Raw genomic sequence first — 53428 nt, 5'->3', positions numbered from 1 at the left:
GCGTAACACTTTGAGCGAGATGGTGGGTGATGACGGGATCGAACCGCCGACCCGCTGCTTGTAAGGCAGCTGCTCTCCCAGCTGAGCTAATCACCCTTCACTCTCGGTGTGGCGCGCATTCTACGGAGCGACCTAACCTCTGGCAAGCACTTTTTTAAATAATTTTTATAATCGTTCCAAAGGCTTAGCACAGGGTTGGCCGCGGGGTAATAGCAGCGAATAATGCCCCACTTTTTACAGAAGGAGAGATTCACCTCATGTGGTTCAAAAACCTGCTTGTCTACCGCCTGACCCAGGATCTGCCTTTTGACGCCGAAGCACTGGAAACCGCTTTGGCGACCAAACCGGCCCGCGCCTGCGCCAGCCAGGAGTTGACCACTTACGGTTTCGTCGCCCCTTTCGGCAAAGGCGAAGACGCTCCATTGGTGCACGTCAGCGGCGACTTCCTGCTGATCTCGGCCCGTAAAGAAGAACGCATCCTGCCGGGTAGCGTTGTGCGCGACGCATTGAAGGAGAAGGTCGACGAGATCGAAGCCGAGCAAATGCGCAAGGTCTATAAGAAGGAACGCGAGCAGATCAAGGATGAAATCATCCAGGCGTTCCTGCCGCGTGCCTTTATTCGTCGCTCATCGACCTTCGCCGCCATCGCGCCGAAGCAGGGCCTGATTCTGGTCAACTCGGCCAGTCCGAAACGCGCCGAAGACCTGTTGTCGACACTGCGTGAAGTGATCGGCACATTGCCGGTACGTCCGCTGACTGTGAAGACCGCACCTACCGCTGTAATGACCGACTGGGTCACCACGCAGAAAGCCGCCGATAACTTCTTCGTCCTGGATGAATGCGAACTGCGTGACACCCACGAAGATGGCGGGATCGTGCGTTGCAAACGTCAGGACCTGACCAGCGATGAAATCCAGTTGCACCTGAGCACTGGCAAAGTCGTCACCCAGCTGTCGCTGGCATGGCAGGACAAGTTGTCCTTCGTGCTCGACGACAAGATGACCGTCAAGCGTCTGAAGTTTGAAGATCTGCTGCAGGATCAGGCAGAACAGGACGGCGGCGACGAGGCCCTGGGCCAACTGGACGCCAGCTTTACCCTGATGATGCTGACCTTCGGCGAATTCCTGCCGGAGCTGTTTGAAGCACTGGGCGGTGAAGAGATTCCGCAGGGCATTTAAACACCGCTGATCATCTGTAGGAGCTGCCGAAGGCTGCGAAGCAATTTACCTGTTAACCCGCTTCGCAGCCTTCGGCAGCTCCTACAGTTTTATATCCAGCCAGATCACAGCCCTCTCCTGCAACCTAATAAGAAAGGAACCCGCCATGCGTGCATTGGCAGCCTTGAGTCGTTTTGTCGGTAATACCTTTGCGTACTGGGTGCTTCTGTTCGCCATTCTGGCGTTCGTGTTCCCGCAAGCGTTCATCGGGCTCAAGCCCCTCATCGTGCCGTTGCTGGGTCTGGTGATGTTCGGCATGGGCCTGACCCTGAAGCTTGAAGACTTCTCCGAAGTGGCCCGCAACCCTTGGCGTGTAGCCCTGGGCGTGGTCGCGCACTTCGTGATCATGCCCGGCGTGGCGTGGTTGTTGTGTCAGGTGTTTCACCTGCCGCCGGAAATCGCCGTCGGTGTGATTCTCGTCGGTTGCTGCCCGAGTGGCACCTCATCCAACGTTATGGCGTGGCTGGCCAAGGGCGATCTGGCGCTGGCAGTGGCCATTGCGGCAGTCACCACCCTGCTCGCTCCATTGCTGACCCCGACGCTGATCTGGTTCCTGGCTTCGGCCTGGTTGCCGGTGTCCTTCATGGATATGTTCTGGTCGATCCTGCAACTGGTGATGCTGCCCATCGTGCTCGGTGTGTTGGCTCAGCGTCTGCTGGGGGCTCGCGTCACTTACGCGATTGATGTGCTGCCGCTGATTTCCGTGGTCAGCATCGTAATGATCGTCTGCGCCGTCGTTGCCGCCAGCCAGGCGAAAATCGCCGAATCCGGCTTGCTGATCATGGCCGTGGTAATCCTGCACAACACATTCGGCTTCCTGCTGGGGTACTTCACCGGCAAGGTGTTCAAACTGCCGTTGCCTCAGCGTAAATCCCTGGCACTGGAAGTCGGTATGCAGAACTCCGGCCTCGGCGCCGCGCTGGCCAGCGCACACTTCTCGCCACTGGCGGCCGTGCCAAGCGCGCTGTTTAGCGTGTGGCACAACATCTCCGGTGCACTGTTGTCGACGTACTTCCGCAAGATGAAGGATGACGATGAGCCGGTGAAGAATGTTTCTCCTGCTATTGATTAGGCCAAAATTTCACATTCCTGTGGATTGAAATGTAACCCCTGTGGGAGCTGGGCTTGCCCGCGATGCATGAGACGCGACTTGAAGACATACCGCGTTATCGTTTATCGCGGGCAAGCCCAGCTCCCACAGTGTCATCGGGCACCACCCCGGCGCATCACGCCCGTATTGATGCACAAAATCTGAACCTCCCCTGAAATTGGTTCACCCACCCACGAACCAATCCCCTTTCTTCTCGCCGAACCACCCTGCCGAACCTTTGTACATTGGCCCGTCAGCGCTGATCGCTAGCAATCCCCAGGCATATTGCGCCTGAAAACTTACCGAACCAATTTCCATTGGCATCGCTCTTGCACCAGCCCTATTGCCTCGAATCACTGCCTGTAGGCAGCTCAGGGCATCTTTTTCTGGTCTGGCGCGAGTACCACGATGCAAAGGTTCGACCCTGACACCCCCATCGACAACGCTTCGAAACTGGCGCTGGATGCCTTGCGGCAGATCGTCGCCCAGCACGCGGCGTTCCCCCAGCGGGCGTTGCCTACCGAGCGTGATCTGGCTACCGATTTCGGGGTCAGCCGCCGGGCGATTCGCCGGGCGCTGTCGGTACTCGAAGCTGAAGGGCAGATCTGGCGACGGCAAGGCAAAGGAACCTTTGTCGGCCCCACCCCGCCCAGCGCTGCAATGAGCTTCGCCCGGCTTTCCGGACGGACCAACTTCAGTGAGGTCATGGAAGCACGCCTGCACCTGGAACCGGCACTGGCTTCATTGGCGGCGGTGCGGGCCAATGGTGAACAGATGGCAATTCTGCGTCGCCTCACTGAGCGCACCACCCGCCAGCAGGCAGCCGAGCATCCCGATGCCGAAGGCATTGAACTGTGGGACAGCGCACTGCACCGGGCCATTGCTGAAGCCGCGGGCAACCGCCTGATGCTGGATATCTTTGAAATGCTCGATGCGATCCGTCTCGACCCGGCCTGGCGTGATTTGCGTCACCGGGCCCGCAACGCCGACCGCCTCGATACCTATAGCCATGACCATGACGATATCGTCAGCGCCATTGAAAGCCGCGACCCGATCAAGGCCGCCACGGCCATGCGCGGCCATTTGCGAGCGCTGCAACAGGCGCTGGATAACGTCATCAATCAAGACCTGGAGGCCAGCTTATGAGCGCCACCACTGAATCGACAAACCCGACGGTCCTTAGCGTCAATGACCTCACCGTACGCTTTGCCGGAGCACCGGCCAACGTGGTCGATGGCGTGTCGTTCTCCGTCAAGCGCGGCAAGACGCTGGCCATCGTCGGCGAATCCGGCTGTGGCAAAAGCGTGACGTCCATGGGCCTGATGGGGCTGTTGCCTGCCACCGCACACGTAACAGCAAGCGATTCGCTGTTGATCGATGAAGCCTTGCTGGGCATGTCCGAAGAGCGCTTGCTCGACGTGCGCGGCAATCGCATGGCGATGATTTTTCAGGAGCCGATGACGTCCCTGAACCCGGTGTTCACCATCGGCGAGCAGATAGCCGAAAGCGTGATCCGCCATCAGGGCCTCTCGGACAAAGACGCCCGGCAACGGGCGCTGGAGATGCTGGAAAAGGTCCGCGTACCCGACGCTCGCCAGCGGCTCGACGCCTACCCTCACGAACTGTCTGGGGGCATGCGTCAGCGGGCGATGATTGCCATGGCGCTGGCTAACGACCCGGCACTGATCATTGCTGACGAACCGACCACCGCACTGGACGTGACTATTCAGGCGCAGATCCTCTCGCTGATCGCCAACCTGCAAACCGAAACCGGCACCGCGATGATCCTGATCACCCACGATTTGGGCGTGGTCGCCGAAGTCGCCGACGACGTGATGGTGATGTACGCCGGTCGCGTGGTGGAAAGCGGCCCGGTAAAGACTCTATTCGACGATCCGCAACACCCTTACACCATTGGCCTGATGGGTTCGATGCCGTCCATTGGCCCGCGCGAAGGTCGCTTGGCAACGATCAATGGCCGCGTGCCGACACCGGCAGAAATGCCCACCGGTTGCCGTTTTGCAGGACGCTGCCCGTTCGTGATCCAGCAGTGCAGAGATGAGCGCCCGCCGTTGCTTGAATTATCCCCCGGACACTTCGCCGCGTGCATCCGTGCGCCTTTGGAACAGCATGTGGGAGTCAGCGCGTGAGCCTTTCTGAACGCAACCTCGTCGAGGCCGCCAGCCTGCAAAAGCCGATCCTCGAAGGCATCGGTCTTAGCAAGCATTTCGCGGTAGAAAGTGGCTTGTTCCAGCCAAAGAAGCCGCCCGTGCAGGCGGTCAATCAGGTCAACCTTTCAGTGCGCAAAGGCGAGACGCTGGCGCTGGTGGGCGAATCAGGTTCAGGTAAATCAACCCTTGGCCGCCTGCTGCTCAACCTGCTGCAACCGACGGCGGGCGATGTGATTTACGAAGGCCGCAACCTGGCCAATCTGCCTCCAGAAAAACTGCGTCAGGTGCGCCGCGACTTGCAGATCATTTTCCAGGACCCGTTCGCCTCGCTGAATCCGCGCATGACGGTGGAATCGATTGTCGGCGAACCGATCTGGCTGCACAGCGAAGCCAGTCGCAGCGACCGTCAGGCCAAGGTTGCAGAGTTGCTGCGCACCGTCGGTCTGGCACCGGAGCACGGCGGTCGCCATCCTCACGAATTTTCCGGTGGTCAGCGCCAGCGCATCGGTATTGCCCGCGCACTGGCTTCCGATCCACGCTTGATCCTCGGTGACGAGCCGGTCTCGGCACTGGACGTTTCAGTGCAGGCTCAGGTCGTCAATCTGCTGGAAGACCTCAAGCATCAGTTCGGTCTGACACTGGTGATCGTCGCCCACGGTCTGGCTGTGATCCGCCACATGAGCGACCGCGTGGCGGTGATGTACCTGGGGGAAATCGTCGAACTGGCGCCGGTCAACGCGCTGTTCGAAACCCCGTTGCATCCTTATACCCAGGCGCTGATGGCTGCGGTGCCGGTCAGCCACCCGGACTTGCGCCAGCCACGGCCATTGCTTGGCGGTGACATGCCAAGCCCCAGCCGCCCGCCTTCAGGTTGCCGTTTCCATACCCGTTGCCCCCATGCCCGTGCGCTGTGCAAAGAAGCCGTGCCGGTCATGGAAACCGTCGAGGCCGAGCGTCAGGTGGCGTGCCACTTCTGGCGTGAAATCGCCAACGCAGGCAGCGGCACCTTGATCCTTCCGACCCCCAGCGCTGCTTACACCCAGCGCCTGAATCTGTTCAAGAACCATCAATCCCTTGCAGTGGAGAGCCAGCCATGAAAATCGCACGCGTCATGACAGGAACATTGTTATTGCTGGCCGCCAACGCCGCCTTTGCCGAATCGACGTTACGCATCGGTATTCAGGATGATCCTGATGTGCTGGATCCGCATCGTTCACGCACCTACTCCGGTCGGCTGGTCTATACAGCGCTGTGCGACAAGCTGGTGGACGTCAATCCGGACCTGACCTATGCGCCACAACTGGCCACTGCCTGGAACTGGAGCGAAGATGGCAAAACCCTGACCATGACCTTGCGCGAAGGCGTGACCTACCACGACGGCGAACCCTTTGATGCCGCCTCGGTGAAGTTCAACCTCGACCGCGCCCGCACCCTGCCCGACTCCCTGCGCAAAAGCGAGCTGGCGTCGGTGGACAGCGTTGAAGTGATCGACACGAAAACCGTCGCCATCAAACTCAAGCAAGCCGATGCCACGCTGGTTTCGCAGCTCTCGGACCGCGCCGGGATGATGCTCGCGCCAAAAGCCGCTCAGGGCGAATTCGCATCCAAACCCGTCTGCTCCGGGCCTTACAAATTTGTCCAGCGCGTGCAGCAGGATCGAATCGTGCTGGAGCGTTTTGACAACTACTGGAACAAGCAGGCTTATCACTTCGATAAAGTCGTGTTCCTGCCGATTCCGGACACCTCGGTGCGCCTGGCCAACCTGCGTTCCGGCGATCTGGACATCATCGAACGCGTCGCGCCGACCGACGTAAAAACCGTCAAGGGCGACAGCAAGCTGGCGATCTACAACACGCCAGGCCTGGGCTACATGCAGTTGATGTTCAACGTCGGCAATGGCGAAAAAGCCAACTCTCCGATCGGCAAAGACAAGCGTGTACGCAAGGCGTTCGAGTTGTCCATCGACCGTGATGCAATCAACCAGGTGGTCTTCGAAGGCCTCTATGCCCCGAGCGCCCAGCCGTTCCCGAAAAACAGCCCGTACTACGACCAGGAACTGCCGATCCCCGCGCGCGATGTCGAGAAGAGCAAGGCGCTACTGGCCGCAGCCGGCGTGAAGCTGCCGTTGGCAGTCGAACTGAAGGTGGCCAACAACCCGATTGCGCAACAAGTCGGGCAGATCATCCAGGCCATGGCTGAAGAGGCTGGCTTCAAGGTCAATCTGGTTGCGACCGAATACGCCACGATGCTCAGCGAACAGCAGAGCGGCAACTTCCAGATCGGCATGAGCGCCTGGTCGGGCCGTCCTGATCCGGATGGCGACATCCACCAGTTCGTGACCTGCAAAGGTGGCCAGAACGACGGCAAGTACTGCAATGCCAAGCTCGACGAACTGCTGAACAAGGCGCGCACCGTCAACGACGTCCCACAACGCCAGGCGCTGTACAACGAGGCACTGCGCTTGCTGGCCGACGAAGTACCGACTGCGTACCTGTATTTCGATCCACGGATCATTGCCATGCGTAACAACGTGACCGGTTTTGTACCAAACCCGGATGGCCTGATTCGTCTGGCCAATGTCGCGTTCAAGCCATGACTGACGGACGCACCTGCGAGGTTCCGGCATGCTGATGTTCATCCTGCGACGCCTGCTCAGCTCGATACCGACGCTGATTCTGGTTTCGCTATTCGTCTTCACCTTGCAGAAGTTGCTGCCGGGTGACCCGGTGCTGGCCATGGCCGGGGAAGAACGTGACCCGGCGGTAATGGAATACCTGCGCGACAAATACCGGCTCGATGATCCGATCCCGTTGCAGTACCTGAACTGGGTTGGCAACGTGCTGACCGGCGACTTCGGCACCTCGCTGCGCACCGAGCAACCGGTGACTACGCTGCTGGCGTCCAAGTTGCCGGTGACCATTGAGCTGGCGGTCCTGGCGCTGTTGATTGCGTTGCTGATCGGCATCCCCACCGGGATTATTTCGGCGGTGCGCAAAGGCACCGCCGTGGATTACGGAGCCAACGTGGTGGCGCTGTCGGGGATTTCCATTCCGCATTTCTGGCTGGGCATCCTGCTGATCATGATCTTCGCCGTGAAACTGCAATGGCTGCCTGCCTCCGGCTTTGTGCCCATGGGCGAGGACTTCGGGCAAAACCTGAAGACCTTGATCCTGCCAGCCTTCGTGCTGGGGGCCGGGCTGTCGGGGATTCTCATGCGCCACACCCGCAGCGCGATGCTTGAAGTGCTGCGCACCGATTACGTCCGTACTGCGCGGGCCAAAGGGCTGTTCCCGCGCACGGTGATTCTCAAGCATGCGCTGCGCAACGCGTTGATGCCCATCGTTACGCTCACGACCTTGCTGTTTGGTGAACTGCTGGGCGGCGCCGTGCTGACCGAGCAAGTGTTTAGCATTCCGGGCTTCGGCAAGATGATTGTCGATGCTGTGTTCAACCGGGATTACGCAGTGGTGCAAGGCGTGGTGCTGTGTGTTGCGATTGGCTTCCTGATGCTGAATCTGCTCGCCGATGTGCTTTACCGCCTGATAAACCCGCGTCTGAGGACTGCCTGATGACCGCTATTGCCAGCCTCCCGCACAGCGCGATCCTGCCCCGCAGCCGCTCGCCGTTCCTGAAGAAATTCCTCGCCAACAAAGGCGCGGTGATTGGCGCAGCGGTGTTGCTGCTGTTTGTCCTGGCGGCCCTTCTGGCGCCGTGGATTGCGCCCCATGATCCGCTCAAAGCCAACTTTCTCGCCGTACGCAAGGCGCCCTCGCTGATTTACTGGCTGGGCACCGACGAACTGGGCCGTGATCTGTTTTCACGCCTGCTGTATGGCGCCCGCAGCTCGCTGCTGGCCGGTGGTGTGTCGGTGGCCATCGCCATGTGCATCGGGGTTCCTCTGGGCCTGCTCGCCGGCTACTTCGGCGGCAAGCTGGACATGGTCATTTCGCAGATCATGGAAGCGCTGCTGTCCTGCCCGTTTCTGGTGCTGGCCATCGCCTTGGGTGCCTTTCTCGGCCCGAGCCTGACCAACGCCATGATCGCCATCGGGCTGTCCGCCATGCCGATCTTTGCCCGGCTGACGCGCGGCCAGGTGCTGTCGATCAAGCATGAGGATTATCTGGAAGGTGCTCGCGCGATTGGTCTGCCGGATCGCTGGATCATCCTGCGTTACGTACTGCCCAACGTGATGTCGCCTCTAGTGGTTCAAGCCACACTGACCATTGCATCAGCGATCCTGGCTGAAGCCAGCCTGTCGTTCCTCGGTCTGGGTCAGCAACCGCCGTCGCCGTCTTGGGGCTCGATGCTCAATACTGCGAAGAATTTCATGGAGCAGGCTCCGTGGATGTCGATTGCGCCCGGCGTGGCGATCTACATCACGGTCCTGTGTTTCAACCTGTTGGGTGATGGCCTGCGCGATGCGCTGGACCCCAAAGGCTAAACCTTTCGTCTTCTGCCAAAGAGAAAAAAGCTTATGTTCGATGATCTGGATTACAGCCAACCTTACGCTTCGGCGCGCTCGCCGGTGATGGGCAACAACATGGTTGCCTGCTCACAGCCGCTGGCCGCTCAGGCCGGGCTGGACATGCTGCGCAAAGGCGGTAACGCAGTCGATGCCGCCATCGCTGCGGCGATGGTGCTAACCGTGGTCGAGCCCACCGGTTGCGGGATCGGCAGCGATGCCTTTGCTATCGTCTGGGACGGCAAAAAGCTGCAAGGTCTGAACGCCTCTGGCCGTGCGCCGCAGGCCTGGACGCCCGAATATTTCGCTGGCCAGAGCCAGATGCCGCAACGTGGCTGGCCTGCAGTCAGCGTACCGGGTGCGGTATCGGCCTGGGTCGAATTGTCCGAACGCTACGGCAAGCTGCCGTTCGCCACATTGGCTGAACCGGCGATTGGCTATGCCCGAGATGGCTATCAGGTCACGCCGATAATCGCCGAGTTGTGGAAGCGCGGCTCGCATCTGCTCAAGGATCAACCGGGCTTCGCCGAGTGCTTCATGCCGGACGGCAAGGCACCGCTTGCTGGGGAAAAAATCCAGCTCAAGGATCACGCCCGCACTCTGGAGCTGATTGCCCAGACCAAAGGCGAAGCGTTCTATCGCGGTGAACTGGCCGAGGCAATCATTGCCCATGCCAACGCGAACGGTAGCGTGATGAGCCTCGACGATCTGGCGACACACACCGTGGACTGGATCGAAACGCTGTCGGTGCCGTATGCCGGTGCCGTGGTTCACGAACTGCCGCCTAATGGCCAGGGCATCGCGACCCTGGCGGGTCTGACCATGCTGGAAGCATTGGGCGTGGGCGAGCATCCGGTGGACAGCCTGGAGACCGTACACCCGGTACTGGAAGCCATGAAACTGGCCTTGGCCGACCTCGACGAGCACGTCGCCGACAGCGATCACATGCGCGTGCCTTCCGAGGACCTACTGGGCAAGGCCTACCTGATGGAGCGCGCCGGGCTGGTCACTGATCAGGCTGCGAATCCCGGTCACGGCTCGCCAAAACCGGGCGGTACGGTGTACCTGTCGGCTGCCGATGAAAGCGGCATGATGATCTCGTTCATCCAGTCCAATTACATGGGCTTTGGCTCCGGTGTTGTGGTGCCAGGAACCGGCATCAGCATGCAGAACCGTGGTGCGGGTTTCTCGCTGGATCCCAAGCACGTCAACTATGTCGCACCGCGCAAACGCCCGTTTCACACCATCATCCCCGGCTTTGTAATGAATGCTGACGGCACGCCATTGATGTCTTTCGGCTTGATGGGCGGCCCGATGCAGGCGCAGGGTCACTTGCAGATGATGATGCGTATCCTGCGCTACAAACAGAACCCGCAAGCCGCTGCCGATGCGCCGCGCTGGAGGATCGAATCCGGTCTGAAGGTTGCCGTGGAGCGTACGTTTGATCCAGAAGTGGTCAAAGCCCTGCGCGCCAAAGGCCATGACATTGACGTCGAAGAGCCAAGCGGCGTGTTTGCCTTTGGCGGCGCGCAGATCATCCAGCGCACGGCCCATGGTTATGTGGGCGGAACAGATCCGCGGAAGGATGGGTTGGTGGCTGCGTACTGACTGACGCAATTAAATCTGGGGAACTCTGGTTTGGCCTGCAAGCTTGCTCCGACCTCTTAGGACTGGCGCGGTCTATGTGGGAGCTGAGCTTGCTCGCGATAAACGATGACGCGGTCTGCCCGAAACACCGCAGAGCCTCCATCGCGGGCAAGCCCTGCTCCCACAAGGAACCGCGTACATCATTTAGGGCCAAGGTTTTCCAGCCCTCACAACCCGTGTAGCCTCTGCCCTTTGAACATCCTTGAGCACATCTCTCATGACGCTTTCGAAGATCAAACAGGCCAGCCTGATCGCCCTCCTCGGCTTCAGCGCACTACTGCACGCCGCGCCGCAAACCATCGACGTCTACCGCGACCCGAATTGCGGTTGCTGCACCAAGTGGATGGCGTACCTCAAGGAAAACGGTTTTACCGTGAATGATCATCCCGAAAACAACATGAGCGCCGTGAAGGAAAAACTCGGCGTGCCCGAGAAACTGGGCTCATGTCACACCGGCGTGATCAATGGCAAGTTCGTCGAAGGTCACGTGCCGGTTTCAGAGATTCGTGAGCTGGTCGCGCAAAAAGACCTGATCGGCGTCGCCGCACCCGGCATGCCGATGGGTTCGCCAGGTATGGAGTCAGGTAATCGGAGAAGCGCTCATCAGATCATTGGTCTGACGGCTTCGGGTGAAGAGCGGGTCGTGGCGGACTACCCGGCGCAGTGAGTTGACCAGTGAAACACAACCCCTGTAGGAGCTGCCGAAGGCTGCGAATAGCGGTGTATCAGGATTAACGCTTCGCAGCCTTCGGCAGCTCCTACAAGAATTGCATTCCAAGGCTTACTGCATCAACGAATAAACCAGCGCCAGCATCGACACCACACCCACAATCACCACAAACACGTTGGACGCCTTGCCTGCGTACTGACGCATGGCCGGGACTTTGTGGATGGCGTACATCGGCATCAGGAACAGCAACGCGGTAATGATCGGACCGCCAAGCGTTTCGATCATGCCGAGGATGCTCGGGTTAAGCGTGGCAACAACCCAGCACACCACCAGCATCAAGGCCGCGGTCAGACGGTCGAGCGCTTTGGGCGCGGGACGCAGGCCGGTTCTCACCACGATGCCTTTAAGACCTTCACTGGCACCGATGTAGTGGCCCAGGAACGATTTGGCAATCGCCACGAAAGCAATCAGCGGTGCCACGAAGGCAATCGTCGGGTTGCTGAAGTGGTTGGCCAGGTACGACAGGATCGAGATGTTCTGAACCTTGGCTTCAGCCAGTTGCGCGGGCGACAGGGTCAGCACGCAACTGAACACGAAGAACATCACCATGATCACCATCAAACCGTGAGCCCGCGCCAGAATCTGCGAGCTGCGACCTTCCGCCTGATCGCCATACATGCGCTTCTGGTCAACGGCAAATGCCGAAATGATCGGCGAATGGTTGAAGGAAAACACCATCACCGGGATCGCCAGCCAGAAGGTATGCAGGAATGCCGATGGCTCCGGCAGTGTAGTGGCTGTGCTGAGAATGCCGCCGTTCCAGTGCGGGATCAGAAACACTGCCAGGAACAGCAACGCCACGATGAACGGATAGACCATCAGGCTCATCGCCTTGACGATAAACCGTTCGCCGCAACGCACCACGGCCAACAAACCAAGAATCAATACGAACGCCAGCAACGCACGCGGTGGCGGCTGAATGTGCAACTGGTGCTCAAGGAAGCTGCCGACGGTATTGGTGAGGGCCACGCTGTAGATCAGCAAAATCGGAAAAATCGCGAAGAAGTACAACGCGGTAATCAGCGTGCCGGCACTTTTGCCGAAGTGCTGCTCAACGACTTCCGTGATGTCTGCGCCTTCACGACCGGACAGCACAAAACGGGTCAAACCACGGTGCGCGTAATAAGTCATCGGAAACGCCAGCAACGCCAGGGCCAACAACGGCCAGAAGCCGCCGATGCCTGCGTTGATGGGCAAGAACAACGTGCCTGCGCCGATGGCGGTGCCGAACAACCCTAGCATCCAGGTGGTGTCATGACGACTCCACGCCGCAATCGGTGTAGCGGCTGCATCGAAACGTTGTTCGACGCTATTGGCCTGATCATTCATCCGGTCGAATCTCCGTGCCGGTTAATACAACATGGCAGGGACGCGTCAGAAAAACTGGGCAGTTTCGCGTCCCCTCAGAAAAGAGGGGCGCGATTGTCCGGGATTACGCCGGAAAATCAAAGGTTTGTCGGACGGGAAGAGTGTGATCGGGATGAGTCTTACGTCGTTTGTCCGCGAGCTGAAGTACAAAGTGGCAGATTCTATGTTTGCTCGAAAGCCGGTCCCACGCCATCGCGCCAATATCGGGATCATACCTGTGGGAGCTGAGCTTGCTCGCGATGAGGCTGGACTTGGTTCACTTTAGATCGCGTCCAGCCTCATCGCGAGCAAGCTCAGCTCCCACAGGTTCTACGCCCTCCCGTAGGACCGGCTTTAGCCAGGAGGACGTCGGGACATTCGCTAAATATCCTGCGCCAGAAATAACGCCCTCTCCCACAGGGGAATACAATCCTGCAGGCATAACAAGGTAAGCCCGCAAATCCAGCCTGTTAAATCTTGAAGCTTGCCACCAACTGCTTGAGCCGCCCGGCCTGCTGCGACAGCGCGGCGCAGTCGGACAGGGTTTCGTTGAGGTTGGCCACGCCCTGCTGGTTAAGCATGTTGATCTGGCTGATGTCCACGTTGAGTGTTTCCACCACAGCGGTCTGCTCTTCGGTGGCGGCGGCTACCGACTGGTTCATGCCGTCGATTTCGCTGATGCGCTGGGTCACGCTGGTCAGTCGGGTGCCCGCCTGGTTGGCAACTTCGACGCTGTCGCGGCTGCTGACCTGGCTCTGGTTCATGTTCTCGACCGCATCGTGAGAGCCCTGCTGCAGTTCGCCGATCATCTTGTGCACCTGGTCAGCTGACTCTTGAGTGCGGTGCGCCAGATTACGCACCTCGTCGGCCACCACCGCAAAACCACGACCGGCTTCGCCCGCACGCGCTGCCTCAATGGCCGCATTGAGCGCCAGCAAGTTGGTCTGCTGAGAGATGCCTTTGATCACGTCGAGAATTTGCCCGATGTTTTCAGTACTGGTGTTCAGGGTTTCGATCTGCGTGCAGGAATCGCTGATCTTGGATGAAAGACTGGTCATGGCATGAATGGTCTTTTCCACCACTGCGCGGCTGTCTTCTGCCTGCTCCCGCGCCTGACTGGCCTGGGTGGATGCGTCCGACGCATTGCGGGCGATTTCCTGAGTGGCAGCCCCCAGTTCGTTGATCGCCGCAGCGACGCTGTTGGTGCGGGCACTTTGCTCATCAAACCCGAGGATCGAGGAATTGGACGATTGCTCGACCCGTTGCGACAGGTCATGAACAAGCAACGTTGCCGATGAAACCTCAACGATGGACGCGTGCACGCGCTCAACGAACTGGTTGAATGAACCACCCAGCTCGGCAAACTCATCCTTGCCCTGAATGCTCAGACGACGGGTGAGATCGCCCTCCCCCTGAGCGATGTCCTGCATGGCACGGCCCATGGCCGTCAGCGGACGCATCAGCGCACTGATCAGCACGCTCAGCAGCAACGCCATAACCAGCACTGCGACCACCATGGCAATCAGCGCAGAGGTACGGAACTCGCTCAATGGCGCGTAGGCTTTGTCCCGGTCGATGGACAGACCGATGTACCAATCAGCACCCGGCAGCCCGCTGATCGGTGTAAATGACAACAGGCGTTGCTGGCCGTTGAGGGTCACTTCACGCAAGGTCTTGTCCAGACTCAGCGTCTGGCCAGGATAGATATCCTTGAGGTTTTTCATGACCTGATCTTTGTCCGGACTGACGATGACCTGCCCGTCGCCGCTGACCAGGAAGGCATGGCCCAAGCCACCGAACTCAACCGAGTTGACGATTTTCACCAGGGTATCCAGGCTCAGGTCGCCGCCTGCCACCCCGGCAACCTTGCCGTTGATCTTGATCGGGCTGGCAATGGTGACAACCAGCCCGCCGACCGAAGCCAGATACGGCGCGCTGATAATCGTCTTGTCGGCGGTTACCGTCGAGGTGTACCAAGGCCGTTTACGCGGGTCATAACCGGCAGGCATTTCAGCGTCCGGCCGCTGGGTGAACACGCCGTCAGCATCACCGATATAAGTGAACTGAAAAGTCGACGTCAGCGACGGCTGGCCGACGAGGCCGCCCAGATCACTCTTGGTGCCTTGGCGGGCGACGTTCTGCCCGAGGTTTTCCAGCACAAGAATGCGCCCGCTCAGCCAGCTCTGAATGCCGGTCGCGGTCAACTCGCCCGCCTGAGCCACCGAGCTTTCAAGGTTTTTGGTAATGGTGTTGCGTTGCAGATAGTCGTTGTACAACGTGAATAATGCGAACGCCAACACCACGATAATTGAGGCAGCCAGCAAAATTTTATGACGAAACTTCAAAGTCATCGAGACTTCCTCTCAAATCATATAAACATCATTTGTTCAGGGCACTGGCTTTATAGGGACAACGACAGAATGCCTGCCCTGACTGGAACCAACGTTCCATTAATCCAGCCTGATATCCCTGCGATTAACACTGATATCGCGGTCGCCGACAGCGGCAACCAAAATATCTCCACCCAAGCTGCAAGCCCTGGCTGGCAAGGCCTCCAGCAGAAAGCCAATAAGTTGGCGCTAAATTAAAGCCACTCTTCCTGTTCAGGCTTTAATAGACAGTCCATAACGGCTGTTTCGGCTGACATACGAATAAGTTAAATATGAAAGAGTCATTCACTTGACCGTTGGTCCTTCAACTTTCGATCCTCGCTTCATATACCTGAAACATTGAATTGATATGGATTCCCGTCACGATAGGCAATAAACAGAATTTGCCTGACTCAATGCTGAGGTTGAGCAAAGGCTGGCGAATTACGTCACAAATCGTTGCAAGACATTGCGTCTCCCGGTAAAACTCCCGGCCTTCTGCCAAGAAGGACCTTTCATGAAACCTGCCGATATCGTCAACCTGCTGGTGCTCGCCGCCATCTGGGGAGCGAGCTTTTTGTTCATGCGTATTATCGCGCCCGTGCTGGGCAGCGTACCGACCGCATTCTTTCGGGTATCGATTGCCGCCGCTGGCCTGCTGGTCATTTTCCTGCTGATGCGCGTAAGGCTGGATTTTCGCGGCAAACTCAAAACCTGCATGCTCTTGGGAGTGATCAACTCCGGACTGCCAGCGACGCTTTATTCGATCGCGGCACAGACACTACCTGCCGGTTACTCGTCGATTTTCAATGCCACAACGCCACTGATGGGCGTGCTGGTCGGCGGGCTGTTCTTCAGCGAGAGGCTCTCGGCGGTGAAGATCGGCGGCGTTTTTCTGGGATTGGTCGGCGTCGGCATTCTGACCCGTGCGGGCCCGGTGGCGTTTAATCTGGAGTTGCTGATGGGCGCCCTTGCCTGCCTGCTGGCGACCACCTGCTATGCGTTCGCCGGCTTTCTCACGCGGCGCTGGCTGGACCGACAGGGTGGGCTGGACAGCCGTCTTTCGGCGCTGGGCAGCATGCTGGGCGCAACCTTGTTGTTATTGCCGCTGTTCGGCTATCGGGTGCTGACCGATCCACCCGCAAGCTGGGGCGGCGCCAGTGTCTGGCTGTCACTGCTGGGGCTGGGACTGGTGTGCACCGCGTTCGCCTATATCCTGTACTTCCGCCTGATGACCAGCATCGGCCCGCTCAGCTCAATGACCGTGACCTTCATGATCCCGCCGTTCGGCGTGTTGTGGGGGGCGTTGTTTCTGGATGAGCCGCTGTCGATGGCGCACGTCTATGGCGGCGTGCTGATTGCGCTGTCGTTGTGGCTGGTGTTGCGGCCTGCGGCGGTGATCCGGTCTGCAAGCGACTGAATTCATTTGTAGGAGCTGCCGGGGTGGCGCTCCATCGAGCAACGCGAGGCCGCGATGGCGATTTGTCTGACACTCCGCCATCGCGGCCTCGCGTTGCTCGTGCGCTCCTACAGGTATTAAGTCATCTTTTGATATGAACTACCCAAACAACCAATACCCCAGCAACGTCAGCACCACCACCGCCAGTACCGGGCGTAGCACGCGATAGGCTTTGGGGTTCTTGCGTTTGAATTGCTTGACCTTGCCGCTGAAGGTATCGCTGAAACGCTTGCTCCACGCGTAGGCCTGGTTGATGCCGCCTACACGCTCGTCATCGGTGTTCTGAGGGGCAGTGGCCCGGCCCAGAAAGTCGCTGACCCAACGGTTGATGCGGGTCATGACGCGAGTCCGCAACGGTCGTTCGATGTCGCAGAACAGGATCACGCGGGTCACGTCAGTCTCGTTCTTGACCCAGTGCACATAGGTTTCGTCGAACATGACGTCTTCACCATCGCGCCAGGCGTAGACCTGCCCGTCGACATAAATCCGGCAATCGTCAGAGTTCGGCGTTGATAGCCCCAGGTGATAGCGAAGCGAACCAGCGAATGGGTCACGATGCGGGTTGAGGTGGCTGTCGCCGGGCAACAGGGCGAACATCGCGCCCTTGACGTTGGGGATCGAATTGACCAGCGCCACCGTCTTCGGGCACAGCGCCTCGGCCGACGGCAATGCCTTGTCGTACCACTTCAGGTAAAAACGCTTCCAGCCCTTCTTGAAGAACGAACCAAAACCGGCATCGTTGTTCTTTTCGGCAGCACGGATATAGCCTTCATCGAACAGATGCATGGCTTCTTCGCGAATGGTCTGCCAGTTGTTCTTGAGCACATCCAGCTCGGGGAACGCGGTACGGTCCAGATACGGCTTGGACGGCACGCGCGAAAACAGGTACATCAGGGCGTTATAAGGAGCGAACAGCGCCGAATGATTAACGAACTGACGCAACAGCGGCAATCGCGCCTTGCCACGCAAATGCACATACAGCGTGCTGCACACAAAAAGCATCAGGATCGATACTTTGGCAGCCAATGAAAACGTCATCTAACTCTCCTCGTTTACCGCTGTACGTCTTGTCGTGGTGATCGCGCTAGAAGGCGAACCATCACAGGGAAGGTTCGCCAGCCGGGCATCATAAACCCTCGCAGACCTGACAAAAAGCGGACAAGCGTAAACGAGGCCTTACTGCTGCAGTTCCTGATCGGTAAACAGGTCGCTGAAGAGCATGCTCGACAGGTAACGTTCACCCGAATCCGGCAGGATCACGACAATGGTTTTACCCTGCATTTCCGGGGTTTCCGCCATGCGCACCGCTGCCGCCATGGCCGCGCCACAGGAAATCCCGCACAAGATGCCCTCTTCCTGCATCAAGCGCAGTGCCATGGCTTTGGCTTCGTCATCACTGACCAGTTCAACCCGGTCGACAAGCGACAGGTCGAGGTTTTTCGGGATGAAACCGGCGCCAATGCCCTGAATCTTGTGCGGGCTGGGTTTGATCTCTTCGCCAGCCAGCGCCTGGCTAATGATCGGCGAAACCAGCGGCTCTACAGCGACGGACAGAATCGGTTTGCCCGCAGTATTTTTGATGTAGCGCGAAACACCGGTGATGGTGCCGCCAGTACCCACACCCGCAACCAGCACATCAACTGCGCCATCCGTGTCGTTCCAGATTTCCGGGCCAGTGGTCTTCTCATGAATCGCCGGGTTGGCCGGGTTTTCGAACTGGGCTGGCATGAAGAATTTTTCAGGATCGCTGGCCAGCAACTCTTCGGCTTTCTCGATAGCGCCTTTCATGCCTTTGGCGGGCTCGGTCAGGACCAACTCGGCGCCCAGCGCCTTGAGCACTTTGCGTCGCTCGATGCTCATGGATGCAGGCATGGTCAGCATCAGCTTGTAGCCACGTGCGGCAGCCACAAACGCCAGACCGATACCGGTGTTACCCGATGTGGGTTCGACGATGGTCATGCCGGGCTTGAGTTTGCCCTTGCTTTCAGCGTCCCAGATCATGTTGGCACCGATCCGGCACTTCACCGAATAGCCCGGATTACGGCCCTCGATCTTGGCCAGAATCGTGACTCCACGGGGTGCGATGCGATTGATCTGCACCAGCGGGGTGTTGCCGATGGAGTGGGCATTGTCAGCGTAAATACGGCTCATGGCGGTGTCCTTGTGCACGTTCTTCAGTGGTCTGGAAAGTGAAAGCCTATGCCTCATGACTGGTAGGCGTCCAGTCGCAGCGAACGGATGCCGACGTGAAGAGTCAACAACTCATCAGAACCTGAGACCCTCGCCATGAAACGTCGTTACAGCTGGCCACTCTGGACCCTGGCCGGGATTGTTGTCCTGTTGGTCGCCGTGCACATTGCCCTGCCCTATCTGGTCCGCAACTACCTCAATGACAAGCTCGCCGACATGGGCGACTACCGTGGTCAGGTCACGGATGTCGACGTCGAGTTATGGCGCGGCGCTTACAGAATCAACGGACTGAATATCGTCAAGGTAGACGGCAAGGTGCCGGTGCCCTTCGTCAAAGTACCGGTAATTGATTTGGCGGTGAGCTGGAAACATCTGTGGTACGACCATGCAGTGGTCGCTGAGATGATATTCGCTCAGCCGGAGATCAACTTTGTCGATGGCGGCAAAAACAAGCAAGCGTCGCAGACCGGTCAGGGTACTGACTGGCAGGAGCAAATAAACAAGCTGCTACCGATTACCCTCAACGAAGTTCGGATCAACGACGGCAAGATCACTTTCAACAATTTCAGCACCACGCCGAAAGTGAAAATCGAGGCCGACAAGCTCAACGCCAGCCTTTATAACCTGACGAACGTCGAGGACCTGAAAGGCAACCGCGACGCTCGCTTCGAGGGCAAGGCACTGCTTGAAGGTCACGCCAGAATGGAAGCGTCCGCAACCTTCGACCCGTTCACCAACTTCGAAGACTTTGACTTGCGTCTAAGAGCCACCGGCATCGAACTCAAGCGTCTGAACGACCTCGCCTCCGCGTATGGCAACTTCGACTTCAATGCAGGGCAAGGTGATCTGGTGATTGAAGCTCAGGCTGATAAAGGTCAATTAACCGGGTACATCAAACCGCTGCTGCGCGATGTAGAGGTCTTCAACTGGAAACAGGACGTTGAAAACCAGAACAAAGGCTTCTTCCGCTCGATCTGGGAAGCCGTGGTGGGCGGCGGCGAAACCGTGCTGAAGAACCAGAGCGAAAACCAGTTCGCGACCCGGGTTGAACTGAGCGGCAGCGTTCATAACCAGGATGTCAGCGCCTTTCAGGCCTTTTTGCAGATTCTGAGGAATGCGTTCGTGCAGGCGTTCAATGCGCGGTATGACGGGAGCAAATCTCCGTAATTGGAATGCATTTCACTTGTGGGAGCGGTGCTTGGTCTGGGCGCCATTCCGACGATGCATGAGACGCAGTTTGCAGGCAGACCGCGTTATCGTTCATCGTCGGAATGCCGCCCAGACCAAGCACCGCTCCCACAAGATTTGTGCAGGCCCATACTCTTTTAAGCCAGCGCCCCCATTCAGCCACTGAATACCCGCTCCACATTCACAGTCGCCAGACCTGCGCGCTATAGTCCGCGCATTGTTTACCGAGGATTTTACCGATGAAGTTTGAAGGCACCCGCGCATACGTCGCCACTGACGATCTCAAGCTGGCGGTCAATGCGGCAATCACCCTGGAGCGTCCGTTGCTGGTCAAGGGCGAGCCGGGCACCGGTAAAACCATGCTCGCCGAGCAACTGGCCGAATCGTTCGGGGCCAAGCTGATTACCTGGCACATCAAATCTACTACCAAGGCCCATCAAGGGTTGTACGAGTACGATGCAGTCAGCCGCCTGCGGGACTCGCAACTGGGCGTGGATAAAGTCCACGACGTGCGTAACTACCTGAAGAAAGGCAAGCTCTGGGAAGCCTTCGAAGCAGAAGAACGTGTGATCCTGCTGATCGACGAAATCGACAAGGCCGACATCGAGTTCCCCAATGACTTGCTGCAAGAACTCGACAAGATGGAGTTCTACGTTTACGAAATCGACGAGACCATCAAGGCTAAAGTCCGGCCGATCATTATCATTACCTCTAACAATGAGAAAGAGCTGCCAGACGCTTTCCTGCGCCGCTGCTTCTTCCATTACATCGCCTTTCCGGATCGTGCCACGCTGCAACAAATCGTCGACGTGCATTATCCGGACATCAAGAAGGACCTGGTCAGCGAAGCGCTGGACGTGTTCTTCGATGTGCGCAAAGTACCCGGCCTGAAGAAAAAACCTTCAACCTCGGAACTGGTGGACTGGCTGAAACTGCTGATGGCCGACAACATTGGTGAAGCGGTACTGCGTGAACGCGATCCGACCAAGGCCATCCCACCCCTGGCCGGAGCACTGGTCAAAAATGAGCAGGACGTGCAGTTGCTCGAACGTCTGGCGTTCATGAGCCGTCGCGGCAACCGCTGATTCCGGAGAGACCATGCTCCTCAATCTGTTCAACGAAATGCGCGCAGCCAAGGTGCCGGTCTCGGTACGTGAGCTGCTGGACCTGATCAACGCCCTGAAACAACGGGTGACGTTCGCCGATATGGACGAGTTCTACTTTCTCGCCCGGACGATTCTGGTCAAGGACGAACGGCATTTCGACAAGTTCGACCGCGCTTTCAGCGCCTATTTCAATGGCTTGGAGAAGCTCGACGATCACCTCAAGGCCTTGATCCCCGAAGACTGGCTGCGCAAAGAGTTCGAGCGTTCGCTAACGGATGAAGAGCGTGCGCAGATTCAGTCACTGGGCGGGCTCGATAAGCTGATCGAGGAATTCAAGAAGCGTCTGGAGGAGCAAAAGGAACGCCACGCCGGTGGTAACAAATGGATCGGCACAGGCGGCACCAGCCCTTTCGGTTCAGGCGGTTACAACCCGGAAGGCATTCGGGTGGGCGATGCAGGCGAGCGCAAAGGCAAGGCGGTCAAGGTCTGGGATCAGCGCGAGTACAAGAATCTGGATGATCAGGTCGAACTCGGTACACGCAACATCAAGGTCGCGCTGCGCCGCCTGCGCAAGTTTGCCCGCCAAGGTGCTGCTGAAGAACTGGACATTGATGGCACCATCGACCACACCGCGCGCGATGCTGGTCTGCTGAATATCCAGATGCGCCCGGAACGGCGCAACACCATCAAACTCTTGCTGTTGTTCGACATCGGCGGCTCGATGGACGCCCACGTCAAAGTCTGCGAAGAGCTGTTTTCGGCGTGCAAGACCGAGTTCAAGCACCTGGAGTACTTCTACTTTCACAACTTCATTTATGAATCAGTGTGGAAGAACAATATGCGCCGTGGTTCGGAGCGCTTTTCAACCCAGGATTTACTGCACAAATACGGCGCGGACTACAAAGTGATCTTCATCGGCGATGCGTCGATGGCACCGTATGAAATCACTCAGGCGGGGGGCAGTGTCGAGCACTGGAACGAAGAACCCGGTTACCTCTGGATGCAGCGCTTTACCGCCAAGTTCAAGAAACTCATCTGGATAAACCCCTACCCCAAGGACGCCTGGGCCTACACCACATCAACCAATATTGTGCGCGACCTGATCGAGGATCAGATGTACCCGCTGACACTGCGCGGGCTGGAGGAAGGCATGCGGTATCTGGCGAAGTAATCCAGATCCGAATTGGAATCAGGCCCTGTAGGAGCTGCCGAAGGCTGCGATAGCGTTATGTCAGATCAAACGCTTTCGCAGCCTTCGGCAGCTCCTACAGGGGGATTAGCGTAGCCTCTGCAAATACGCGACCTGTTGCTCATGCGCCGTGGTCTGCACAATCGGTTTGAGCCGCACCGTACTGCCGGGTAGCCGTTGCGCCAGTCGGGCCAGGGACAATGGCGTCAGCGCACCCAACCGGGGGTAGCCGCCGATGGTTTGCCGGTCATTGAGCAAAATGATCGGCTGACCATCCGGGGGGACTTGCACCGCCCCCAACGGAATACCTTCAGAAATCATCGGTGCGCCCTGATATACCAACTGCGGCCCAAGCATACGTGCCCCCATGCGGTCGGCACGGCTGTCCAGGGTCCAGTCGTTATTGAAGACATCGAACAGGCTCTGGCCACTGAATTCACTGGCTTGGGCACCCAGTACGATATCCAGCGGCGCATTGTCATTGAAGTCCGGGATTTGCTGCTCGGTGAGCGCGCCCAGCAAAAACGAAGCGCCCGAGTAGCTCAACCGATCTCCCTTCTCCAACGCTTTACCCAGCCCGTCGAGCCCACCGAGCTCTTCACGACCCACACTTGAGCAACTGCCCAGTACCTTGGGAGCATCAAAACCGCCAGGCGCAGCCAGATAAGCTCTCGCGCCAAGGTGTGGCTGGGTAAAACGTAAACGCTGTCCCTTGCTCATGAAAAAGCTGCGCCATGGCGACAGCGGACGCTCATCAAGCATTGCCCCCAGGTCGGCACCGGCCAGCGCCAGACAGCAATCTTCCTCTGCCAACAAGGTCAGACCGCCGAGCGTCACTTCGATGACCGCCGCGTCCAGCGGGTTGTCCAGCAAACGATTGGCCCACGACATGGACACCCAGTCCAGCGCCCCGCCCTGAGTAACGCCCAGATGACGAACACCGAACCGCCCAGCGTCCTGCAACAGGCATAGAGGCGTACTGTTTTCGATCAGCAGCGCGCTCATGGTTGCACCTCCAGTGGCGTGTCATCGCCACCCAGACGCACGAATTCAGCACGCTCAATGGCAGCGAAACTGACCGTGTCGCCGGGCTGCATCAAGCTGTAGCCGTCGCGCTGACGGTCAAACAGCTTGCTACAGGTACGGCCGATCAGATTCCAGCCACCCGGGGAAACCACCGGGTACGCCGCTGTCTGACGTTCGGCAATGCCGACGCTGCCCGCTGCGACTCGCTTGCGCGGGGTGTTCAAACGAGGTGCTGCGAGGATTTCCTCCACAAGCCCCATAAATGCAAAGCCCGGCGCAAAACCGAGGGCGAACACCTGATACTGGCGTTCGCTGTGACGGCGAATGACTTCGCTGATGTCCAGGCCACTACGCTTTGACAACACGCTCAGCTCCGGACCGACACTCAGGTCATACCAGACCGGCAAAACATGGTGCTGACCGCTGACGGATGGATCAGGGGCCAGATCGCGCAATGCCAGATGAATCAGCTCGCGTGCCTGTTGCGGGTTAAGCCCCAGTAAATCGTATTGCACCATCAAGGTGGTGTAGGACGGCACCAGTTCCACCAGATGCCCGGCAAACTGCCCGCGCAAACGAGCGGTGGCAGCCAGCATCCACGGCATGTTGCTCTCGTCGATGGTGTCGAACAGACGCACCATCAGACAATCGATCGCGACCACTTCGATACGCAACTTCATACGCCGGACAGCTCATCCAGAGACTGGCGAATACGCTGGACAGCCGCGACTGAACTGGCGTTGTCGCCATGCACACAGAGAGTATCGGGCTTGAGCGGAAGCTGGCTGCCATCACTGGCAATCAACGGCTCGCCGCGGGCGAAGGTCAAGGCCTGGGCGACGATGACGTCCGGATCATGGTGCACAGCGTTTGGCAGTTTGCGCGACATCAGGCTGCCGTCAGGCTCGTAGCCACGATCAGCAAAAGCTTCAAACCACAACTGCACGCCGAACTCATCGGCCAATGCCTGCGCCCTGCTGTTGTCACGCATGGCCAGCAGCATCAGTGGCAGCTCTGCGTCATAACGGGCGATGCCTTCGATGACCGCCCGTAACTGCGCAGGGTTAGCCATCATGTCGTTGTACATCGCACCATGAGGTTTGACGTAACGCACTCGTCCCCCCTGAGCGCGACACACGCCGTCCAGCGCACCGATCTGGTAATGCAACAGATCCTGAATCTCTTCAGGGCTGCACGCCATGGAACGGCGGCCAAAGCCCACCAGATCCGGGTAAGCCGGATGCGCACCAATCATGACGTCATTGGCCAGCGCCAGGCTGACGGTCTTGCGCATCACGCTGGGGTCACCTGCGTGAAAACCACAGGCGACATTGGCGCAATCAATGAATGGCATGACCTGAGCATCAAGGCCCATGCTCCAGGCACCAAAGCTTTCGCCGATGTCGCAATTGAGTAGCAGGCGGCCCATGGGTCTCTCCTGTGCTTTATCGTGTTTGGACAACAGGTTCAGTCTAGCGCGCCAGTTACTGGCAAAGGCAGCGTTGCGACGGGCCTGTCAGGCATGGCTTATTCTTGGATGAGGCCGGACGTGGCGTCCAACTAATAAAAGCGCGGGGGGCGGATAAGAAAAAGTGATTGAGGCGCCGGATACAGCATTGAACTATCACCCGTGGGAGCGAATTCATTCGCTCCCACGGGTGATAGTGGTGATCCCTCAAGCATGAGACATGTCGCTATCAGCGCCAGTCCCGCTCCAGCCGATGCTTGCGACGGCCGCCAGTAGCGACCCAATTGATCATCAGGAAGAAGCTCTCGATCAGGAACGCGAGTAACAAGGCGCAAATAATGCCCCAGGCGATGACGTTGGGCGCGAGCAGTACCTGCCAGGTGTAACCATTCCAGGTCTCGCTGCGGATATCGGCATCGGCGGCCACGGCAACATGAATCGCTCGTGCATACCACGGGCCTTGCATCGCCAGCCATTCACGCTGCAGCACCTGAGTTCGGGTCAACAGGGTATTGATGGTATCGGCATCCGCGCGAAACACCGGGTCTTCGCTGTTGCGATAGTGCTGAATCAGCGCCTGTACATCACCCTTGAAGAACTGCTGCGCAGTGGCGTTGTAGCCTCTGACACTTTGCTGGGCCTCAAGCAGATGCGCCTCGACTCGCTTGCCGTAGTCGCTGATAAACCCCGGTATCTGAACCCCGAACAACAAGCCCGCCGTGAACAAGACCAATCGCAGATAACTTCGCAGCATTTAGATCCCTCTCAAACCAAACATCAATGTCGGACTGGATGCTTTCCTGTAGGAGCCAACTTGTTGGCGAAGCACGTATCTGACTCACCGCTTCGCCAACAAGTTGGCTCCTACAGTACCGGGGTATTACCACTCGCAACACACTCACCGCGCCGCCACAGAGCCCATTGTCCTGGCTCGTAACGGTTCCAGTTTTCATTCTCGGTCAACGGCTCGGTAGCAATGACCGTGACTACATCATTTGGCGTAGTTTCGGCCTGAAAGTCGACGATAACGTCGACATCTTTCAAGCGTGCCGGGCCAAACGGAGCGCGTCGGGTGATATGTGCCAGTTTGGTACTGCAAAAGCAAAACAGCCAGTCACCGTCGCTGAGCAGGCCATTGAATACGCCCTTGCTGCGGTAGTGAGTGCAAGCCTCGACCAATGACGGCAGCAGTTCTTCCACCTCTACCGGCTCAGGGAATGCTTCACGCACGCGGTTGAGCAAATCACAGAAAGCCGCCTCACTGTCGGTATCGCCGACCGGGCGGTAGAACGTGGCAAGAGGATCGAAATCCGCCAACTGACCGTTATGGGCGAAACACCAGTTACGACCCCAGAGTTCGCGCACAAAGGGATGCGTATTGGAAAGGCACACCCGGCCGACGTTGGCCTGACGGATATGACCGATCACCACTTCACTTTTAATGGGGTAACGCTGCACCAACTGAGCAATTTCCGATTCACTGCTTGCGGCCGGGTCTTGAAACAGACGCAAGCCGCGCCCCTCGTAGAAACCGATGCCCCAGCCATCACGGTGCGGACCGGTACGCCCGCCGCGCTGCATCAGACCGGTAAAGCTGAAAACGATGTCGGTCGGGACATTGGCGCTCATGCCCAGGAGTTCACACATGCTCGGATTCTCGCTTGCAAACGTTCAGCAGCATGGCGACACAAGCGCCAGGGAAAGTATTAAAGGCGAGGCTCTACCCGCGAACGGCTGCTGGTGTTGACGGTGGGCGCCGCAGGTTTACGCGCATAGCGGTCGGTACCGGAAAAAGGCTCATCGTCCTCTTCGGTTTCAGTCGCGGCTTCTGGCTGGGCCGTTTTTTGTGGATGACGGGCTTTCCAGCTTTTTTCCAGTGGCCAGCGAATCAGCGCAAACACCACGTAGACCACCAGGGCGATCATGCCGTACATGGCCAGATCAGACAGCGCGTTCCAGACGTTACTGCCCACCTTGAACAACAGGTCCAGCGCAGTGATGGCGACAGCAGGCGCATAAATTTCTTTAGTGGCGTCGATCATGGTCGGCGTAAACAGCAGCACACCAAGGATCACTACCAGCGGCTCGCGCAGGTAGCGCCACATCCAGCGGGTCATCAGAAAACCCACCAGCAGACAGCCCAGCGCTGCAAATGCGTAGAGGCCCCAGGCGATCGTATAGTCGTTCTCGGTCATGACGTCCGTGGTAAGGCAGGTAAAGAGGCGCTTATGATAACGGCTTTTCGCCAACCCGGCTTGTCCGGGTTGAGTATTAGTCCGGCGCAGCGGTTTTCATTTTCACCCGCCAGCGTTTGGCGCCTCCAAAAGAGAGCCCAGCATGACCTCATCGAATTCAGCTGCAAACGCCCCAGTCGCCCGCCAGGCCGACGGCACAGATCCCTATGCGTGGCTGCAAAACCGAGACACCGACGAAGTCCTCGATTACCTGAAAGCGGAAAACGCCTGGCAACAGGCTCAACTGGCTGATCAGGAAGACCTTCGCGAAACGCTGTTTCAAGAGATCAAGGCGCGCATTCTCGAAACCGATCTGTCCCTGCCCTCTCCCTGGGGGCCGTATCTGTATTACACCCGCACCACCGAAGGCGATGAATACGCGCGGCACTATCGCTGTCCGCGCCCGGCCGATGACTCGCTGAGCATTGACGAAGACCGTGAGGAAGTCTTGCTCGACCCGAACGTGTTGGCGGGTGGCGGTTTCTTTTCACTGGGTGCATTCAGCATCAGCCCGGACCATCAGCGCCTGGCCTACAGCCTGGATACCACCGGGGAAGAGGTGTATCAGCTTTACGTCAAGGAACTGAGCAGCAGCCAGGTCAGCAGCCTGCCGTTTGAAGATTGCGATGGCAGCATGACCTGGGCTAACGACAGCCAAACGTTGTTCTTCGGCGAGCTGGACGACACCCATCGGCCACACAAGCTTTATCGCCACCGCCTGGGTGATGACTCGGCTGAGCTGGTCTTCAGCGAGCAGGATGGACGTTTTTTCTTGCACTGCTATCGCAGCAGTTCGGAAAAGCAATTGATTCTGGGACTCGACAGCAAGACCACCAGCGAAGCCTGGGTGCTGGATGCCGATCAGCCACAGCAGGATTTTGTGTGCATGGCGCCACGCGTCGAAGGTCACGAATACTCCATCGACCACGGCGAGGTGGATGGCGTATGGAGCTGGTTGATCCGCAGTAATCAGGACGGCATCAACTTTGCGCTCTATCAAGCGGTGCAGAAAGCCAATGGTGTGCCGACTCGCGCGGACTGGCAGGTGCTGGTGCCGCACAGCGACAGCGTGATGCTCGAAGGTTTGAGCCTGAACGCCAAGGGCCTGACCTTGAGCCTGCGTGAAGGCGGCTTGCCGATCATTGAGGTGCGCCCGCAAGGCTTGCCTGCCTACCGGGTGCAATTACCGGACGCGTCCTACAGCCTTTACGTGCAAGACACACTAGAATTCGGCAGCGACAAAATCCGTCTGCGTTACCAGTCCTTGAACCGCCCTGCTCAAGTGCGTCAACTGGACCTGGCCAGCGGTGAGCAAGTGGTTCTCAAGGAAACCCCGGTACTCGGCCCGTTCAATGCCGACGCTTATGTCAGTCAGCGCCTGTGGGCCACCGCCAGTGACGGTACGCAAGTGCCGATCAGCCTGGTGGTCAAACGTGAACTGGCCGATCAGCCGACGCCGCTGTATCTGTATGGTTACGGAGCCTACGGCGAAAGCCTGGACCCGTGGTTTTCCCACGCGCGCCTGAGCCTGCTGGACCGTGGCGTGGCGTTTGCCATTGCTCATGTACGCGGCGGCGGCGAGTTGGGTGAAGCCTGGTATCGCAACGGCAAACAGGAGAACAAGCAAAACACGTTTGACGACTTCATCAGTTGCGCTGAACACCTGATCGCGGAGAAACGCACCAGTACCGATCAACTGGTGATCAGCGGCGGCAGCGCCGGTGGATTGCTGATTGGCGCTGTGGTTAACAAACGCCCGGAGCTGTTCAAGGCTGCTATAGCCGAAGTGCCCTTTGTAGATGTGCTCAACACCATGCTCGATCCCGATTTACCGCTGACCGTCACCGAGTACGACGAGTGGGGTAACCCGCAAGAGCCGGATGTCTATGCACGGATCAAGGCGTATGCACCTTATGAAAACGTCAGCGCTCAGGCCTACCCGGCGATGCTGGTGATCGCGGGCTACAACGACAGTCGGGTGCAGTATTGGGAAGCGGCCAAGTGGGTAGCGAAACTGCGGGCGCACAAGACCGACGATAACTTGCTGCTGCTCAAGACCGAACTGGGCGCGGGCCACGGGGGCATGAGCGGGCGTTATCAGGGTTTGCGTGACGTAGCACTCGAATACGGATTTATCTTCAAGGTATTGCAACTCAACCAATGAACTCGGTTTGAAATTCGTGTCTTAGTAGCAGCAGGGTCGGGCGTGAAAGCGTCCGGCCATGCTTAATTACCCTCACCGTCGATTGGCCAGAACAAGACCCAACCATGGCAGAACAACCATCACACCTGAACAATGAAATCCGCGACATGCTCATGGACTGCGGGCTGTTTGACCCGCTGCTGCCTGCTGATTTTCAGACCGCTGCGGGCTACTTCAACATGGCTTCGATTGCCAAGGGCGAAGCAATCTTCAGCGAAGGCGATCCGGGTTCATTCATGAGCATCATCCATTTGGGTACGGTTTCTGTGCAGAAGCTCAACCCTGAAGGCCAGACGGTGGAAATCGCCGTATTGCGTCGCGGTCGGGCCTTTGGCGAGATGGCCGTGCTGGATGGCGAGCGGCGTTCAGCCAGTTGCATTGCCGCAACCGACTGCCAGTTGCTGAACCTGGGCCGTGACGCGCTGGAAAAAATGCTCGATGAAGCGCCGCGTGTCGCAGCGAAAATCATCCGCGCCCTCGCGACCTCCTTGTCCAAACGCCTGCGTATGGTTGATGGCCAGTTGTTGGCGCAGCAGGTTTAGCGGCTCCCCACTGCAAACTTGATAACCCCTGCCCCTCGTAGGACCGGCTTTAGCCGGGAGGGCGTCAGTGATCATCTGATTATTTAGGCCGAGGCGGCATGGGCGTCGGTGCATTTGGGTCCTGCCCCGGCACGGGTTGCCCCTTGGGCGGCTGTGGCAGTTCGACTTTCGGCAACAACGGCCCGCTGCCCTGGGTCCCGTTTATGAGCGGCGGCCCCGACGGTACTACTTGCGGATACGGCGTCGGCGTCGCGGTGCCCGGCGAACCCGATGAGGGGATAGACGCTGCTGACTGATTATCCGCCTGCACGACATTTACCCAGAGCGCAGTCAGGAAAATCGCCGGTAGAATAGCGCGCTTCATCAATGGCCTCCTGTGCCAAACGATTGTTGTGCGGCTCAGCCTACTCCTGGCCGATGACATGTGGTCAAAAATCTACCTCTGAATGAGTCTTCAATGAAACGTTTCGTTCTGCTCGACACCACTGCCATTCCCGATAACGGCGGGGCTTTGTGCCTGTTCGAATACGGTGAAGACTTCGTCATCAAGATTCAGGGCGGCGATGGCGGCCAACTGATGAACACCCGCATGCACGGCTCCGAAGACGCGTTGGCGGAGATCCCCTGCAAAAAGGTGGCCTCACGCGTACAACCCCGTGTACTGATCGGTGGTTTGGGCATGGGCTTTACGCTGGCCTCGGCGCTTAAACATCTGGGCAAGAATGGCGAAGTGGTTGTCGCTGAACTGGTGCCGGGTGTGGTCGAGTGGAATCGCGGGCCGCTGGGGGAGAAATCCGGCAATCCGCTGTTGGACCCTCGCGCCAAAGTAATCGTGCAGGATGTCGCTCAGGTGCTCAAAAGTGAGCCACACGGCTTCGACGCGATCATGCTAGACGTGGACAATGGCCCGGAAGGCCTGACGCAGAAATCCAACAGTTGGCTGTACTCTTCGGGCGGGCTGGCAGCGTGCGCGCAGGCATTGCGGCCCAAAGGCATACTGGCGGTCTGGTCAGCGAGTGCGGATCAGAAGTTTTCCGACAAGCTGCGCAAGGCCGGTTTCAAGGCAGAAGAGGTGCAGGTTTTCGCCCACGGCAACAAGGGCACCCGGCATACCATCTGGATCGCCGAAAAACTCAAGGGCTGAACCCCTTGCGACGCGCTAGACTTGGCGCATTATTGTTTCACGACCGAATCCGATACAGGTGACCCCATGAGCACGGCCAACCCACCCTCCCACACCGCCAAGCTGGATCGCATCCTGGCCGACGCCCAGCGTGACCGCGAAATGGGTTATCGCGACAAGGCATTGCGCATGTACCCCCATGTCTGCGGCCGTTGCGCACGCGAGTTTGCCGGAAAGCGCCTGAGTGAACTGACCGTTCACCACCGCGATCACAACCACGACAACAATCCTCAGGATGGCTCGAACTGGGAATTGCTCTGCCTGTACTGCCACGACAACGAGCACTCGCGCTACACCGACCAGCAGTACTTCTCGGAAACCTCCACCAGCAGCCCGAAAACAGCCAAGGCGACGCACAATCCGTTTGCGGCGTTGGCGGGACTCATGAAGAAAGACGACTGATAGCGCGATCCAACTCCAGACGCATATCCTGTGGGAGCGGTGCTTGCCCGCGATAGAGCTGGACGCGATCTAAAGTGGACCGCGTCCAACCCTATCGCGGGCAAGCCTCGCTCCCACAGAATCGCGTTTCAGATCGGAATCTCACCATCAGAAGATGCGCCATTTATTCGTGCGCTACGAGAAATGCCTAAAGCCCGTATAATCGCCCGCTTTTCCCAGCGAGCACTTCCCCGTGGCAAACAAACGCTATGCCTGCATCGGCCTGTTCAATCCCAAGTCTCCGGAAAACGTAGGCTCCGTGATGCGTGCGGCGGGTTGCTATGGCGTCGCATCGGTGTTCTATACCGGCAAACGCTACGAGCGCGCCCGGGACTTCATTACCGACACCAAGAAGATCCATCAGGACATCCCGCTGATTGGCATCGAGGATCTGAAAAGCATCCTGCCACTGGGCTGCATTCCAGTCGCCGTGGAATTGGTGGACGGTGCCCGCGCCCTGCCTGAATACACTCACCCGGATCGCGCACTGTACATTTTCGGCCCGGAAGACGGTTCGCTGGACAAAGAGATTCGCGACTGGTGCGAGGATGTGGTGTACATCCCGACCCAAGGCTGCATGAACCTCGCTGCAACCGTAAACGTCGTGCTGTACGACCGCATGGCCAAAGGCATCAACACCCGCTCGGGCCCGCAATTCGGTCGCGAACAAGCTGATTCGTAAACACTCGGCAGAAATGGATTGAACAGTTTCGGAAGGCGACAGTCAGTTCTTACTGAACCGAAATCATCTCATCACGGAGCACGATCATGAGCGATACCCCGATCATTGAGCGCATCGACAATGCAGTCCAGGGCCAACCGCAACAGAACGTTCAAGGCTGGGAGCGCGTCGGCTCACTGGCAGGCGGCGTCCTGATGATGGGTAAAGGCTTGCGCCGTGGCGGCTTCTTCGGCCTGATTCAACTGGCCATTGGTGGCGCAGTATTGGCTCGCGGGATCACTGGGCACTGCTCAGCCAAGAGCCTCGTCGAAAAAAGCCGCAGCGACCTGGACATTGCCAAATCACGCATCAAGCGTGCCGGTGATGAACTGAGCCTGTTGAAGACCAAAGCTGAAGTGGCCACTGAAGATGCGCTGACTGAAGGCCTGGAAGCGCTGACCAAGCCGAAGAACGGGCTGTAAAACCCACCGCACCGGTAGGAGCGAACTTGTTCGCGAGAGGCGGTGACTGACACACCGCCTCGCCAACAAGTTGCCTCCTACCGATACGCGCAGTAATTCACCCCGCCCGAAAGATCAGGTAATCCTCCCAATCGTCCTCAGGCACGCTGTTCTCGCTGACCATACGGCCAGACTGGGAGATGCGCTCCTGATGCACTGCATCCCGGTCACCGCACACAAGGTGATGCCAGAGTGGCAGGTCTTTGCCTTCACTGACCAATCGATAACCACAGGTCGGCGGCAACCATTTGAACTCATCAGCCTGCCCAGGCGTGAGCTGGATTCAATCCGGCACCGAGGCGCGACGGTTCGGGTAGTCCGTGCACTGACAGGTCTTCAGGTCGAGCAGCTTGCAGGCGATGCGCGTGTAATAGACGCTGTTGTCATCCTCATCCTCAAGCTTTTGCAGGCAGCACAGGCCGCAGCCATCACACAGCGACTCCCACTCGGTGGTATCCAGTTGTGCGAGGGTTTTGCGGATCCAGAAAGGTTCGACTTTAGCGGCCATGGGTTCGGGCTATTAGCATCAGGTAGGAAAAAAGGCGGCCAGTCTAGTGCGACAAGGCCCTCGGGCCAAGTGTGGTCGACTGTCGGTACGCAATACTTGTCATCTGACGGACGGCGCAGTAGTTTTAGTCCGCTGCTTTTATACGACATCCGCGATGCCTGCCGTCAACGGCCCACCGCTTGAGCGTTCCTCCCTCCTTGCCTTTCAGGATTCTCATGAGCACAAACCCTCGCATCGCCGATCACCCTATCGACCCACAATTCACCGAACGCTGGTCGCCTCGCGCGTTCAGTGGCGAAAGCATCCCTGAGGAAACCCTGCTGAGCTTTTTCGAAGCCGCTCGCTGGGCACCTTCGGCGTATAACTCGCAACCTTGGCGTTTTCTGTATGCACGTCGGGACACGCCAAACTGGGAGCGTTACCTGGGCCTGCTGAACGAATTCAACCGTAACTGGGCCCAGCACGCGGCAGCGCTGGTTATCGTGATTTCCAAGACGACGTTCACAGCCCCTGGCGCGACTGAAGAAAGCCCGGCGCTGTGGCATACCTTTGATACCGGTTCTGCCTGGGGCTATCTGGCACTGCAAGCAAGCCTAAGCGGCTGGCACACCCACGGCATGGCCGGTTTCGATCAGGAGCTGACGCGTAAAGAGTTGAACGTTCCGGAAGGCTACGCACTGCACGCAGCGGTAGCGATCGGCAAGCTGGGGGACAAATCGACCTTGCCTGAGTATCTGCAAGGTCGCGAGGCCCCGAGCCCACGTCAGACCGTGGCGCAGTTGGCGGCTGAAGGTGATTTCAGCCTGTAAACACAAAATCCGGTAGGAGCGAACTTGTTCGCGAGAGTTTTCCCTGACACGCCTCGCCAACAAGTTGGCTCCTACCCGGATGCGACGATAGACCTAGCCTCAATACCCCCGCGAAAAATCCACTTCCCCGCGCAATTGATCACCCGCCTCGTACGCTTTCAGGTTTTCCAGAAACAAACCGACCATCGCTACCGGCGACGTCGGCGCGGAACTGTGCCCTGTCAGCAACAAGCCCCAGGCGGTCCAGAACGGATGACGCTGCGGCAGAGGCTCCTGACGGCATACGTCAATCACGGCGCCAGCCAGGTGGCCTTCTTTCAGGGCTTCCACCAGATCAGCATCAACCACGGCCACGCCGCGCCCCACGTTCATGAACAAACCCGTAGGCTTGAATTTGGCGAACAGTTTCGCGTCGTACAGATCGTGGGTTTGCGGCGTGTTCGGCAGCAGGTTGATGACGTAATCAACCTCCCCTACCAGCCGATCCAGATCTTCCATGGCGCCCACTTCAACAAAGGGCGCTTGAGTGCGAGCGCTTGAAGCAATCCCGTAGACCTGCACGCCAAATGGCACCAGAAACTGCGCGACGCTCAGGCCGATATCACCCGCCCCCACGATCAGCGCCTTGCGGCCTGCGAGGCTGTGGCCGGTGCGGTTGTCCCACTTGCGCTCGACCTGGCTGACCAGACGGGCCAGGACTTCGCGCTCATGCCCTAACATGTAGGTCAGAACGAACTCGGCCATCACCTGACCAAAAATGCCCACGGCACGGGTCAAACGGTAATCTCGGGTAAGCCCGTCAACCAGCAGCGGCGTAACGCCAGCCCAGGTTGATTGCATCCATGCGGGTTTGTGTCCCTGACGTAACAGGTTGGCCAGCAAATCCGGCTGACCGAGCCAGACCGGGCAATCAGTGGCAAACCTGGACAGCTCCGCAGAGTCGCCAGTACTGAGGATTTCCAGCTCAGGCGCAGCCTTGCGCAACAACTGGGTATAGACAGGGTAATCGTGTTCGGCGATCAGAACGCGCATGGCTTCAAAACCTTAAAAACAATACATGCGACCGATGACCGGCAATACGCACGTCATCGTGCGCACTGACCAGTACCAGTCTTTATAACGTCGGCTAACGGTTGTTCGCTCTGGCTCAGACCGGGTCGTTGCGACGCAACAACTCTTCGGGCAAGTGCTCGATGTACTCGTCTTCTGCTGGCGGCATCTGCAGGTGGTAACCCTGGGTGTCGAGGTTTTCCAATACCTTATTGATGTCCTCGCGAGACAATGTGCGCTCAGGGCTCAGGACCAGATCAAACGCGTGAAATGGCTTGCCGAAAGCGACCATCAACTCCGGCGGTACGCGCTTGAGCTCATCGCTCTTGAGCACGTAGAGGTACATTTCATTTCTTTTGCTACTGCGGTAAATCGAGCAAATACGCTTCACTGCTGTTCTCCTGCGTTGGCCAGGCTGTCGAGCAGCGCCTGACCCATCAATTCGCGGCGCCAGCCACGCAGCGAATCGGGCAATTGGTAGGGGCCATCGGGAAAGCCGCTTTTGAGCAAGGCTTCGAGGGTCTTTTTACGCAACATCAGCTCTGGGGCCATATCCAGTTGTTCGGCATAGCGTTGGCCGACGGCACGAAGTGTCTTGATCACGGCCGCAGCCTCGATCGGCAAAGGCTCCGGCAACGCTGGCGGCCATTGATCCGGCGGCACGCTGCCCGATTTTTTAATCAAATCAAGAATGAATTCGCCATCCTGACGCACTGTCTTGGGATGCATATCGTCGATCTTCGCCAACGCGGCCAGACTGTCTGGTTGCGTTCTGGCCAGCGGCCATAGCGAATGCTCACGCACGATACGATTACGCGGCACATTACGGGCACGGGCTTCACGCTCGCGCCAGGCACACAGTTCACGCAATACTGCCAACTGCGCACGTGAAAGCTTCCAGGCGAGCTTGGCGTCGCGATACACCTCGTACGGGTCAACGTCACGACGCAGGTTGGCAACCAGCTCCGCCCCGTCCTCCAGCAGCCATCCGTATTTTTCATCTGACAGGCGCGGACGCAAAATGCCGTACAGCTCGGCCAGATGCACCGCGTCTTCGGCGGCATAGCTGATCTGGGTCTCGGATAACGGGCGTTGCAGCCAGTCTGAACGGGTCTCACCTTTAGGCAGGTCGATATTCAGTACGTCCTGAACCAGCCTGGAATAACCCATGGAGAAGCCAAGGTTCAGGTAAGCCGCTGCCAGTTGAGTATCAAACAGCGGCGCTGGCAGACTGCCCGTCAAACGCAGCAGGACTTCCAGATCTTCGCTGCAAGCGTGAACCACTTTGATGACGTCAGGGTTTTCCAGCAGTGCCGACAACGGCCGCCAGTCATTGATCAACAAAGGGTCAATCAGCCAGGCGCTGGTACCGTCACCGATCTGCAGCAAGGCCGCGATAGGGTAAAAAGTGTCGACCCGCATGAACTCGGTGTCGAGGGCAACAAAGGGCAATGACTGCCACTGTGCGCAATGCAGGGCGAGGCTGTCGTCGTCGCGAATCCAGTGAATATCGATGGCCACACGGCTCTCCCTTGAAGAATGGCGCGCAGTATATATCGCCGTCAGCAATTACCGCGCATCTGTCCTGCAAGTGTTGAACATCTTCATCTTGGATTTACGGCTAATGTGGGCAAAAACCGACCGTTCATCGGGCCAGCGCTCCGACCTTCAGAACGCTAACTGCCCTTGCTCGTCGATCTGCAGCTTTACGCGCTCCAGACGCAACAGGAATTCCTTGCGATGCTTGCCGCCACCATAACCGGTGAGCGAGCCATCTGCGCCGATCACCCGATGGCACGGCAGAACGATAGACATGCGGTTACTGCCATTAGCCAGCCCTACAGCGCGACTACCTCCCGGCTTACCCAGCAACAAGGCGATTTCGCCATAGGTGCAGGTGGTGCCGTAAGGGACCTGACGTAACGCTTCCCACACCTGATTCTGAAAAATACTGCCTGGCGTGTGCAGGGGTACTTCGAAGCGGGTCAACGCGCCTTCGAAGTAGCGTTTCAGTTCGTCTGCGACCTGCAGCAGATGCGGCGTATCTCCCGCGCCGATCAGGTAACCATAACGGCTACGAAGCTCTTCGATTTCGCGCATCAAGATCGGCCGATCCAGAAATTCGAGCATCACCAGCCCACGCTTCTCAGCCATGGCCAACATTGGGCCCAGAGGTGTTGGCAAGATGTTGAAATACAGCGGCTCGCCAGTGGAGGGTTTGGCCGGTTTGGTTTGCAGGAGATTCTTCAGGGCGGCGTTGAAGGCGAAGACCTGTTCAGTTCCTGCCTTGTCGATTCCTTCCAACGGATGCTCCTGTGTTTTATATAGGTACTGATAGTCGCGCGGAGCCCATGACTCAGCGCTTTCTAACGGCAAACACCGAACCTGTGGGAGCTGGGCTTGCCCGCGATAAGGCTGGACGCGATTCACTTCAGATCACGCCCACCTTATCGCGGGCAAGCCCAGCTCCCACAGAGATTGCATTTCAGATCGTTGACTCTGTTTCATTTTAAACCCATAAAAAAGCCGCGACAGGTTTGCCTGTCGCGGCTCTCGTTTAACTCGTCAGCCCGCGATCAAACCGCGCTGCGACGATACGCACGGTATTTCGGCTGCCAGAAGTTACGCTGGATCGCCTCAACCAGAAACTCTTCAGTAGTTTCCAACGCCACGCCATCAGCCTGAGCCTGCTTGGCGACGGCCAAAGCGATCTTCTTGCTGACTTCCTGAATCTCCTTCAGCGGCGGCAATACCGCGTCGCCCTTGCCCGTCACCATCGGTGAACACTCAGCCAGCGCGTTGGACGCCGCCATCAGCATCTTGTCGGAGATCCGCGTGGCTTTCGCCGCGATCACACCCAGACCAATGCCCGGGAAGATGTAGGAGTTGTTGCACTGCGCGATGTGGAAAGTACGGTCGCCCACAGTCACTGGCGCAAATGGACTACCGGTGGCTACAAGCGCATCGCCGTTGGTCCAGGTCAGGACTTCCTGCGGGGTGACTTCTACTTTCGAAGTCGGGTTGGACAGCGGCATCACCAATGGCTTGGCGCAGTGCTTGTGCATCTCGCGGATGATCTGCTCGGTGAACAGGCCACGCTGGCCCGACACGCCGATCAGCACAGTCGGTTTACCGTTGGTCACTACGTCCAGCAGCTCAGGGTAACCCGAGCCACTCGACCAGCCCGCCACGTCGCCAGCCTTCTGGGCGAGGTTTTTCTGGAAGTCCAGCAGGTTGTCCATGCTGTCAGTCAGCAGGCCGAAGCGGTCAACCATCATCACTCGCTTGCGCGCTTCTGCTTCCGTCAGGCCTTCAATCACCATCGCGGCGATGATGTGCTCGGCGATACCGCAACCCGCCGAACCGGCACCGAGGAACACCACGCGCTGCTGACCGAGGGTTTCATTCTTGGCCTTGCAGGCCGCCAGCAAGGTGCCGACCGCAACCGATGCGGTGCCCTGAATGTCGTCGTTGAAGCAGCACAGCTCGTCGCGGTACTTGTCCAGCAACGGCATGGCGTTGGTCTGGGCGAAGTCTTCGAACTGCAGCAACACGTCCGGCCAGCGACGCTGAACGGCCTCGATGAACAGCGCGATGAAGTCTTCGTATTCCTTGCCGGTCACCCGCTTGTTGCGCCAGCCCATGTACATCGGATCGTCGAGCAATTCCTGGTTATTAGTGCCGACGTCCAGCACGATCGGCAACGTGTAAGCCGGGCTGATACCGCCGCACGCGGTGTACAGCGACAGCTTGCCGATTGGAATGCCCATGCCGCCGATGCCCTGATCGCCCAGACCGAGAATCCGCTCGCTGTCAGTCACGACGATGATCTTGATCCGATCCTTGGTGGCGCTGCGCAGAATGTCGTCGATACGGTCGCGATCCGGATACGAGATGAACAAACCACGGTGCGTGCGGTAGATCTTGGAGAATTCCTGACACGCCTGCCCAACCGTCGGTGTGTAGATAATTGGCAGCATTTCGTCGAGGTGAGAATCCAGCAGGCGGAAGAACAACGTTTCGTTGTTGTCCTGGATCGAACGCAGATAAATATGCTTGTCCAGATCACTCGCGCACTGCTGATACTGGCTGTACACCCGCGTCACTTGCTCTTCGATCGTCTCTACGTTTTGCGGTAGCAGACCGATCAGATTGAATTCGACCCTCTCTTGCGGGGTAAAAGCACTGCCTTTATTCAGCAGGGGCATTTCCAGCAGCGAAGGGCCGGCATAGGAAATATATAAAGGTCGCGAAGTCTTGGTCATTTTCAGTTATCGCCTTTTCTTGTCTACTCGTATTCAGTCCGTACAACCGAGGCTCGACACCCGGAATCTCCACCGGAGCGCATCAGGGCGAGCCTCGAAAAAATCGGGGGTCGTGAAATCAAGGTGCACATCTTACTCGCGCAAAATCGTGTTGCGACAATTTGCCGCTACTACATGGCGAAAGGATGGCAAAAAATCAGACTCGTATGCCCCGGCGCTGCTGGGTAGACTCGGAATTGTCACGGAATATGTTGACCTCTGTAGGAGCTGCCGAAGGCTGCGAAGGCGTTTTCCTGACATACCGTATTTCGCAGCCTTCGGCAGCTCCTACAAAATCGTGCGTATCGTCCCCATTTCAGAGAGGTAACCCATGCTCAACAACCGACGCTTCTCGGCATTCCTGTTCGACATGGACGGCACGCTGCTCAATTCCATCGTCGCCGCCGAGCGGGTCTGGACTCACTGGGCAGAACGCCACGGCCTGGACGTCAAAACCTTTCTACCCACCATCCACGGTGTGCGCTGCATCGACACCATCCGCAACCTGAACCTGCCCGGCGTCAACCCGGAGCTGGAAGCCCAAGCCATTTCTCAAGCTGAGATCGACGACGTAGAAGGCGTCATAGAAGTCGCCGACGCCGCCCGCCTCCTCGCCTCACTCCCGCCAGAACGCTGGGCCATCGTCACCTCAGCACCTCGCGCCCTGGCCGAGGCGCGCCTGAAAGCTGCGGGCCTGAAACTGCCGGTCAACATCGTCACATCCGAAGACGTCAGCCAAGGCAAACCCGCACCGGACTGCTTTCTGCTTGCAGCCAAACGACTGGGTGTTGATCCGAAAGACTGCCTGGTATTCGAAGATGCGCCAGCAGGCATTGCAGCCGCCGAAGCAGCTGGCGCGAGTGTGGTGGTGATTACGGCGACGCATGAGTATGAGATGGAGACGCAGCACGGGACGCTGGCAAGTTATGAAGGGGTGACGGTGGTGGTTGATGCTGAGGGATTGGGATTGATGCGGGTGTAACCCGCATCAAAATAAAAGTTAGATCGCTCGAACAATAATCTGACTTTTCAGGTCCTTAACCATCGCCTCGATGGGCGCCTTCATCGCGGTGAAGTCTTCAGGCGAGCAAACTGCACTGCTTCGTTTGAACTGGTAGTGACGTTTGAGCACGACGACATTTGCTTCTTTTTCGTACGTGGAACCGTAGTCAAAGCCAGCCTGGCTGATCGTTGTAGCCTTGGGCATAGCAATAATTTCTACGCCGTCCGGAAACTCGAAACGAACCTGTTCTTCGCCGTTACCTGATATACACGTGAAACCCTGTACTCGCTCGCTTTCAGAAACGAAGGCAAATACATTGTCTGCGATACCGCCCGCAAAGCTACTGATCGTAGGGACCCCGATAGGCCCCGGCAGATTGATCAGGTTTTTCGTACGGCCAGTAATCTTCATTTCATAGTTATCTGTGGTGCCGTCCAACGCCCCCGCATCCAGTTCACCGCTGGCCGTCTGCCCGTAGGCCGCAAGCGCTCGCTGAATCAGCTGATTTCGATCCGAAGGCTTCATGGATTTCAGTACATAACGATTCAGCTCAGCCCCCCACCCGGTTATGGTCGATAGCTGAGTAAAGTCAGCGCCGCCTGTGACGTCGATTTTGAAGGTGATCGAGTTACTGGCTCCCCCATCCTGATTGGCTGGCGTCCTGCCCAACTTACCCAGGCGAGTAATGACCACGGGCTTATCCAGATCGGGAACCGGTAAGTATCCACCGGCAATGCCCGGGATAGTTGAATCCAGATAGAGATCAAGACTCGGAACATAGGTAATGACATGGTTGATAACACCCAATGTCGGCACCTTGGGCAAGGTATACGCGTTGCCCAGGTTGATCAGCGCAGGACTGCTTTCGATATTCACCGCAGCGAGCAAAGCCTCCAACAACGCGACGTGGTCTTTGCAATCACCGTAACGATTGGCAAGTATCGCTTCGGCGGAGTGAGGCACGACAGTGCCAGCGCCTACATAAACCGCCACGTAACGAATATTCATGCGTACCCAGTCGCTGAGCGCAATCGCTTTGGCGCGCGGAGTTTCGGCTCCTGCTGTGACCTTGTTAGCCAGCTTTACAATCTCAGGAGTTGCGGCAGCCTGGGCTCGTGCGTCGTAGGCTTTGCCGAATGACGAGAAGTCGGCAAAAGTTGAAACAGCCAAGTATTGACCGTAATCGATATACGAGACCGAACCTCGCTCGGGACGCGCCTTGTCACTCTGCACATAATCCCAACGATAAACTTGACGCCCCGGTGCGGCAGCCTGGCTAACAGCCTTGAAGCCTCTCACATCGGCATAAAGTGGTTTGTCTTCAGGCAGGTCATAAATCAGCGAGAACTGTTTGGCCGGGTAGTACCACGCGGGAGTGATCTGTTCGAACTGCCCCGGGAATAGAGGAGTCGTGCGATGTTTCTGATAGTGAAGAACCAGTCGGTCACCAACCGCTACTTCAGGGAAAATCACCACTTTGACCAAGGTGTCCTGAAACATGGGGGCGTTAGCGGACGCTGGCTCCTGCTGCTCACGAATCTCATCCGCCTTTACCAGAACCTTTCGACCATCCGGCTTCTGCGTGTACGCCTCCGTCACATCAAGTATTTCCAGAGATCGGTTGTAGCTCAGCGAGCGTTGAGCCTGCGCCTGGACGCCCCGCTCTTCATTGATAAGCATCACGACTTCGGATGTCAGCAGAAAGCTGCCATCGTGATTGATCACGTGAGCGTGAATGTATTTCTCAATAGTGACCGATGAATCGTTGCCGTCACTGTTCGCATGAGCTGCGCCAGTCCAGGTAACAATCATCAACAATCCAAGAGCCAGATTACGACGTATAACGCACATTAACTGCATAAAATCCCTTTATAAAAATCCAAATACAAACGCGTCGCATTCTACAGGGTTGATGCATTAGCGGTGCAATAACAGGTTATATGCGGTCAGTCAGGGATTACTGTTCGTGTGGATCTGGGACGGGTTGGCCCAAGACCGGCCGATGGATTCCATGCGTCAAAACGGGTGAACCCGAAGTTATGAAGAGGTTACGGCGGTGGTTTATGCCGACGGGTTGGGTCTCATTCGGAACTGACCATCAGAAGGCATGCAAGCAATAAGCGATTAGCTGAGTAGCCTGGCCAACAACAGCGTTACCGTGGACACTGCGCCAATCATGCCAATGGCAATTGCGACGGGATACCAGAAGATTTCGCGAGTCATTTTGCGAGCTTCAGCATTAAGCTTGGTTTTTTCAGCGCCGAGCTTGTCAGCCTCCAGAACGAGCTTGTGCGCTTCGGCTAACATTTTGTTGATCTCGGCTTTGGTTTTTTCGAGCTCGGCTTCAGTCATGACGTGTTCCTGCAGGGTTTCCTCTGAAATGAGCGCCTGGATACGTCCGCGCCTCTGAACCTGATTTCCCTCGTTATGCCGAGTGGATTCAAGTTCATCTTCAGCCAATTCCATTTGGCGACAGCGGTAGTTATTCATATCTCCCAGCTCTCGACTATCAACCTGCGGAAAATAGGACGATTCCTACACTCCCCTGGACCGCGTTAGCCGCCCCCCCTATCCCCGTGAGAAGTTCTGTGTTTGCCAGCTATCCCGTAGGAACGGCTTCAGCCGGGAGGGCGGTATTTCTGCCGAAGGATATCTAGCGAATGCCCCCAACCTCCTCCCGGCTGAAGCCGTTTCTACGGGATGGCGCAGAACCTGTGGGAGCGAGGCTTGCCCGCGATTCAGGCGCCGCCGGGCATCAGGTACAACGGGAACCACCAACACGCCAACAGCATCCTCCACTGGCTATCCGATCACCCCAATTCACGCATCAATACCCAACCGTCTACGCCGAGCCACCAGCGCTCGCCGAAATGACAAATCTGCATAATCCATAAAAAGCCGCGCCAGATGATTGAGCGCTACCTCCTCGCCTTCACTGCCCACAACGAAGTCGAAGCCCAAAGCACGCTTGTTCTCGTCGGGCAACTCATCCCAACTGGTCATGAGGTAGGCGTACATGGAGCTGACGACTTGCTGCCGGGTAGGCGTATTTGGCAGGCTTTTCCGCTGCTGACGACACTCAACACATTTTCGCGTGGTAATCAGACCTTCCGTTATTTGCTGCAAACGAAGTGAATATCTATTTCTCATGCATGACTCCTTCTTGCTCAGGTGAATGCTTCCGTGACTGCATGCATGATAGATCCAAAACCCATTTTGGGATAATCCCAATTCGGGTTTATTTAGATAGCCGGATCATCAAACGGCACACCTGAGTGAAAACCATCCATAACACCCGCTACCAATCCCTCCTGACCCTTCTACTGGAAGCGCGAATAGAAGCAGGCCTGACTCAAAAAGAGCTGGCCACGAAGTTGGGACGACCGCAGTCCTTCGTGTCGAAAACCGAGAATGCGGAGCGAAGACTGGACGTGATTGAGTTTATGGATTTGTGTCAGGGGCTGGATGCGGATCCGCATCAGCTGCTGGTTCGGCTAGAGAATATGCGTGTGGGTTAATGACGGATAATCATGAATCACAAAGCTACTGCCTGAAGAACACGGCCCTTAAAAACACTATGACAAAAGCAATCTATCGACGAGAACATCAGGTGCTGATCATGCTACTCCGCACGATCAGAGAAAATGCCGACCTGACCCAATCGGAGTGCTCCTCAGCACTGGGTCGACCGCAGTCATTCATGAGCGATGTGGAAAAAGGGTCACGACGCCTAGACCTGATTCAACTGCGGGATTTGTGTGCGGTGCTTGGTTATGCGTTACCGCAGTTTGTGAATGAGTATGAAGAGGCGCTGGCGTCATCAGAGTGAAGACCAACCACAACACCCGCTACCAGTCCCTCCTGACCCTTCTCCTGGAAGCACGAGCAGAAGCAGGCCTGACCCAAAAAGAGCTGGCCACGAAGTTGGGACGGCTGCAGTCCTTCGTATCGAAGACAGAAAATGCCGAGCGGCGGCTGGATGTGATTGAGTTTATGGATGTGTGTCGGGGGCTGGATGTAGATCCGCATGAGCTGCTAACTCGACAGGGAGAGATGAATGCAGAAGAATAAGCGCCCCTCATTATCCACACAGCCCGTTGATGTACCGCATAAATAGAGATGATCCCAAGACGGTAGGCAGTGCCACGAATTTCGTATCCGTGCTGACCAGAACTGCGACTCAGGCCATAGCGTCCTTACGCAAAATCGCAGAAGTGAACAGGATAAAATCGTCTAAATGTTGCGTGATAATCGCCACGGTGATGGGCAATTGGAGGGTTTGATACTCGTGAACCGCGATATTCCGGAATCCCACCATATTCTTCATGACTGGCAGTAATGAAAGCTCCAACCATCCACCCCGATGAAGCAGTTCGAAAACATCACGGGCGCTTTGTGGGACGCCAAGGCTTTCACGCCGAATAAGGTGCTGCCCCATATCGAGAGCCGCCTCGCAGGCGCGCTGGATATTGAGTATCGCGGCATCTTGACGAGTGAAATCAAACTCAAAAGTTGAGGGATCCTTTTCGTACTCTTCCCGGACCCTTTGAACACAGCGTTCAATAGAGGCTGTTTTATTAATTAGCACATCATCGACCATGGACAATTCCCTTCTTCTGAATATCGTCTAGCAATCCGGACCTCGCGCAATCCAGTGAGGTTTTTTCGCTAAGCACGAAAGCTTCAAAGATTCCTGCGGCTTCATTTTTAGCCCAAAGTCGACGCCCCTTGGTAATAATCTGATATTGCATAATTGTCGAAGCGGCACGCAGGTCGATTAAATCAACATGAAAACCGGCAATATCAGCAAGCTCACCTGCCAGACGCCATAGATCCACCGGGTCGATCACACCAGGAACCAGAACAGCTAGATCTATATCGCTCTCAGCATTTGCATGACCGCTGACCTGACTCCCAAATAGATAAACACCCAAAAGGTTCGGCAGCCGATCATGTAAACAGGTCAATACATTCTGAATATTCATCTGCAGCCTCTCAGGGATCGCTTGGGCAGACCGTAACAGACCCCGGCATCGAGCTGTCATCTGATCAACCTGATAGCAGATTAAAAACAAAAAAGCCCCAGAAGCATAACTTCTGGGGCTTTCATTTGTATGGCGGAGAGATAGGGATTTGAACCCTAGGTACTGTCGCCAGTACAACGGATTTCGAATCCGTCCCGTTCGGCCACTCCGGCATCTCTCCAACGGCGCGCATCATAACAGTTCAATCGCAGAAGGCGATACCTTTTGCTGATTTTTTTTCGTGCTATCAAGCGCTTGCGTTACTTTTTCCGTCTTAGAGCGGTACGCCCAGACGGTTGGCGACTTCTTCGTAGGCTTCAATGACGTCACCGAGGCCCTGGCGGAAGCGGTCTTTGTCCATTTTCTTCTTGGTGTCCTTGTCCCACAGGCGGCAGCCGTCCGGGCTGAATTCGTCGCCGAGGACGATAGAGCCGTCGCTGAACACACCGAATTCGAGCTTGAAGTCGACCAGCAGCAGACCGGCGTCATCGAACAGTTTGCTCAGGACTTCGTTGACCTTGAGCGACAGTTCTTTCATGCGAACCAGTTGCTCGGCGGTGCCCCAGCCGAAGGCGACGACGTGGGATTCGTTGATAAACGGGTCACCCTTGGCGTCGTCCTTCAGGAACAGTTCGAAGGTGTACGGGTTGAGCTTGAGACCCTCTTCAACGCCCAGGCGCTTGACCAGGCTGCCGGCGGCGTAGTTACGCACGACGCATTCGACCGGGATCATGTCGAGCTTTTTGACCAGGACTTCGTTGTCGGCCAGCAGCTTGTCGAATTGGGTCGGAATGCCTGCAGCTTCGAGCTTCTGCATGATGAAGGCGTTGAACTTGTTGTTCACCATGCCTTTGCGGTCCAGCTGTTCGATACGCTTGCCGTCGAACGCCGAAGTGTCGTTACGGAACAGCAGGATCAAGCGGTCAGCGTCGTCGGTCTTGTAAACCGATTTGGCTTTGCCGCGGTAGAGTTCTTCACGTTTTTCCATGATGGGCTCCGCTTGCTAAGTAGTTGGGCTAGGCGATATGTCGCCAGTCGAGCCCTGAATCTTGATCGGCCAATTGTAACCAGTCCGGATCGCACCCTAGGGTGTCGACGAAACATTGCCGGGCCAGATGCGGCAGATTGTTCTTGCTGCTGAGGTGGGCCAGTACCAGATGCTGCAGATCCTGCCAGCCCAACTCGTTCACCAGGTTTGCGGCCTGATGGTTGTTCAAATGTCCTTCGCTGCCACCGACCCGCTGCTTCAGGAAGTACGGGTAGTGACCGCGAGCAAGCATGTCCCGGCAGTGGTTGGACTCGATCATCAGGGCGTCCAGACCGTGGTAGCTTTGCAGCACCGTCGGGCAGTACGACCCCAGGTCCGTCAGCAGACCAAAACGACGCGTGCCGTCGGTGAAGACGAACTGCGTCGGCTCAAGGGCATCGTGAGCGACGGACACCACATGGATGTTCAACGCCCCCAACTGCAAATCCTGCCCGCTTGCCAGATACCCGGCGACTTCAACAGGCTTGCGCAACCCTCGTGCCGTGCCGCTACTCATGTACACCGGCAGATTGTAGCGCCGAGACAGTAAACCCACGCCATGCACATGATCGGCATGTTCGTGGGTTACCAGAATCGCACTCAACTGATGCGCGCTAAGCCCTAGCCGCGCCAGTCGTCGTTCGGTTTCCCGCAGGGAGAAACCGCAATCCACCAGCACATGCGTATTACCGCTGGCTACCAGCGTGCCATTCCCTTGGCTGCCGCTGCCTAATACTGCGAAACGCACTTAACCCAGGTTGTCTTGAATGACACCCAGTACGCGACGGGCAACGTCTGCCGGTGCGACGGTGTTGATGTTCTTCTCGACGGTTACCTGAACGTTGTCACCCACTTTGCTCAAGCGCACTTGATAACGCTCGGCACGGGCATCAATCTCTTCCTTGGTTTCCTTGCTGCCGAACAGGCGGCCGAAGAAACCAGGTTTGTTCTCAGGCGTATCAGCCCGCTCTGCCAGGTTGATGTAGTACAGACCCAGGCTGCGGTTGATGTCTTCTACGCGCCATTCACCCTGATTGAGTGCACGACCGACGCTTGACCAGGCACGATCCAGATCCGAACCGACGTTGAGAACCGGGTTGCCGCTGCCGTCTTCGCTCAGGGCTACACGGCTTGGAGTGTCATAGTCACGCGCTGCCAGCAGCGACACGGAGCCGCCCTGTTCTGCGCTGCGGCTCAGGTTGGCCAGCATGTCATCGGTCAACGCAGCATCGAGTGCCACGTTGGTAGCGCGATCAGTGAACGGGACGTCAGCAGTGCTGCCTGCTGGACGCTCGGCGCTGACCACGTAGATTTCACTGGTGTTGCGTTGCACGCCCGGCTCGATACGCACTCGCACGCGGGTTTCTGCATCTGAAGCAGTGCCGCTGGCGCTCAGGCGCTTGGCGACAACCGCGGACAGCTCGTCCAGACGCTGCCACGTGGTGCTGAATTCACCTGTTTGCGGGCGATCTTCAGCGATACGGAAACCGTTATCTTCGAAATACTGATGCGCTACAGGCCAGACTTCAGCAGGCGCACGTTGAGCGAGCACCCAGCTGTTATTGCCGCTCTTTTGCAGGCTGAAATCGCTGGCATCGGCAACGGTCGACAGAGGTTGCGGGCGAGGTACTACGAATTCGCCTTTAACGGTGTCATCCGCGACGTTGCGCGGGATTGGCAGCAGCGGGTCGAGACGTTTGGTCTCCGAAACACCCGGCGGGATCTGCATCGGTGCAGTTTGCTGTGCTTCGAGGTAATCGCTGCCGCGGTCACGGAAGTAACCATCTTCACCCCACAGCCAACCGCAACCGCTGGTGCTGGAGATAATCAAGGCAAGTGCGGAAAGTCCGGCCAATCGCTTCATTGCGTAATGCTTCCTCAATTAAACCAGAACGCCGGACTGGCGCAGGGCCTGACGCAGCGGTTCGTGACAGGCCTGGCTGAGCCAGGTGAGCGGCAGACGGATACCGTCCGGCATCAGACCCATTTCATTCAGGGCCCATTTCACGGGGATAGGGTTGGATTCGATAAACAGGGTCTTGTTGAGCGGCATCAGTTTTTCATTGATCGCCCGCGCAGCGTCAGCATCACCACGCATGGCCGCAGCACACAGCTCGCTCATGGCGCGCGGTGCAACGTTGGCGGTCACGGAAATGTTGCCTTTGCCGCCCAGCAGCATTAATTCGACCGCTGTTGCGTCATCGCCGGAATACACGAGGAAGTCGCTGCTGACGCCTGCCAGGATGTCCTTGGCGCGCTGCAGATCACCCGTGGCTTCCTTGATGCCGATGATGTTCGGCACGGTGGACAGGCGCACAACAGTCTCTGCCAGCATGTCGCAGGCGGTACGGCCCGGCACGTTGTAAAGGATCTGCGGGATGTCCACCGCTTCGGCGATAGCCTTGAAGTGCTGATACAGGCCTTCCTGAGTCGGCTTGTTGTAATACGGCGTGACCAGAAGGCACGCGTCTGCGCCAGCGCGCTTGGCGTTGTTGGTCAGCTCGATCGCTTCACGCGTCGAGTTTGCGCCTGTACCTGCGATAACAGGAATACGCCCTGCCACCTGATCGACCACACGACGGATCACCTCGATGTGTTCATTCACATCAAGCGTGGCCGATTCACCTGTGGTGCCAACGGCAACAATGGCGTTGGTGCCCTCTTGCAGGTGGAAGTCCACCAGTTTGCTCAGGCTGTCCCAGTCCAGACGTCCCTGTGCATCCATGGGTGTGACCAGTGCCACCATACTGCCCGCAATCATGCAACCGCTCCTGCCGGAAAAAGAGAGCCGTAATGGTACTGGCGCTATCAGCCTTGTACAAGCGAAGTACCACGCTGTGAGCATTCCCCTGAGCGATGGTTTTCGCTACCCTTCGTTCTTTGATCGGTACTGGTCATCTGCGCGCCTCCTTCATTCGGTCGATTTAAACGTCAGAACCCCTGCTCCAGCGCTGTTGCAGCCTGCCTTTGGTCAATCGGGCAGACGCACCTCGCCAGGGTTGCGGTTGTTGTCTGACGCTGTTGATCGTCGATTCGGTTCCGCAAGCCAATAAATGTACCGACCGCTCATCGTCTAGGAATGCTGCATGTCGTCCACCCCCACAGTTCGCGAACAATTCCTTGTCATCAGTGCCCTTGGCGCAAACCCAATGGAGCTGACCAACGTCCTGTGCCGTGCCAGTCACGAAAGCCGTTGCTCGGTAGTCAGCTCGCGCCTGACCCGTCACGGCGAATACAGTGCGTTGATTCTTCAGGTTTCCGGTAGCTGGGATGCCCTGGCCCGTCTGGAAACAGGCCTGCCCGGCCTGTCCAAGAAGCACGACTTCACCACCAGCGTCGTACGCAGTGCGACGCTGGAAAGCCGTCCAGAGGCGCTGCCTTACGTGGCTTACGTCAGTTCGGCGTATCGCCCGGACATCATCAATGAGCTGTGCCAGTTCTTCATGGACCACAACGTGGAACTGGAAAACCTGATCTGCGATACCTATCTGGCTCCGCAGACCGGCGGCACCATGCTCAACGCAACCTTCACCGTGACCTTGCCTGCGGGCATCCAGATCAGTTGGCTGCGTGATCAGTTTCTGGATTTCGCCGACGCGCTGAACCTGGATGCACTGATCGAACCGTGGCGCCCGCAAGCCCCCATGTAAGGAAGTCCCATGGCTGTAGCAGTAGATCAACCGGTTAGCGATTTTCAGGTGCAAGCCACTAGCGGACAGGCGGTGAGTCTGTCCGAACTCAAGGGCAAGCAGGTCGTGATTTATTTCTACCCGAAGGACAGCACGCCGGGCTGTACCACTCAGGGTCAGAACTTTCGCGATCAGCATGAGCAGTTTCAGGCGGCCAATACCTTGGTATTTGGCGTCTCCCGGGACAGCCTGAAATCACACGAGAACTTCAAGGCCAAGCAGTCGTTCCCGTTCGAGCTGATTTCGGACAAGGACGAAGCGCTTTGCCAGCTGTTTGATGTGATCAAGCTCAAGAAGCTGTACGGCAAGGAATACCTTGGCGTGGATCGCAGCACCTTTTTGATCGATAAAGACGGTGTGTTACGCCACGAATGGCGCGGCGTGAAGGTGCCGGGGCATGTGGAAGCGGTGCTGGAGAAGGCTCAGGCGTTGAATAACGGCTGATAATTCAGATCGGCGTCGCTCAATCGCGGGCAAGCACCGCTCCCACATGAAATTGAGTCCATATGTGGGAACGGTGCTTGGTCTGGGCCGCATTCGGACGATGGGTTCACCGCTACAACAAAGGTGCCACGGTAGGCTCCTGCCTCGGCCACGCATCTAGCACGGCCTTGAACAGGGTCGCCAGCGGAATCGCGAAGAAGATCCCCCAGAAGCCCCACAGCCCGCCAAACAGCAGCACCGCGCAGATGATTGCGACCGGGTGCAGGTTGACGGCCTCCGAGAACAACAGCGGCACCAGCACGTTGCCGTCCAGCGCCTGAATCACGCCGTAGACCACCATCAAGTAGATGAACTGGTCACTCCAACCCCACTGAAACAGAGCGATCAAAGCCACGGGCACTGTGACTACGACCGCGCCGACGTAAGGCACCACCACGGAAATACCCACCAGCATGGCCAGCAACGCCGCGTAGTTCAGGCCCAGCGCTACAAAACCGATGTAGGTCACGCCGCCACAGATAAATATCTCGATGACCTTGCCGCGAATGTAGTTGGCGATCTGCCGATTCATTTCTTCGGCAACACGGGTCATCAAAGCGCGCTCGCGTGGCAAGTAACTGACCACCCAGCGGCCAATGAGACGCCGATCCTTGAGAAAGAAGAACACCAGGATCGGCACCAGCACGAGGTAGATCATGATGTTGGCCAGCAACGGCAAACTGGACAGCGAGAAAGTCAGTGCCCACTGGCCGAACTTGCCGATCTCGCCACGTGCGACTTCGATGGCGTGCAGCACCTGCTCATCGGAAACCAGATGCGGATAACGCTCGGGCAACAGCAGCAATAATGACTGCCACTTGGCAAGCATGCCCGGCAGCTCATTGAACAGCGTGATCAATTGATGCCAGAGCAGCGGCACCAGGACCAGCAAGAACACCAGTAACGCCCCCATGAACAGCATGAAGACCAGGCCGACCGCGCCGGATTCAGGCACCCGAAAACGCTCAAGCAGGCTTACCAGCCCTTGCATCAGGAACGCCAGCACCATCCCGGCCAGCACGGGCGCGAGCATGCCACCAAGGGTCAGAACAATGGTGAACGCCAGAAACAGCAACACCGCGAGTACAACCGCCTCTTCATCGGAAAAGTAGCGTTGTACCCAGTTGCGAAGCACGTTGAACATCAAAAATCCTTTTGAAGCGGATGGGCCTGAGTCGGTTACGCCTTACGCAGCCAGTAGGTGTAGATCCCGGCCTCGGCTTCCTCATGAAGCAATTCATGGCCAGCAAGCCTGGCGAAGGAACGGAAGTCTCGCTGGGATCCGGCGTCGGTAGCGATAACCTTGAGCACGGCGCCACGGTTCAGGCGGTTGAGCTCAAGCTTGGCCTTGAGCAACGGCAGCGGGCAATTAAGGCCGCTTGCGTCGACTTCAGCGTCACAGCTTTCGGGGCGCGTTACAGCGTCAGACATCGTTTCTCTCCGGGCAGGCACATCAAATTGCTATACGAAGGCAAAATGTTTCTATCAGATACATCTTCGAGGCCGGAAGAATACCGCACTCTGGCCATCAAGCACTTTAGACGGCTACAGTAGAGGTTCTCCAACTCAGAGCTCCATGGATGAATTTTCTGCGCCCCACCCTGCTGACGCTCGCATGCCTGATGACTGTTCCTGCGCATGCCGATGACCTGCCGTCCCTCGGCGATGCCAGCTCCGCGATTGTTTCGCCGGAGCAGGAACACCAGTTGGGCCGTGCCTGGCTTGGGCTGCTTCGTGGTCAGGTCTCGCAACTTTCCGACCCTCAGCTCAAGGACTTCGTCGAGACCTCGGTCTACAGCCTGGCGGAAACCAGCCAGGTACAGGACCGACGTCTTGAGTTCATTCTGATCAACAGCCCGCAACTCAACGCCTTCGCCGCACCCGGCGGGATTATCGGCGTCAACGGCGGTTTGTTCCTCAATGCCCAGACTGAAGGCGAATACGCCTCGGTACTGGCGCACGAGCTCGCTCACTTGTCGCAACGCCACTTTGCTCGTGGTGTTGAAGCCCAACAGCGCATGCAAGTGCCCGTCATGGCAGCAATGCTTGCGGGTATTGTCATGGCCGCTGCTGGCGCGGGCGATGCGGGTATCGCCGCCATTGCGGGTTCACAGGCTGCTGCCATTCAGGAACAGCGTCGCTTCTCCCGCCAGAACGAGCAGGAAGCGGACCGGATCGGCATTCTCAATCTGGAAAAAGCCGGCTACGACCCGCGCAACATGCCGACCATGTTTGAGCGTTTGATGCGTCAGTATCGCTTCGACGCCAAGCCTCCTGAGTTTCTGCTGACTCACCCGGTAACTGAATCGCGGATCGCGGACACCCGTAACCGAGCCGAGCAAGCAAAGCCGGGCGGCAAGGAAGACAGCGTGCGTTATCAGTTGATGCGTGCGCGAGTGGCGTTGATCTACGAAGAAACACCAGGCATCGCCGCCAAGCGCTTCCGTGCACAGTTGACCGAGAACCCCAATTCGGCCCCGGCGCGCTATGGCCTCGCTATCGCGCAGATCAAAGGTGGGCAACTTAACGAAGCCAGGGAAACCCTCAAGCCGTTGATCGACAAGTCACCCAACGACATCACCTACAACCTGACGCAGATTGATCTGGACATCACCAACAACCGGCTCAATGACGCGCAACAACGGGTCGACCGGATGCTGACGCAGTACCCGGATAACTACCCGCTGAATCAGGTTCGGGTTGATGTGCTACTCAAACAGAATCGTACCGCTGAAGCGGAGAAATCCCTGAACGGGCTGTTGAAAAACCGTCCTGATGATCCGGACATCTGGTATCTGGTGGCTGAGACCCGTGGCTTGAACGGCAACACTATTGGTCTGCATCAGGCCCGTGCCGAGTACTTCGCTCTGGTGGGTGATTTCAGACAGGCCATTCAGCAGCTGGACTTCGCCAAACGTCGTGCGAACAACAACTTCCAGCTGGCGTCACGCATTGATGCGCGGCAGAAGGAGTTGGCGGATCAGGAGCGCATGGTCAAGGACATGATGTAACACCTATCCCCTGTAGGAGCGCACGAGCACCGCGAGGCCGCGATAGCGGTTTATCAGGCAGACCGCTATCGCGGCC

At 57.6% G+C, this 53428-nt stretch carries 56 protein-coding genes, 2 tRNA genes and 3 pseudogenes; 29 read left to right on the top strand and 32 right to left on the bottom strand.

Annotated features, from left to right (window positions below; translation table 11 throughout):
- Positions 1-20 precede the first annotated feature (20 nt).
- A tRNA-Val gene (locus AUC61_RS21780) sits at positions 21-96 on the bottom strand.
- 161 nt (positions 97-257) lie between these two features.
- On the opposite strand from AUC61_RS21780, the gene rdgC reads away from it, so the two are divergent.
- Complete coding sequence (gene rdgC / locus AUC61_RS21775; protein ID WP_027901105.1) at positions 258-1178, top strand: recombination-associated protein RdgC; 921 nt, start codon at positions 258-260, stop codon at positions 1176-1178.
- A 145-nt stretch (positions 1179-1323) separates the two neighbouring features.
- A complete protein-coding gene (locus AUC61_RS21770; RefSeq protein WP_243248214.1) occupies positions 1324-2289 on the top strand; it encodes a bile acid:sodium symporter family protein in 966 nt (321 codons plus the stop codon).
- 201 nt (positions 2290-2490) lie between these two features.
- Here the strand turns inward: AUC61_RS21770 and AUC61_RS21765 are convergent, their stop codons facing one another.
- On the bottom strand, positions 2491-2631 hold the full coding sequence (locus AUC61_RS21765) for a hypothetical protein (RefSeq protein ID WP_243248212.1): 141 nt from the start codon (positions 2629-2631) through the stop codon (positions 2491-2493).
- Positions 2632-2715: 84 nt separating this feature from the next.
- On the opposite strand from AUC61_RS21765, the gene AUC61_RS21760 reads away from it, so the two are divergent.
- The 8 genes from AUC61_RS21760 to AUC61_RS21725 all read left to right on the top strand — a co-directional run bounded on the left by AUC61_RS21760 (position 2716) and on the right by AUC61_RS21725 (position 11254).
- The gene (locus AUC61_RS21760) at positions 2716-3453 is read left to right on the top strand and encodes a FadR/GntR family transcriptional regulator (protein ID WP_122665013.1); all 738 of its coding nucleotides are present in this window, start codon (positions 2716-2718) and stop codon (positions 3451-3453) included.
- Entirely contained in the window at positions 3450-4457 is a 1008-nt protein-coding gene (locus tag AUC61_RS21755) for an ABC transporter ATP-binding protein (RefSeq protein ID WP_243248210.1), read from the top strand. The genes AUC61_RS21760 and AUC61_RS21755 overlap by 4 nt, the downstream gene beginning before the upstream one ends.
- Positions 4454-5575, top strand: a complete 1122-nt coding sequence (locus AUC61_RS21750; RefSeq protein WP_243248208.1) for an ABC transporter ATP-binding protein — start codon at positions 4454-4456, stop codon at positions 5573-5575. The genes AUC61_RS21755 and AUC61_RS21750 overlap by 4 nt, the downstream gene beginning before the upstream one ends.
- Entirely contained in the window at positions 5572-7074 is a 1503-nt protein-coding gene (locus AUC61_RS21745; RefSeq protein ID WP_243248207.1) for an ABC transporter substrate-binding protein, read from the top strand. The genes AUC61_RS21750 and AUC61_RS21745 overlap by 4 nt, the downstream gene beginning before the upstream one ends.
- 28 nt (positions 7075-7102) lie before the next feature.
- A complete protein-coding gene (locus tag AUC61_RS21740; protein ID WP_027898078.1) occupies positions 7103-8047 on the top strand; it encodes an ABC transporter permease in 945 nt (314 codons plus the stop codon).
- Positions 8047-8919: an ABC transporter permease gene (locus AUC61_RS21735; RefSeq protein WP_243248205.1), complete on the top strand. Its 873-nt coding sequence runs from the start codon at positions 8047-8049 to the stop codon at positions 8917-8919. Before AUC61_RS21740 ends, AUC61_RS21735 begins: the two co-directional genes overlap by 1 nt.
- A gap of 33 nt (positions 8920-8952) precedes the next feature.
- Complete coding sequence (locus tag AUC61_RS21730) at positions 8953-10548, top strand: gamma-glutamyltransferase family protein (protein WP_243248204.1); 1596 nt, start codon at positions 8953-8955, stop codon at positions 10546-10548.
- 256 nt (positions 10549-10804) lie between these two features.
- Positions 10805-11254 carry a DUF411 domain-containing protein gene (locus tag AUC61_RS21725; protein WP_243248202.1) on the top strand — a complete coding sequence of 150 codons (450 nt, stop codon included), beginning with the start codon at positions 10805-10807 and terminating at the stop codon, positions 11252-11254.
- Positions 11255-11368: 114 nt separating this feature from the next.
- Here AUC61_RS21725 and AUC61_RS21720 read toward each other — a convergent pair whose 3' ends face one another.
- From AUC61_RS21720 to AUC61_RS26740, 3 genes and pseudogenes are all read right to left on the bottom strand, one after another.
- A complete protein-coding gene (locus AUC61_RS21720; RefSeq protein ID WP_243248200.1) occupies positions 11369-12646 on the bottom strand; it encodes an aromatic amino acid transport family protein in 1278 nt (425 codons plus the stop codon).
- Between the two features lie 488 nt (positions 12647-13134).
- Positions 13135-13986 carry a methyl-accepting chemotaxis protein gene (locus AUC61_RS26745; RefSeq protein WP_422765575.1) on the bottom strand — a complete coding sequence of 284 codons (852 nt, stop codon included), beginning with the start codon at positions 13984-13986 and terminating at the stop codon, positions 13135-13137.
- 54 nt (positions 13987-14040) lie between these two features.
- Positions 14041-15015: pseudogene (locus tag AUC61_RS26740) on the bottom strand (cache domain-containing protein); the annotation flags it as partial.
- Between the two features lie 69 nt (positions 15016-15084).
- Here AUC61_RS26740 and AUC61_RS21710 point away from each other — a divergent pair.
- Both AUC61_RS21710 and AUC61_RS21705 read left to right on the top strand, forming a co-directional pair.
- Positions 15085-15252 carry a hypothetical protein gene (locus AUC61_RS21710; RefSeq protein WP_243248196.1) on the top strand — a complete coding sequence of 56 codons (168 nt, stop codon included), beginning with the start codon at positions 15085-15087 and terminating at the stop codon, positions 15250-15252.
- A 298-nt stretch (positions 15253-15550) separates the two neighbouring features.
- Complete coding sequence (locus AUC61_RS21705; RefSeq protein WP_243248194.1) at positions 15551-16453, top strand: DMT family transporter; 903 nt, start codon at positions 15551-15553, stop codon at positions 16451-16453.
- A gap of 138 nt (positions 16454-16591) precedes the next feature.
- Here AUC61_RS21705 and AUC61_RS21700 read toward each other — a convergent pair whose 3' ends face one another.
- Both AUC61_RS21700 and cysK read right to left on the bottom strand, forming a co-directional pair.
- Complete coding sequence (locus tag AUC61_RS21700; RefSeq protein WP_243248192.1) at positions 16592-17530, bottom strand: aspartyl/asparaginyl beta-hydroxylase domain-containing protein; 939 nt, start codon at positions 17528-17530, stop codon at positions 16592-16594.
- Between the two features lie 138 nt (positions 17531-17668).
- On the bottom strand, positions 17669-18643 hold the full coding sequence (gene cysK, locus AUC61_RS21695; protein WP_243248189.1) for a cysteine synthase A: 975 nt from the start codon (positions 18641-18643) through the stop codon (positions 17669-17671).
- A 135-nt stretch (positions 18644-18778) separates the two neighbouring features.
- Between cysK and AUC61_RS21690 the strand changes: the two genes are divergently transcribed.
- The 3 genes from AUC61_RS21690 to AUC61_RS21680 all read left to right on the top strand — a co-directional run bounded on the left by AUC61_RS21690 (position 18779) and on the right by AUC61_RS21680 (position 22147).
- Entirely contained in the window at positions 18779-19849 is a 1071-nt protein-coding gene (locus AUC61_RS21690; RefSeq protein ID WP_243248187.1) for a DUF748 domain-containing protein, read from the top strand.
- A gap of 260 nt (positions 19850-20109) precedes the next feature.
- On the top strand, positions 20110-20955 hold the full coding sequence (locus tag AUC61_RS21685) for an AAA family ATPase (RefSeq protein WP_087265388.1): 846 nt from the start codon (positions 20110-20112) through the stop codon (positions 20953-20955).
- A 13-nt stretch (positions 20956-20968) separates the two neighbouring features.
- On the top strand, positions 20969-22147 hold the full coding sequence (locus AUC61_RS21680) for a vWA domain-containing protein (protein WP_087265387.1): 1179 nt from the start codon (positions 20969-20971) through the stop codon (positions 22145-22147).
- A gap of 105 nt (positions 22148-22252) precedes the next feature.
- Here AUC61_RS21680 and AUC61_RS21675 read toward each other — a convergent pair whose 3' ends face one another.
- From AUC61_RS21675 to AUC61_RS21650, 6 genes are all read right to left on the bottom strand, one after another.
- Complete coding sequence (locus AUC61_RS21675) at positions 22253-23170, bottom strand: 5-oxoprolinase subunit C family protein (protein WP_243248185.1); 918 nt, start codon at positions 23168-23170, stop codon at positions 22253-22255.
- Positions 23167-23871: a 5-oxoprolinase subunit B family protein gene (locus AUC61_RS21670; protein ID WP_243248184.1), complete on the bottom strand. Its 705-nt coding sequence runs from the start codon at positions 23869-23871 to the stop codon at positions 23167-23169. Before AUC61_RS21670 ends, AUC61_RS21675 begins: the two co-directional genes overlap by 4 nt.
- The gene (locus AUC61_RS21665) at positions 23868-24620 is read right to left on the bottom strand and encodes a 5-oxoprolinase subunit PxpA (RefSeq protein ID WP_243248182.1); all 753 of its coding nucleotides are present in this window, start codon (positions 24618-24620) and stop codon (positions 23868-23870) included. Before AUC61_RS21665 ends, AUC61_RS21670 begins: the two co-directional genes overlap by 4 nt.
- 268 nt (positions 24621-24888) lie before the next feature.
- A complete protein-coding gene (locus tag AUC61_RS21660) occupies positions 24889-25413 on the bottom strand; it encodes a DUF2937 family protein (protein ID WP_243248180.1) in 525 nt (174 codons plus the stop codon).
- Between the two features lie 110 nt (positions 25414-25523).
- Positions 25524-26306: a class II glutamine amidotransferase gene (locus AUC61_RS21655; protein WP_243248179.1), complete on the bottom strand. Its 783-nt coding sequence runs from the start codon at positions 26304-26306 to the stop codon at positions 25524-25526.
- Between the two features lie 59 nt (positions 26307-26365).
- Positions 26366-26854, bottom strand: coding sequence for an MFS transporter (locus tag AUC61_RS21650; RefSeq protein ID WP_243248177.1), 489 nt, complete (start codon positions 26852-26854; stop codon positions 26366-26368).
- A gap of 142 nt (positions 26855-26996) precedes the next feature.
- On the opposite strand from AUC61_RS21650, the gene AUC61_RS21645 reads away from it, so the two are divergent.
- Both AUC61_RS21645 and AUC61_RS21640 read left to right on the top strand, forming a co-directional pair.
- Entirely contained in the window at positions 26997-29057 is a 2061-nt protein-coding gene (locus AUC61_RS21645) for a S9 family peptidase (RefSeq protein WP_243248175.1), read from the top strand.
- 104 nt (positions 29058-29161) lie between these two features.
- The gene (locus tag AUC61_RS21640) at positions 29162-29638 is read left to right on the top strand and encodes a cyclic nucleotide-binding domain-containing protein (protein ID WP_122665031.1); all 477 of its coding nucleotides are present in this window, start codon (positions 29162-29164) and stop codon (positions 29636-29638) included.
- 79 nt (positions 29639-29717) lie between these two features.
- Here the strand turns inward: AUC61_RS21640 and AUC61_RS21635 are convergent, their stop codons facing one another.
- Positions 29718-30002, bottom strand: a complete 285-nt coding sequence (locus tag AUC61_RS21635) for a hypothetical protein (RefSeq protein ID WP_243248173.1) — start codon at positions 30000-30002, stop codon at positions 29718-29720.
- Positions 30003-30095: 93 nt separating this feature from the next.
- Here AUC61_RS21635 and AUC61_RS21630 point away from each other — a divergent pair, with 93 nt between their 5' ends.
- The 4 genes from AUC61_RS21630 to AUC61_RS21615 all read left to right on the top strand — a co-directional run bounded on the left by AUC61_RS21630 (position 30096) and on the right by AUC61_RS21615 (position 32405).
- Positions 30096-30782 (top strand): spermidine synthase, encoded by a 687-nt coding sequence (locus tag AUC61_RS21630; RefSeq protein ID WP_027901866.1) that lies wholly within the window; start codon positions 30096-30098, stop codon positions 30780-30782.
- A gap of 66 nt (positions 30783-30848) precedes the next feature.
- Complete coding sequence (locus tag AUC61_RS21625) at positions 30849-31223, top strand: YajD family HNH nuclease (protein WP_243248171.1); 375 nt, start codon at positions 30849-30851, stop codon at positions 31221-31223.
- A 232-nt stretch (positions 31224-31455) separates the two neighbouring features.
- Entirely contained in the window at positions 31456-31944 is a 489-nt protein-coding gene (locus AUC61_RS21620) for an RNA methyltransferase (RefSeq protein ID WP_122665035.1), read from the top strand.
- 86 nt (positions 31945-32030) lie between these two features.
- Positions 32031-32405 carry a YgaP family membrane protein gene (locus AUC61_RS21615; RefSeq protein ID WP_122665036.1) on the top strand — a complete coding sequence of 125 codons (375 nt, stop codon included), beginning with the start codon at positions 32031-32033 and terminating at the stop codon, positions 32403-32405.
- Between the two features lie 97 nt (positions 32406-32502).
- On the opposite strand, the pseudogene AUC61_RS21610 reads toward AUC61_RS21615, so the two are convergent.
- A pseudogene (locus AUC61_RS21610) lies at positions 32503-32952 on the bottom strand (YcgN family cysteine cluster protein).
- Between the two features lie 215 nt (positions 32953-33167).
- Between AUC61_RS21610 and AUC61_RS21605 the strand changes: the two are divergent.
- Positions 33168-33761, top strand: coding sequence for a nitroreductase family protein (locus AUC61_RS21605; protein WP_243248169.1), 594 nt, complete (start codon positions 33168-33170; stop codon positions 33759-33761).
- A gap of 99 nt (positions 33762-33860) precedes the next feature.
- Here AUC61_RS21605 and AUC61_RS21600 read toward each other — a convergent pair whose 3' ends face one another.
- The 5 genes and pseudogenes from AUC61_RS21600 to AUC61_RS21580 form a co-directional block, all read right to left on the bottom strand.
- Positions 33861-34793, bottom strand: a complete 933-nt coding sequence (locus AUC61_RS21600; protein WP_243248168.1) for a D-2-hydroxyacid dehydrogenase — start codon at positions 34791-34793, stop codon at positions 33861-33863.
- Positions 34794-34908: 115 nt separating this feature from the next.
- Entirely contained in the window at positions 34909-35202 is a 294-nt protein-coding gene (locus tag AUC61_RS21595) for a YcgL domain-containing protein (protein ID WP_122665040.1), read from the bottom strand.
- Positions 35199-36332, bottom strand: a complete 1134-nt coding sequence (gene rnd, locus AUC61_RS21590; RefSeq protein WP_243248166.1) for a ribonuclease D — start codon at positions 36330-36332, stop codon at positions 35199-35201. The genes AUC61_RS21595 and rnd overlap by 4 nt, the downstream gene beginning before the upstream one ends.
- Before the next feature lie 147 nt (positions 36333-36479).
- Positions 36480-37097, bottom strand: a pseudogene (locus AUC61_RS21585) (methylated-DNA--[protein]-cysteine S-methyltransferase); the annotation flags it as partial.
- 290 nt (positions 37098-37387) lie between these two features.
- Positions 37388-39076 carry an NAD-dependent malic enzyme gene (locus AUC61_RS21580; protein ID WP_122665043.1) on the bottom strand — a complete coding sequence of 563 codons (1689 nt, stop codon included), beginning with the start codon at positions 39074-39076 and terminating at the stop codon, positions 37388-37390.
- 370 nt (positions 39077-39446) lie between these two features.
- Between AUC61_RS21580 and AUC61_RS21575 the strand changes: the two genes are divergently transcribed.
- Positions 39447-40097, top strand: coding sequence for an HAD-IA family hydrolase (locus AUC61_RS21575; protein ID WP_243248165.1), 651 nt, complete (start codon positions 39447-39449; stop codon positions 40095-40097).
- 18 nt (positions 40098-40115) lie between these two features.
- On the opposite strand, the gene AUC61_RS21570 is transcribed toward AUC61_RS21575, so the two are convergent.
- From AUC61_RS21570 to AUC61_RS21560, 3 genes are all read right to left on the bottom strand, one after another.
- Positions 40116-41930 carry a DUF3857 domain-containing transglutaminase family protein gene (locus tag AUC61_RS21570; RefSeq protein WP_243248163.1) on the bottom strand — a complete coding sequence of 605 codons (1815 nt, stop codon included), beginning with the start codon at positions 41928-41930 and terminating at the stop codon, positions 40116-40118.
- A 312-nt stretch (positions 41931-42242) separates the two neighbouring features.
- The gene (locus AUC61_RS21565; RefSeq protein WP_122807977.1) at positions 42243-42470 is read right to left on the bottom strand and encodes a hypothetical protein; all 228 of its coding nucleotides are present in this window, start codon (positions 42468-42470) and stop codon (positions 42243-42245) included.
- A gap of 468 nt (positions 42471-42938) precedes the next feature.
- On the bottom strand, positions 42939-43268 hold the full coding sequence (locus tag AUC61_RS21560; RefSeq protein ID WP_243248161.1) for a hypothetical protein: 330 nt from the start codon (positions 43266-43268) through the stop codon (positions 42939-42941).
- Between the two features lie 125 nt (positions 43269-43393).
- On the opposite strand from AUC61_RS21560, the gene AUC61_RS21555 reads away from it, so the two are divergent.
- The 3 genes from AUC61_RS21555 to AUC61_RS21545 are packed head-to-tail and all read left to right on the top strand — an operon-like array spanning position 43394 to position 44189.
- Positions 43394-43636 (top strand): helix-turn-helix domain-containing protein, encoded by a 243-nt coding sequence (locus AUC61_RS21555; protein ID WP_243248159.1) that lies wholly within the window; start codon positions 43394-43396, stop codon positions 43634-43636.
- Positions 43637-43695: 59 nt separating this feature from the next.
- Positions 43696-43947, top strand: a complete 252-nt coding sequence (locus AUC61_RS21550) for a helix-turn-helix domain-containing protein (RefSeq protein ID WP_243248231.1) — start codon at positions 43696-43698, stop codon at positions 43945-43947.
- Positions 43944-44189: a helix-turn-helix domain-containing protein gene (locus tag AUC61_RS21545; RefSeq protein WP_243248157.1), complete on the top strand. Its 246-nt coding sequence runs from the start codon at positions 43944-43946 to the stop codon at positions 44187-44189. Before AUC61_RS21550 ends, AUC61_RS21545 begins: the two co-directional genes overlap by 4 nt.
- Positions 44190-44298: 109 nt before the next feature.
- On the opposite strand, the gene hepT is transcribed toward AUC61_RS21545, so the two are convergent.
- From hepT to dapA, 7 genes are all read right to left on the bottom strand, one after another.
- Positions 44299-44718 (bottom strand): type VII toxin-antitoxin system HepT family RNase toxin, encoded by a 420-nt coding sequence (hepT, locus tag AUC61_RS21540; RefSeq protein WP_243248155.1) that lies wholly within the window; start codon positions 44716-44718, stop codon positions 44299-44301.
- Positions 44708-45103 (bottom strand): type VII toxin-antitoxin system MntA family adenylyltransferase antitoxin, encoded by a 396-nt coding sequence (gene mntA, locus AUC61_RS21535; RefSeq protein WP_243248154.1) that lies wholly within the window; start codon positions 45101-45103, stop codon positions 44708-44710. The genes hepT and mntA overlap by 11 nt, the downstream gene beginning before the upstream one ends.
- A gap of 130 nt (positions 45104-45233) precedes the next feature.
- A tRNA-Ser gene (locus AUC61_RS21530) sits at positions 45234-45323 on the bottom strand.
- Positions 45324-45416: 93 nt separating this feature from the next.
- Positions 45417-46130, bottom strand: coding sequence for a phosphoribosylaminoimidazolesuccinocarboxamide synthase (purC, locus tag AUC61_RS21525; protein WP_077571533.1), 714 nt, complete (start codon positions 46128-46130; stop codon positions 45417-45419).
- A gap of 28 nt (positions 46131-46158) precedes the next feature.
- On the bottom strand, positions 46159-46917 hold the full coding sequence (locus tag AUC61_RS21520; RefSeq protein ID WP_243248153.1) for an MBL fold metallo-hydrolase: 759 nt from the start codon (positions 46915-46917) through the stop codon (positions 46159-46161).
- Complete coding sequence (gene bamC / locus AUC61_RS21515) at positions 46918-48033, bottom strand: outer membrane protein assembly factor BamC (RefSeq protein ID WP_243248152.1); 1116 nt, start codon at positions 48031-48033, stop codon at positions 46918-46920.
- Between the two features lie 18 nt (positions 48034-48051).
- Positions 48052-48930, bottom strand: coding sequence for a 4-hydroxy-tetrahydrodipicolinate synthase (gene dapA / locus AUC61_RS21510; RefSeq protein WP_243248151.1), 879 nt, complete (start codon positions 48928-48930; stop codon positions 48052-48054).
- A 325-nt stretch (positions 48931-49255) separates the two neighbouring features.
- Here dapA and AUC61_RS21505 point away from each other — a divergent pair, with 325 nt between their 5' ends.
- Together AUC61_RS21505 and AUC61_RS21500 are read left to right on the top strand one after the other, a co-directional pair.
- A complete protein-coding gene (locus AUC61_RS21505) occupies positions 49256-49819 on the top strand; it encodes a glycine cleavage system transcriptional repressor (RefSeq protein WP_027899149.1) in 564 nt (187 codons plus the stop codon).
- A 9-nt stretch (positions 49820-49828) separates the two neighbouring features.
- Complete coding sequence (locus AUC61_RS21500; protein WP_122397128.1) at positions 49829-50302, top strand: peroxiredoxin; 474 nt, start codon at positions 49829-49831, stop codon at positions 50300-50302.
- 112 nt (positions 50303-50414) lie between these two features.
- Here AUC61_RS21500 and AUC61_RS21495 read toward each other — a convergent pair whose 3' ends face one another.
- Both AUC61_RS21495 and AUC61_RS21490 read right to left on the bottom strand, forming a co-directional pair.
- The gene (locus tag AUC61_RS21495) at positions 50415-51485 is read right to left on the bottom strand and encodes an AI-2E family transporter (RefSeq protein ID WP_027899147.1); all 1071 of its coding nucleotides are present in this window, start codon (positions 51483-51485) and stop codon (positions 50415-50417) included.
- Between the two features lie 35 nt (positions 51486-51520).
- Entirely contained in the window at positions 51521-51772 is a 252-nt protein-coding gene (locus AUC61_RS21490) for a sulfurtransferase TusA family protein (protein ID WP_122665053.1), read from the bottom strand.
- Between the two features lie 149 nt (positions 51773-51921).
- Here AUC61_RS21490 and AUC61_RS21485 point away from each other — a divergent pair, with 149 nt between their 5' ends.
- On the top strand, positions 51922-53352 hold the full coding sequence (locus tag AUC61_RS21485; protein ID WP_243248150.1) for a M48 family metalloprotease: 1431 nt from the start codon (positions 51922-51924) through the stop codon (positions 53350-53352).
- The last annotated feature ends 76 nt before the right edge of the window (positions 53353-53428 follow it).

Source organism: Pseudomonas maioricensis, from assembly GCF_022790535.1.
Classification (GTDB): Bacteria; Pseudomonadota; Gammaproteobacteria; order Pseudomonadales; family Pseudomonadaceae; genus Aquipseudomonas; species Aquipseudomonas maioricensis.
The sequence above is the reverse complement of the archived record's forward strand: the minus strand, read 5'-3'. Positions and strand labels throughout refer to the sequence as shown.

Excerpts from the sequence above, each read along its gene's own strand:
- AUC61_RS21560 (WP_243248161.1), bottom strand. The coding sequence starts at position 43,268 with ATGAGAAATAGATATTCACTTCGTTTGCAGCAAATAACGGAAGGTCTG.
- dapA (WP_243248151.1), bottom strand. The coding sequence starts at position 48,930 with ATGATTGCGGGCAGTATGGTGGCACTGGTCACACCCATGGATGCACAG.
- AUC61_RS21665 (WP_243248182.1), bottom strand. The coding sequence starts at position 24,620 with ATGGGCCGCCTGCTACTCAATTGCGACATCGGCGAAAGCTTTGGTGCC.
- AUC61_RS21745 (WP_243248207.1), top strand. The coding sequence starts at position 5,572 with ATGAAAATCGCACGCGTCATGACAGGAACATTGTTATTGCTGGCCGCC.
- AUC61_RS21635 (WP_243248173.1), bottom strand. The coding sequence starts at position 30,002 with ATGAAGCGCGCTATTCTACCGGCGATTTTCCTGACTGCGCTCTGGGTA.
- AUC61_RS21575 (WP_243248165.1), top strand. The coding sequence starts at position 39,447 with ATGCTCAACAACCGACGCTTCTCGGCATTCCTGTTCGACATGGACGGC.
- rdgC (WP_027901105.1), top strand. The coding sequence starts at position 258 with ATGTGGTTCAAAAACCTGCTTGTCTACCGCCTGACCCAGGATCTGCCT.
- AUC61_RS21690 (WP_243248187.1), top strand. The coding sequence starts at position 18,779 with ATGAAACGTCGTTACAGCTGGCCACTCTGGACCCTGGCCGGGATTGTT.
- mntA (WP_243248154.1), bottom strand. The coding sequence starts at position 45,103 with ATGAATATTCAGAATGTATTGACCTGTTTACATGATCGGCTGCCGAAC.
- AUC61_RS21670 (WP_243248184.1), bottom strand. The coding sequence starts at position 23,871 with ATGAAGTTGCGTATCGAAGTGGTCGCGATCGATTGTCTGATGGTGCGT.
- AUC61_RS21495 (WP_027899147.1), bottom strand. The coding sequence starts at position 51,485 with ATGTTCAACGTGCTTCGCAACTGGGTACAACGCTACTTTTCCGATGAA.
- AUC61_RS21550 (WP_243248231.1), top strand. The coding sequence starts at position 43,696 with ATGACAAAAGCAATCTATCGACGAGAACATCAGGTGCTGATCATGCTA.
- AUC61_RS21740 (WP_027898078.1), top strand. The coding sequence starts at position 7,103 with ATGCTGATGTTCATCCTGCGACGCCTGCTCAGCTCGATACCGACGCTG.
- AUC61_RS21500 (WP_122397128.1), top strand. The coding sequence starts at position 49,829 with ATGGCTGTAGCAGTAGATCAACCGGTTAGCGATTTTCAGGTGCAAGCC.
- AUC61_RS21680 (WP_087265387.1), top strand. The coding sequence starts at position 20,969 with ATGCTCCTCAATCTGTTCAACGAAATGCGCGCAGCCAAGGTGCCGGTC.
- hepT (WP_243248155.1), bottom strand. The coding sequence starts at position 44,718 with ATGGTCGATGATGTGCTAATTAATAAAACAGCCTCTATTGAACGCTGT.
- bamC (WP_243248152.1), bottom strand. The coding sequence starts at position 48,033 with ATGAAGCGATTGGCCGGACTTTCCGCACTTGCCTTGATTATCTCCAGC.
- AUC61_RS21770 (WP_243248214.1), top strand. The coding sequence starts at position 1,324 with ATGCGTGCATTGGCAGCCTTGAGTCGTTTTGTCGGTAATACCTTTGCG.
- AUC61_RS21490 (WP_122665053.1), bottom strand. The coding sequence starts at position 51,772 with ATGTCTGACGCTGTAACGCGCCCCGAAAGCTGTGACGCTGAAGTCGAC.
- AUC61_RS21675 (WP_243248185.1), bottom strand. The coding sequence starts at position 23,170 with ATGAGCGCGCTGCTGATCGAAAACAGTACGCCTCTATGCCTGTTGCAG.
- AUC61_RS21615 (WP_122665036.1), top strand. The coding sequence starts at position 32,031 with ATGAGCGATACCCCGATCATTGAGCGCATCGACAATGCAGTCCAGGGC.
- AUC61_RS21710 (WP_243248196.1), top strand. The coding sequence starts at position 15,085 with ATGCCTGCCCTGACTGGAACCAACGTTCCATTAATCCAGCCTGATATC.
- AUC61_RS21655 (WP_243248179.1), bottom strand. The coding sequence starts at position 26,306 with ATGTGTGAACTCCTGGGCATGAGCGCCAATGTCCCGACCGACATCGTT.
- AUC61_RS21505 (WP_027899149.1), top strand. The coding sequence starts at position 49,256 with ATGTCGTCCACCCCCACAGTTCGCGAACAATTCCTTGTCATCAGTGCC.
- AUC61_RS21735 (WP_243248205.1), top strand. The coding sequence starts at position 8,047 with ATGACCGCTATTGCCAGCCTCCCGCACAGCGCGATCCTGCCCCGCAGC.
- AUC61_RS21755 (WP_243248210.1), top strand. The coding sequence starts at position 3,450 with ATGAGCGCCACCACTGAATCGACAAACCCGACGGTCCTTAGCGTCAAT.
- AUC61_RS21720 (WP_243248200.1), bottom strand. The coding sequence starts at position 12,646 with ATGAATGATCAGGCCAATAGCGTCGAACAACGTTTCGATGCAGCCGCT.
- AUC61_RS21485 (WP_243248150.1), top strand. The coding sequence starts at position 51,922 with ATGAATTTTCTGCGCCCCACCCTGCTGACGCTCGCATGCCTGATGACT.
- AUC61_RS21760 (WP_122665013.1), top strand. The coding sequence starts at position 2,716 with ATGCAAAGGTTCGACCCTGACACCCCCATCGACAACGCTTCGAAACTG.
- AUC61_RS21640 (WP_122665031.1), top strand. The coding sequence starts at position 29,162 with ATGGCAGAACAACCATCACACCTGAACAATGAAATCCGCGACATGCTC.
- AUC61_RS21685 (WP_087265388.1), top strand. The coding sequence starts at position 20,110 with ATGAAGTTTGAAGGCACCCGCGCATACGTCGCCACTGACGATCTCAAG.
- AUC61_RS21765 (WP_243248212.1), bottom strand. The coding sequence starts at position 2,631 with ATGCCAATGGAAATTGGTTCGGTAAGTTTTCAGGCGCAATATGCCTGG.
- AUC61_RS21730 (WP_243248204.1), top strand. The coding sequence starts at position 8,953 with ATGTTCGATGATCTGGATTACAGCCAACCTTACGCTTCGGCGCGCTCG.
- AUC61_RS21660 (WP_243248180.1), bottom strand. The coding sequence starts at position 25,413 with ATGCTGCGAAGTTATCTGCGATTGGTCTTGTTCACGGCGGGCTTGTTG.
- AUC61_RS21645 (WP_243248175.1), top strand. The coding sequence starts at position 26,997 with ATGACCTCATCGAATTCAGCTGCAAACGCCCCAGTCGCCCGCCAGGCC.
- AUC61_RS21725 (WP_243248202.1), top strand. The coding sequence starts at position 10,805 with ATGACGCTTTCGAAGATCAAACAGGCCAGCCTGATCGCCCTCCTCGGC.
- AUC61_RS21625 (WP_243248171.1), top strand. The coding sequence starts at position 30,849 with ATGAGCACGGCCAACCCACCCTCCCACACCGCCAAGCTGGATCGCATC.
- cysK (WP_243248189.1), bottom strand. The coding sequence starts at position 18,643 with ATGAGCCGTATTTACGCTGACAATGCCCACTCCATCGGCAACACCCCG.
- AUC61_RS21700 (WP_243248192.1), bottom strand. The coding sequence starts at position 17,530 with ATGACGTTTTCATTGGCTGCCAAAGTATCGATCCTGATGCTTTTTGTG.
- AUC61_RS21580 (WP_122665043.1), bottom strand. The coding sequence starts at position 39,076 with ATGACCAAGACTTCGCGACCTTTATATATTTCCTATGCCGGCCCTTCG.
- AUC61_RS21600 (WP_243248168.1), bottom strand. The coding sequence starts at position 34,793 with ATGCGCGTTCTGATCGCCGAACACGATTACCCTGTCTATACCCAGTTG.
- AUC61_RS21565 (WP_122807977.1), bottom strand. The coding sequence starts at position 42,470 with ATGACTGAAGCCGAGCTCGAAAAAACCAAAGCCGAGATCAACAAAATG.
- AUC61_RS21630 (WP_027901866.1), top strand. The coding sequence starts at position 30,096 with ATGAAACGTTTCGTTCTGCTCGACACCACTGCCATTCCCGATAACGGC.
- AUC61_RS21650 (WP_243248177.1), bottom strand. The coding sequence starts at position 26,854 with ATGACCGAGAACGACTATACGATCGCCTGGGGCCTCTACGCATTTGCA.
- purC (WP_077571533.1), bottom strand. The coding sequence starts at position 46,130 with ATGGAAAAACGTGAAGAACTCTACCGCGGCAAAGCCAAATCGGTTTAC.
- AUC61_RS21570 (WP_243248163.1), bottom strand. The coding sequence starts at position 41,930 with ATGATTGTTACCTGGACTGGCGCAGCTCATGCGAACAGTGACGGCAAC.
- AUC61_RS21605 (WP_243248169.1), top strand. The coding sequence starts at position 33,168 with ATGAGCACAAACCCTCGCATCGCCGATCACCCTATCGACCCACAATTC.
- AUC61_RS21705 (WP_243248194.1), top strand. The coding sequence starts at position 15,551 with ATGAAACCTGCCGATATCGTCAACCTGCTGGTGCTCGCCGCCATCTGG.